This is a genomic window from Actinoplanes sp. NPDC049265 (assembly GCF_043197135.1).
Taxonomy (GTDB): domain Bacteria; phylum Actinomycetota; class Actinomycetes; order Mycobacteriales; family Micromonosporaceae; genus Actinoplanes.
Genome location: NZ_JBICSP010000016.1, coordinates 56,396 through 113,586 on the forward strand (window position 1 = coordinate 56,396; position 57,191 = coordinate 113,586).

Here is a 57,191-nt window from a genome sequence, read left to right on the forward strand (position 1 = left end):
CTGCGGGAGCGAGGACGACGGCGTACAAAATCGACCGGATGTGGCGCACGTCGCGGACGCTACCTGCACTGATTGGCTGCTCAACACCGGCTGATTCGTCATTAAGGTGAAGCACATGACGGGTGCGGTGTTATGGAGTCCTCCGGCCGACGTACGCGAAACGTCACGCATCGGGCACTACCTGAAATGGTTGCGTGACGAGCGTGGGCTGGAGTTCGCGGATTACGACGGTCTCTACGCGTGGTCGGTGACCGACCTGGACGGCTTCTGGCGGTCGGTGTGGGACTACTTCGAGGTGATCGCCCACGATCAGCCCACCGATACCCTCCCGAATCGCACTATGCCGGGCGCCGAATGGTTTCCGGGGGCGACGCTCAACTATGCCGAGCATGTGCTGCGGATGCCGGGGCTGGCCGACGACGATCCGGTCGTCCTGGCGTACTCGCAGACCCGGAGCGCGACCACCCTCACTGCCGCGCAGCTGCGCGAGGAGGTCCGGCGGGTCCGAGCGGGGCTGAAAGGTCTGGGCGTGACCAAGGGGGACCGGGTCGCGGCTTATGCCCCGAACATCCCCGAGACCTACGTGCTGTTCCTGGCCACGGCCAGCCTCGGCGCGATCTTCTCGTCGTGCGCGCCGGAGTTCGGCACCCGTAGCGTCACCGACCGCTGGCGCCAGATCGAACCCAAGGTGCTGGTGGCGGTGGACGGTTACCGCTACGGCGACAAGGACATCGACCGGCGGTCCGAGCTGGCGGAGATCAGGGCGGCGCTGCCCTCGGTCGAGCATCTGATCACGATCGGCTACCTGCACGGCGGAGGCGATTTCTCCGAGTTGTCGGGCGATGAGCCGATGAGCTTCGAGGCGGTCCCGTTCAAGCACCCGCTCTACGTGCTCTACAGCTCGGGCACGACCGGCCTGCCCAAACCGATCGTCCACGGGCACGGCGGCATCCTGCTCGAACACCTGAAAATGCTCGCCCTGCACCACGACCTCGGGCCGGGCGACCGCTTCTTCTGGTTCACCACGACCGGCTGGATGATGTGGAACTTCCTGGTCAGCGCACCGGCGGTGGGCGCGGCGACAGTGATGTTCGACGGCAATCCGGGCTACCCCGACCTGACCACCCTGTGGCAGCTGCCCGACCTCACCTATTTCGGCACGTCCGCGCCGTTCCTGATGGCGTGCCGGAAGGCGGGCGTCGAGGTGCCGGCCAACCGATTGAAGGCGGTCGGCTCGACCGGCGCCCCGTTGCCGCCGGAGGGCTTCGACTGGGTGTACGAGCACGTCGGCAAGGACCTGCAACTCCAGTCGCTGTCCGGCGGCACCGACGTGTGCACCGGCTTCGTCGGCGGGGTGCCGCTGCTGCCCGTGGTGGCCGGCGTGATCTCGTGCCGGGCGCTCGGATCCCGGGTCGAGGCGTACGACCCGACGGGCACCCCGGTCATCGGTGAGCTAGGCGAACTCGTGATCACCGCGCCGATGCCGAGCATGCCGGTCGGGTTCTGGGGCGACACCGACGGCAGCCGCTACCGGGAGGCGTACTTCGACGTCTTCCCGGGCGTCTGGCGGCACGGCGACTGGATCACGATCGGAGCCGACGGCAGCTGTGTGATCACTGGCCGTTCGGACGCGACGCTCAACCGGGGCGGGGTCCGGCTGGGCACGTCCGAGTTCTATTCGGTGGTCGAGAACATCGACGCGATCGTCGACTCGGTCGTCGTCCACCTCGACCGGGTCGACGAGCTGCTGCTCTTCGTGGTGCTGGCCGAGGGCCGCGAGCTGGACGAAGAGCTGCGCGGCCAGATCCGGCGCGAGCTGCGTGCCGCGCTGTCGCCGCGGCACGTCCCGGACGAGATTCACCAGGTACGCGCGGTGCCACGCACCCTGTCGGCCAAGAAGCTCGAGGTCCCGGTCAAGAGAATCTTGACGGGTACGCCGGTGGAGTCGGCTGCGGCCAAGGGCGCCCTGGCCAATCCCGAGTCGCTGGTGGAGTTCGAGTCATTCGCCCGGTCACGCGAGCAGTAGTTCGCGACGCCGTTGGGGGCGCGGTCACGCGAGCAGTAGTTCGCGACGCCGTTGGGGGCGCGGTCACGCGAGCAGTAGTTCGCGACGCCGTTGAGGGCGCGGTCGCGCGAGCGGCGGTTCGCGACGACGGTCGGAGCGCGGTCACGCGAGCAGCAGGGAGCACTTTTCCGTGGCCATGCGATGGTCCACGCCGGCCGGGTCCAGGTTGGTGCACAGGACCACCGTGGCCTGCCGCTGGAGCGGGGCGAAGAGCCAGTCCAGCGGGTCGGGATGGGCCGCGGCGTCGACCAGGACCCGGTCGCCCGTGCTGATGCCGAGCTCACGCGCCCGGTCGGCGGCCGCCTCGACCAGGTCGCCGTGGCTCAGCTCGGTCGGGCCGGCCAGCGCGGCGTCGTTGGGGGTCACCGGCTGGATCGGGCGGAAGTGGTCGCCGTGGGTCCGGACCTCAGTCGGATAGTCGACAAAACCCGGCGGCGGGGTGGGTAGAGCGAGCGCGAACGGTAGCAACCCAGTGACGTACCGTTCCGATGTTGGCCATCCCTCGGCCCGAGGGGCGAGGGATGGCGACGTGAAAATCGCCTCTACGGGTTGTGGCTCCGGCCCGAGGTCGACCGAGACGCCCGCGGCGAACGCGCCGAGCACTATCGCGGCGCCCTGCCAATGCGGCGGCAACATCACGGCGATCGTGTCGCCCTGGCCCAGTCCGACCCCGTCGACCAGCAGATTCGCGGTCTTCGAGAGCCAGTTGTCGAGGGTGGCGCCGGAGAGCTCGACGCGCTCACCCGAACGGTCGTCGTAATAGGTGATCAGCGGGGCCGCGGCATCGCGGCGGACGGCGTCGGAGAACGCCGCCAGGATCGTCTCGGTCATCGACGACGACGATATAGGTGTCACTCTCCGTTATCACGCACCGACGCCCCGACAACGTTGTCGTACGAACGGGCAGACCGTGCCCGCACGGAGCGTCGGCGTCATCATGCTGATGCATTTCGGGCGTACTCTTGCGAGTGATTTGGCCGACAAATTTGGGAGTTGCCTCGTGACCGCCGGTCGCCCCCCACGAGTGCTCGTCGACGCCACCAGCGTCCCCGCCGACCGCGGAGGTGTCGGCCGATACGTCGACGGACTGCTCGGCGCACTCGGCCAGCTCGATACCGAGCGCATCGACCTGGCCGTCGTGGCCCAGCGGACGGATGCGGAGCGTTACAGCCGCATGCTCACCGCAGCCGAGGTGATCGCCGGTCCGGCCGCGATCGCGCATCGCCCCGCGCGGCTCGCCTGGGAGCAGACCGGCCTGCCGCTGCTGGCCCAGCAGGTCGGCGCCAAGGTGCTGCACTCGCCGTTCTACACGTGCCCGCTGCGGGCCGGCTGCCCGGTCACCGTGACCGTCCACGACGCGACGTTCTTCACCGAGCCCGAGCACTACGAGAACACCAAGCGGACCTTCTTCCGCAGCGCCATCAAGACCTCGCTGCGCCGCGCCGCCCGGGTCATCGTGCCCAGCAAGGCGACCCGGGACGAGCTGATCCGGCTGCTCGACGCCGACCCGACCCGCATCGACGTGGCTTACCACGGGGTCGACGGCATCGCGTTCCACGCGCCGACCGAGGAGGAGAAGGCGCGGGTCCGTGCCCGGCTCGGCCTGGGCGACAGCGGGTACGTCGCGTTCCTGGGCGCCAAGGAGCCGCGCAAGAACGTGCCCAACCTGATCCGGGGCTGGGCGCGAGCCGTCGCCGACTGGCCGCAGCCGCCCGCGCTGGTGCTCGCCGGCGGTCAGGGCCACGACGACGACATCGACCGCGCCGTGTCCGAGGTGCCGTCCCACCTACGCCTGCTGCGACCCGGCTACCTGCGGTACGCGGACCTGCCCGGCTTCCTCGGCGGCGCCCTGGTGGCCTGCTACCCGTCGTTCGGCGAGGGCTTCGGGCTGCCCATCCTCGAGGCGATGGCCTGTGCCACACCGGTGCTGACCACGCCGCGCCTGTCCCTGCCCGAGGTCGGTGGCGACGCCGTCGCGTACACCACCGAAGATCCTGACAAGATCGCCGCCGATCTGGCCGACCTGCTGCACGATGAGCCACGCCGCACCACCCTGGCGAAGGCCGGCGCTGACCGTGCGAAGGAGTTCACCTGGGCCTCCAGTGCCGAGGTCCACGTCAACACGTGGAGCCGGGTGTCGGCCACTCAGTCATGACGACACGTCATTACTATCGGTGCGCATGACGGACGAACCCGCCGGTCTCTACGCCGTGATCCTCGCTGGTGGCAGCGGGACCCGATTGTGGCCGCTTTCGCGCGCCGGTCATCCCAAGTTCCTGCACCCGCTGACCGGCACCGAGGCATCGCTGCTGCAGGCCACCGCCGACCGGATCGGCCCGCTGGTCAAGCCGGCCGACATCTACGTGGTCACCGGCGTCTCGCATGCGGCCGCGGTGTCCCGGCAGCTGACCAGCCTGCCGGTCGACAACATCCTGGTCGAACCGTCCCCACGGGACTCGTGCGCGGCGATCGCCCTGGCCGCCGCCGTGATCGCGCGACGTGAACCGGACGCGCTGATGGCCTCGTTCGCCTCCGATCACCTGGTCGCCAACTCCTCGGAGTTCGTCGAGGTGGTCCGGCGGGCGATGGACGGCGCCCGGCAGGGCCTGCTGATGACGCTGGGCATCACGCCGACCCGCCCCGAGACCGGCTACGGCTACCTCCAGTGCGGCGGTGTGGTCGGCGACGGCCCGGTGCTCGCGGTCGAGGAGTTCAAGGAGAAACCCGCCTTCGAAGTGGCCGAAAGCTACGTGAAGTCCGGCAACTACCTGTGGAACGCCGGCATGTTCGTCTGGCGGGTCGACGTCTTCCTCACCGAGCTGGCCCGCCAGCAGCCCCAGCTGCACGCCGGCATCAGCCGCATCGCCCAGGACTGGGACACCGCCCGCCGCGAGGAGGTCCTGGGCGAGGTCTGGCCCACCCTGCCCCGCATCTCGGTCGACTACGCCGTGATGGAGGGCGCCGCCGCCGTCGGCCGGGTCGGCACTGTCCCCGGTGACTTCGGCTGGAACGACGTCGGCGACTTCCACACCCTGGGCGAGGTGCTGGCCGCCGACTCCAGCGGCAACGTCGTGGTCGGCAAGGAGTCCCTGGCCAAGCCCGGCGTCCTGCTCCGCGAGACCGAGGGCCTGGTCGTCGTGCCCAACTCCGGCCGCCTGGTCGCGGCCCTGGGCATCCGCAACCTGATCATCGTCGACACCCCCGACGCGGTCCTGGTTTGCCCGCGTGAACGCGCCCAGGAGGTCAAGCACCTCGTTGATGAGCTCAAGGAGTTGGGCGAGCTCGGCTACATCTGATCAAATGTCCGCGTGAACGCGGTAGCTCAGATCTTCGCCGTCATCGCCGGCGTCCTCCACGTGGCCTTCTTCATGGTTGAGAGCGTGCTGTTCCGCCGTCCCTTTGTCCAAAGAGCTTTCTCGGTACGCCCGGAGCACTCCGACGCCGTCCGCAGCTGGGCCTTCAACATGGGCTTCTACAACCTGTTCCTGGCCGCCGGCACCATCGCCGGGGTGATCCTGCTGCACACCGGTTCCGTGCCGGAGGGCCGGGCCCTGGTCCTCTTCGGCTGTGCCTCGATGTTCCTGGCCGCCGTCGTCCTCTATGTCTCCGACCCGCGCCCGGCCCGTCTCCGCAGCGTGGTCCTGCAGGGCCTGGCGCCTCTGGTCGTCGTCCTGACCACGGTCCTGTGACCGGGGTTCAGGCGCTGTTCTCCTCCCGGCGCTGGTAGACCTCGTTCTGCCGCAGGGCCTCCTCGAGCTGATCCTCGAGAATGATGATCCGGCAGGCCGCTTCCAGGGCGGTGCCCTGCTCGACCATCTCCCGGGCCCGCGCGGCCAGGCGCAGCTGATAGCGCGAGTAGCGGCGGTGCCCGCCGGCCGAGCGGGTCGGCGTGATCAGTTTCGCCTCGTCGAGCCGGCGCAGAAAGTCCTGCGAGGCGCCGGTGATCTCGGCGGCGCGGCCCATCGTGTAGGCGGGGTAGTCATCGTCACCGAACATATCGTCGGATCCGGCCATACACACTTCTCTCCATGACGAGGGCCCCGGCGCAGTACGCCGGGGCCCAGGGTTATGGGTTAGACACCATCTACCGGCATGTTCGCCGGTTTGTCGTATCCGCACCAGCCGTCGTCGACGGCTCAGGGTGCGAGGATCGCATAAGCGTGACCGGAGACCACCTCTCGTTCGATGGAAACAGCGGTGACCGCTCAGGAGCGAAACCGCCTCCTGGTAGCGGGCGATCCAACGGTGTTGAGCCCTCCCTTTCCTCTGCGTTCACCCATTTCTCGTGCTGCCCGCCGGTGTCGAAGCCCCACACAACCTTCATGGCCCCGAACACGTGCGACAGGCGGTCGTGCTGCCCGCCGGTGTCGAAGCCCCACACAACTTTCCTGGCCTCGAACACGTGCGACGGGCGGTCGTGCCCTTCAACTGCTGGCGGTGCTGAACTGCCGCACCGCCGGTGCCGAGCGAGCCCCTCGACATGGGTCGGAAGCCCTGCTTTAGCTCGGTCACTCTCGTCGGCGTCTTGCCACGATCTCGTCTCTCAACACGACAAAGCTTAGCCAGCATCGGCGAGGAAATCTAGTACCTCGCACAGAGATTTTGTCGGCGGCGTGGCGAGCTTCCCGGGCCGGGGCGCGAAGAGGCCCAGCCGGGACGATGCCCGGCTGGGCCTCTGTCGGTTCGGGGTCGGGCCGGCGTCAGGCTCGGGGCGGGTCCTGATCGGCCGGGCCGAAGCCGGGGCGCCCGTTGTCGACGATCTGGGTGCGGTCGTCCACGTCCGGCGAAGGCTTCGAGGGGTCGGAATTGAACGGGGAACCGGGCTGGCCGGGGCGGGGGACCGCGACGGTCGGCTCGGAGAAGGCCGGAGTGGTGGCCGAGGGCGGGGTGAGCGGCGGGGTGAGCGGCGGGAAGGTGGGTGCACCGCTGGTCGGCTGGCCGTAAGACGAGGCGCCGTAAGGGCCGCCGGAGGCCGGGGCGCCATAAGACGAAGTGCCCGAGGCCGGGGCGCCGTAAGAAGGGGCGCCGGAAGCGGGAGCGCCGGAAGCGGGGTCGCCGGAGGTTGGGGGCATGCCGTAACTGCTGGGGGCGGGCTGACCCCACGCCGGCGGTTGCTGGGGAAAACCGCCAGGCTGGCCAACCGGGGGCTGGCCGTAGGGAGGCGGTTGCTGGTTCCAGGAAGGCTGTTGCCCAGTGCCGGGTGGTGTGGGCCCGGAGGCGGGAACACCAGAGGCCGGGGCGCCGGGCACGCCACTGGCGGGAACACCAGAGGCCGGGGCGCCGGGTACGCCAGAGGCGGGAACACCGGACGCCGGGGCGCCGGGTACGCCAGAGGCGGGAACACCGGACGCCGGGGCGCCGGGAACACCGGAGGTGGGCGCACCGGGGGCGCCGGACGCCGGGCCGGTGGGTGCGCCGTAGCCGGGGGCGGGAGTGCTGTAGGACTGGGGCGCGGCGGGCGGGAAGCCGGGGACGTAGGCCGGCGCGCCAGGTTGGGGCTGGGTGGGCTGGCCGGGGTGGTAGGCGTTGGGCGACTGGCCGTAGCCGGGCTGGCCGGGGTAAGTGCCGGGGACGCCATAGGCCGGCTGCCCGTACACGCCGGGTTGGGGTTTGGGTTTGGCCACGAAGAACAAGCCGCGCCAGACGCTGTAGGTGGCCCAGCCGGCCAGGCCCAGCAGCGCCAGCCAGGCGGCTCGGGCCAGAAGCTCCTGCAGGGCGCTCTGCACGCTGAAGCCGGCGATGCGGACCAGGCCGATCAGGAAGCCGAAGATCAGGCCGAAGAAGGCGGCCGCGGCGTACTCGCCCAGGGCGATCATGGTGATCAGCTGGGCCTTGGGGTGGCGGGGCTCGACCAACAGGGCGAGCAGCACCGCGGCCAGGGGCAGCAGGATCGTCGCCAGGCTGACGAAGTCGTAGAAGCTGCCCTGGGTGCGGGTGAGGAACGTGTCGCCGTCGCCGAACGGGATCAGGTCGAGGATCGAGACGAAGATCAGGACGGCGGGTACGCCGACCAGGACCCAAGCGGCGATGTCGCGCAGCGGCCTCAGTAGCTGGATGACCGAGGGTTGGCTGGTCACGGTGCTTCTCCTTGGATGTGGTCGGTATGCCGGGACGGCTTAGCGTAGTCGTACGGGGCCAGGCGAGCCCGGCAACCACAGGTGCGCGAGGATGAACGGTATGCGGATCACGGTCCTTACCGGTGGCATCGGTGGCGCGCGGTTTCTGGCCGGTGTGCGCGCGTACGCGCGGGAAAAGAAAGCCGAAGTGACCGCCGTCGTCAACGTCGGTGACGACGTGCGCATGCACGGCCTGCGGATCTGCCCCGATCTGGACAGCGTCATGTACACCCTGGGCGGGGCGCACGACCCGGAGCGCGGCTGGGGCCGGGTCGGCGAGTCCTGGGCGGTCAAGGAGGAACTGGCCGCGTACGGCGCCGAGCCGACCTGGTTCGGGCTGGGCGACAAGGACATCGGCACCCATCTGGTACGCACTCAGATGCTGGCCGCCGGCTACCCGTTGTCGCAGGTCACTGCCGCCCTGTGCGAGCGCTGGCAGCCCGGTGTCACGCTGTTGCCGGCCACCGACGACCGGCTCGAGACGCATGTCGTGGTCGACGTGGACGGCGAGCGTAAGGCGATCCACTTCCAGGAGTGGTGGGTGCGTTACCGCGGCGACCTGCCGACCCACCGCTTCGTGTTCGTGGGCGCCGACGCGGCCAAGCCGGCTCCGGGCGTCACCGAGGCCATCGAGGGCGCCGACGTGGTCCTGCTCGCCCCCAGCAATCCGGTGGTCAGCATCGCGCCGATCCTCGCCGTACCCGGCGTCAGAGAGGCCCTGTCGGAGGGTCCGGCGCCGGTGATCGGGGTTTCGCCGATCATCGGGGGCTCGCCGGTCCGCGGTATGGCCGACAAATGCCTGGCCACGTTGGGTGTCGAGGTGTCGGCAGCCGGTGTCGGGGCGCTCTACGGCGAGGATCTGCTGGACGGCTGGCTGGTCGACACGGCCGATGAGAAGGCAGATGTGCCGGGTGTCACCACCCGCGCGGTGCCGTTGTGGATGACGGACGAGAACGCCACGGCCAAGATGGTTGCGGAAGCAATTATCCTGGCCGACAAGAGGTGATCATGGAGGGCCTGGAGGTTCTGCCGGTCCGCGGGATCGGCGACGTGACCGCCGGCGACGACCTGGCCGCGCTGATCACGACGGCGGCGCCGTGGCTGCGGGACGGCGACGTGCTCGTGGTGACCAGCAAGATCGTGTCGAAGGCGGAGGGCCGGCTGGTCGACGTGCCCGCCGACGGCCCCGAGCGGGAGGCCGCCCGGCAGGAGATCCTGGCCGGTGAGACCCGCCGGGTGGTGGCGCGGCGCGGGCCGACCGCGATCGTGCAGACGCACCACGGTTTCGTGATGGCGGCGGCCGGCATCGACGCCTCGAACGTCGACAAGACCCACCTGGTGCTACTCCCGGCCGATCCGGACGCGTCGGCCCGGGCGTTGCGGGCGGCGCTGGCCGAGCGTGGGCTGCGGGTCGGCGTGATCGTCTCGGACACGATGGGCCGGGCCTGGCGGCTGGGCCTGACCGATGTCGCGCTGGGCGCGGCCGGGATCGCTCCGTTGCGGGATCACAAGGGCGAGATCGATCCGTACGGCAATGAGCTCCAGCTGACCGAGATGGCCGTGATCGACGAACTGGCGGCGGCCGGTGAGCTGGTCAAGGGCAAGTGCGACGGGGTGCCGGTGGCGGTGGTGCGCGGCTATCCGGGTGCCGGCGAGGCCGAGACGCCGGGCGCGACGCTGCTGCTGCGCGACGCCGCCAGCGACATGTTCTCGCTGGGCACGGCCGAGGCCCGGGCCGAGGGCCTGCGGGCGGCGGCGACGCTGCCGGACTCCCAGGGCGCCTGGGACGTGGACGCGGTCCGGCGGGCCTTGGCCACGGTCGAGGGCCTGGTGACGGCCACGGTCACGGCCGAGGGCGTGTGGCTCGCGCCGGTGCGTGAGTCGCCCGAGGGGTGGGTCGCGTTGGGTGCCGACGCCCATCGGGTACGCGCGGCGCTGGCCGCCGAGGGCCTTCCGTCGAGCATCCGGATGCGCGACCACAAGGTGCTCGTTACATTCGCGTAGAGCACAATCGTTACCCGTGACCGATCATGAGCGTGACTACGACCTCGTCGTCTACGGCGCTACCGGATTCGCCGGGGAGCTGGTGGCGGCCTACCTGGCCGATCACGCCCCGGACGGGGTGCGGATCGCGCTGGGCGGGCGTTCCCGGGAGCGGCTGGAGAAGGCCCGCGGCCGGCTGGGCGTGGACTGGCCACTGATCGTGGCCGACGCCGACGACGAGATCGGCATGGCCAAGCTGGCCGCCGCGGCCCGGGTCGTGGTGACCACCGTGGGCCCGTTCCTGAAGTTCGGCCGCACCCTGGTGCGGGCGTGCGCGGCCGCCGGCACCGACTATCTCGACCTGACCGGCGAGGTCATCTTCCATCGGTGGAGCATCGACGACAACGACGAGATGGCCCGCTCGACCGGTGCGCGGATCGTGCACTCGTGCGGCTTCGACTCGATTCCCTCCGACCTCGGCGTGCACGTGCTGCACCAGCTGGCCGAGCGGGACGGCGCCGGGGCGCTGACCGACACCACGCTGGTCGTGACCAGTCTGAAGGGCGGGTTCAGCGGCGGCACCATCGACACCGTCCGGGCCACTGTCGACCTGCTGGGCAACGATCGGGAGCTGCGGCGGATCGCGGCGTCACCGTACGCGCTGAGTCCGGACCGCAAGGCCGAGCCGGAGCTGGGCCGTCAGGAGGACGTGGTCTCGATGCCGGGCCGGGCCGTCGACGGTTCCCTGAGCGGGCATCTGGCGCCGTTCCTGATGGCGGCGTACAACAGCCGGGTCGTGCGCCGGACCAACGCCCTGCGCGACTGGGCCTACGGCCGGACGTTCCGCTACCGGGAGGCGCAGAGCGCCGGCACCTCGGCCGCCTCGCCGATCATCGCCGCCGGTATCAAGTTCGGCCTGGGCGCGCTGTACACGGGCCTGGGCCTGCCGCCGACCCGGTTCGTGCTGGACCGGGTGCTCCCCAAGCCGGGCACCGGGCCGGACGAGAAGACCCGCCGCACCGGCCACTTCACCATGGACATCTTCACCACGACCACGTCGGGGGCGCGCTACCGGTCGCGGTTCCGGGCCAAGGGCGATCCGGGGTACGCGGCCACCGCGGTCCTGCTCGGCGAGTCGGCCCTGACGCTGGTGCTCGACCGCGACCAGCTGCCCCCGGTCGAGGGCGGCGTGCTCACCCCGGCCACCGCCCTGGGCGACGCGTTGGTGGCCCGGCTGCGCGCGGCCGGCGTCGAGATTTCGGCCAAGAAGCTCGCATGACCGAGCTGTACGACGACGCGGTCCAGGTCCTGACCGGCTGGACGCCCACCTCGCCCGAGGCCGGCGCGGCCCGCGAGCGGACGCTGAACCTGCTGGCCGCCGGGCCGGTGGCGATGACCCGCGAGCACGCGCCGGGTCACGTCACGGCGAGCACGATGATCGCCGGCCCGGACGGGCGCCTACTGCTGTGCCTGCACGGCCGCCTCAACATGTGGATGCAGGTCGGCGGCCACTGCGAGCCGGACGACGAGGCGCTGGTGGCGGCGGCGGCCCGGGAGGCGCGCGAGGAGTCCGGGCTGGCCGACCTGGTGTTCGACCCGGAGCCGATCGACCTGGACATCCACCCCGTGCCGTGCCGGCCGACCGGACAGACCCATCATTTCGACGTACGTTTCCTGGCCTTCGCCCCGCCCGGCGCCATCGAACAGGTCAGCGCCGAGTCGGCTGCCCTGGGCTGGTTCTTCCCGGACGAACTGCCGAGCCCGCTGGCCGACGGCGTCCGGGGTCAGATCGATGCCGCGCTGGCACGTGTCGCCCGTCACTCATGATCGGGCCGATCTCGACCTAGGCTGCATTGGTGACCGAGGTTACCGAAGCGAGTGTCCGCCGTGCCCTGCGCCGGGCGGCGGACGGCAAAGCGATCGACCCGGGCGAGGCGGAGGCGTTGCTGTCCGCCACCGGGGAGCAGTTCGAGCAGCTGCTGGCGATCGCCGGTGGGGTGCGAGACGCGGGCCTGAGGGAGGCGGGGCGGCCGGGCGTCGTCACGTACTCGAAGAAGGTCTTCATCCCGCTGACCCGGTTGTGCCGGGACCGATGTCACTACTGCACGTTCGCGACCGTGCCGCACCGGCTGCCGGCGGCTTTCCTGGAACGCGACGAGGTGCTGGCGATCGCGCGTGCGGGTGCGGCCCAGGGCTGCAAGGAGGCGCTGTTCACGCTGGGCGACCGGCCCGAGGAGCGGTGGGACGCGGCCCGGCAGTGGCTGGACGAACGCGGGTACGACTCCACCCTGGACTATGTGCGGGCCTGTGCGATCGCGGTGCTCGAGGAGACCGGTCTGCTCCCGCACCTCAACCCGGGTGTGCTGAGCTGGGCCGACCTGCAGCGGCTGAAGCCGGTGGCGCCGAGCATGGGCATGATGCTGGAGACGACCGCGACCCGGCTCTGGTCCGAGAAGGGTCAGCCGCACTTCGGCTCGCCGGACAAGGAGCCCGCGGTCCGGCTGCGGGTGCTGGACGACGCCGGCCGGGTCGGTGTGCCGTTCACCACCGGCATCCTGATCGGCATCGGCGAGACGGTGGCCGAGCGGGCCGACGCGATCTTCGCGATGCGCCGGACGGCCCGCGAGTACGGGCACATCCAAGAGGTGATCATCCAGAACTTCCGCGCGAAGCCGGACACGGCCATGCGCGGCATGCCCGACGCCGAGTTGCGTGAGCTGGCCGCGACCGTGGCCGTCGCGCGCGTGATCATGGGCCCGCGGGCGCGGATCCAGGCGCCGCCGAACCTGATCGACGCCGAGTTCGACCTGCTGCTGCGGGCCGGCATCGACGACTGGGGCGGCGTTTCCCCGGTCACCCCCGACCACGTGAACCCGGAGCGCCCCTGGCCGGCGATCGATCACCTGCGTCAGTTGTCAGCGAAGTCGGGGTTTGTCCTCCGTGAGCGCCTCACGATCTATCCGGAGTATGTGAACCGCGACAACTGGCTCGACCCGCGCCTGGCCGCGCATGTCGCCGCCCTGGCCGGCCCGGACGGGCTGGCCAATGAGGACGCGATGCCGGTCGGGCGGCCGTGGCAGGAGCCGGACGACGCCTACGCGGGCGGACGCACCGACCTGTTCGCGACGATCGACACCGAGGGCCGCACGGGTGACCGGCGTGGTGACTTCGACAGTGTGTACGGCGACTGGGACGAGGTCGCGGCCCACGTGACAGCGGGTCCGGCGCTGCCGACCGATGTCCTCGCCGGACTGAAACTGGCCGCCGAGAACCCGGCCGCGCTCCTGCTCGAGGCCAATGAGGACAAGGCCCTGGCCCTGTTCAACGCCGATGGTTCGGCCCTCGATGAGCTGTCCCGGCTGGCCGACGACGTCCGCCGCGACGTCAACGGCGACGACATCACCTACGTGGTCAACCGGAACATCAACTTCTCCAACGTCTGCTATGTGGGCTGCCGGTTCTGCGCGTTCGCCCAGCGCGAGCGGGACGCCGACGCGTACCGGCTGTCGGTCGACCAGGTCGCCGACCGGGCCGAGGAGGCATGGCGGGACGGCGCCTCCGAGGTCTGCATGCAGGGCGGCATCGACCCCAAGATGCCGATCACCGCGTACGCCGACCTGGTCCGCGCGATCAAGCAGCGGGTGCCGGGGATGCACGTCCACGCGTACTCCCCGATGGAGATCGTCACCGGCGCGGCCAAGGCCGGTGTGCCGGTGCGCGAGTGGCTGGCCGGCCTCAAGGAGGCGGGTCTGAACACGATCCCGGGTACCGCCGCCGAGATCCTCGACGACGATGTGCGCTGGGTGCTGACCAAGGGCAAACTGCCCGCGGCGGCCTGGATCGACGTCGTGTCCACCGCCCACCAGCTGGGCATCCGGTCGAGTTCGACGATGATGTACGGCCACGTCGACCACCCGCGGCAGTGGCTGGGCCACTTCCGGGTGCTGTCGAAGATCCAGGACGAGACCGGCGGCTTCACCGAGTTCGTGGCCTTGCCCTTCATTCACACGAACGCACCGATCTACCTGGCCGGCATCGCCCGCCCCGGCCCGACGCCCCGCGAGAACCGGGTCGTGCACGCGATGGCCCGCCTACTGCTGCACGGCCGGATCGACAACATCCAGACCTCGTGGGTGAAGCTCGGCGACGAGGGGACCCGGCAAATGCTCGACGGCGGCTGCAATGATCTTGGTGGCACCCTGATGGAGGAGACGATCTCCCGGATGGCCGGCTCGGAACACGGATCGGCGCGGACCGTCGCCCAGCTGAAGGAGTTGGCCGCCTCGGTCGGACGCCCGGCGGTGGAGCGAACCACGGTCTACGGTCGCCGCTGAGGCGTGTTTCACGGGCCGGTCCAGTGCGAGGCGACTCGATCTAGATCACAAATCGGGTAAAATCGGGCCCGATGCGACGCGTCGGCGTCACCTTGTCAGCGTTCTGACAGATAAGGCAAGAACGGGACCACGAGGTGTCCGGACGCCTCGGGGAAACGGGCCTATTTATCAGGTTCGGCTTGACGACGCACGCATTACACGCGTGTAATTTCGGGTGGGGTTGCGGGGACGACGGGCGGAAGCCATGTTCACCCCGCGAAGCACGCCGCGTGCGTGGGGGGTCGCGCCGGGTCTGCACCCGGCGCAGGAAATTTGGAGGCACGCCGATGGAAGCGCAGGTGGAAGGGGTCGACCTGCTCGGGGACGCACCCGAGTGGCAGGAGCGAGCCCTGTGTTCGCAGACCGATCCGGAAGCTTTCTTCCCGGAAAAGGGCGGCTCGACCCGCGAGGCGAAGCGGATCTGCGGCCGTTGCGACGTCAAGGGGGAGTGCCTCGAGTACGCGCTCGGGCACGACGAGCGTTTCGGCATCTGGGGCGGCCTCTCCGAGCGGGAGCGCCGCAAGCTCAAGCGGAGGGTGGCCTAGCGGCCGCTCACCCCCCCAAATATGGGGCACGCTCAGGCCAACTCGTCTGGATCGACGCCGAGCAGGTTGGCTACCTGTTCGATGATCACATCGTGGACGAGGTCGGCGAGATCCTCCCGATCCATCGCCCGGAATTCGAGCGGACGGCGGTAGAGCACGATCCGCGGGGGGAGTTCCTGGCGACCAGGCCGGCCTGGCAGCAGCCGGGCCAACGGGACCTCGCCGTCCTCGAGCACGTCGGAGTCATAGACGTTGAGGTCGGGTGGGACGTCCTCGACGGCGAACTCGACGCCGGCCAGTTCCTTGGCGTAACGCCGTTCCAGCGCCTCGACCGTGTCCAGCACCAGGTCGTCGAAGATCTCGGCCTTGGTGCGGGCCAGGGGCACGGTGGCGGGCACGAGCCGGCCTCGGAGCCCGCGGCCGTGCCGGTCACGGCGGGCGGGCCGGCCCGGCCCGGCGGAACGTGCCGCGCGGCCCGGTTCGGCGGTCCGGCGGCGGTCGGGGCTGGTGGTCACGTGTGAACTGTAGTCCGATCGAGCGCTGATCTAGTGCCTTGCCTGGTCGGATGGCGGTTCTTCACGGGTAATTCGCCTATAAGGGGCGGCGTGTCGCCGGGCCATGGCCGAATCGTGATGCATGGTGGTACGGCGTGTCGCGTTTATCGGCGTCGCCGGAGAGATAACGTGCCGCCGTGAGGTCCCCACGGCGCTGCTCCCGAAACGGCTGTCCTCGACAGGCGGTCGCCACCCTGACCTACGTCTACAGCGATTCCACCGCCGTCGTCGGCCCGCTCGCGGCCTTCGCCGAACCCCACACGTACGACCTCTGCGAACCCCACGCGCGCAGCCTCACCGCCCCCCGAGGCTGGGAACTCGTCCGCCACGACGGCGAGTTCGCGCCGCCCCCGCCCACCACCGACGACCTCGTCGCCCTGGCCGAGGCGGTCCGCGAGGCCGCCCGCCCGGCCCCGCCACCCCGCCCCGACGAGCACGACCACGTCCCCGGCCACCAGACCGGTCGCCGCGGCCACCTGCGCGTCATCCCCGACAACTGACCCGCCCGCGCGCTCACCGCCTACCGGCGGGTCAGGGCCGGCATGACGACGTCGTCCACGATGTGCTCGATCGCCTCGTCGGTGACCGGCTCCAACGTCATCAGCACCTCGTGCTGGGAGAGGTCGAACGGCAATGAGACCAACCGGGGCCGCAGTCCCGGCTGGTCTCACTGGACAGCGGCTACCCGCGGCCGCGCTTTCCTGAGGGCTTCGCCCGATGACTATCCGGTCCGGGTGGCCAGTTCGGCCAGCTCCTCCTCGCTGAGCAGGCGGCTGCGGATCAGGAACCGTACGCCCTCGGGCGCCTCCAGCGAGAAGCCGGAGCCGCGCCCGCGGACCACGTCCACCGTCAGGTGCGTGTGCTTCCAGAGCTCGAACTGCGACTTCGACATCCAGAACGTCACCGGCTCGGCGACGCCGTCGATCCGGAGGGACTCCAGGAGCACGTCCGAGGCGCCGGTGCGGAACTCGCCCTCGAGGTAGCACATCGGGGAGCTTCCGTCGCAGCAGCCGCCGGACTGGTGGAACATCAGCGGACCATGTGCTGCCCGCAGCGACCGCATGAGGTCGGCCGCGGCGGGCGTCACGTCAACTCGGGTGACATTCATGGCCTAGAAGAATCCCAGGGCCTTGGGCGAGTACGACACCAGCAGGTTCTTGGTCTGCTGGTAGTGGTCCAGCATCATCTTGTGGTTCTCGCGGCCGATGCCGGACTGCTTGTAGCCACCGAACGCGGCGTGCGCCGGGTACTGGTGGTAGCAGTTCGTCCACACCCGGCCGGCCTTGATGTTGCGCCCGGCCCGGTACGCGGTGCTGCCGTCCCGGGTCCACACGCCGGCGCCCAGCCCGTACAGCGTGTCGTTGGCGATCTTGATGGCGTCGGCGTAGTCGCTGAACGGCGCCACGGACACGACCGGCCCGAAGATCTCCTCCTGGAAGACCCGCATGGCGTTGTTGCCCTCGAAGATCGTCGGCTGCACGTAGTACCCGCCGGACAGGTTCCCGCCGAGCTCGGCCCGGGCCCCGCCGGCCAGCACCTTGGCGCCCTCCTGACGGCCGATGTCCAGGTAGGACAGGATCTTCTCGAGCTGGTCGTTGGAGGCCTGCGCGCCGACCTGGGTGTCGGTGTCGAGCGGGTTGCCCTGCTTGAGGTTCTCCACCCGCTTCACGCCGGCGGCCAGGAAGTCGTTGTAGTGGCCCTGCTGGATCAGCGCCCGCGACGGGCAGGTGCACACCTCGCCCTGGTTGAGGGCGAACATCGAGAAGCCTTCGAGCGCCTTGTCCATGAAGTCGTCGTCGGCCGCGGACACGTCGTCGAAGAAGATGTTCGGGCTCTTGCCGCCCAGCTCCAGCGTCACCGGGATCAGGTTCTCGGAGGCGTACTGCATGATCAGTCGCCCGGTGGTGGTCTCGCCGGTGAACGCGACCTTGGCCACCCGGCTGGAGGACGCCAGGGGCTTGCCGGCCTCGACGCCGAAGCCGTTGACGATGTTCAGCACGCCCGGCGGCAGCAGGTCGCCGACCAGCGACATCAGGTAGTGGATGGAGGCCGGGGTCTGCTCGGCCGGCTTGAGCACGACCGCGTTGCCGGCGGCCAGGGCGGGCGCCAGCTTCCAGGTGGCCATCAGGATCGGGAAGTTCCAGGGGATGATCTGGCCGACCACGCCGAGCGGCTCGTGGAAGTGGTAGGCGACGGTGTCGTCGTCCAGCTCGGCCAGCGAGCCCTCCTGGGCGCGGATGGCGCCGGCGAAGTAGCGGAAGTGGTCGATCGCCAGCGGCAGGTCGGCGGCCAGCGTTTCGCGTACCGGCTTGCCGTTCTCCCAGGCTTCGGCCACCGCGAGCTGTTCGAGGTTCGCCTCCATCCGGTCGGCGATCTTGTTGAGGATGTTCGCGCGGTCGGCCGGGGAGGTGCGGCCCCAGGCGTCGGCCGCGCCGTGGGCCGCGTCCAGGGCCCGCTCGACGTCGTCGGCGGTGCCACGGGCGATCTCGGTGAACGTCTCGCCGGTGACCGGCGTCGGATTCTCGAAGTACTGACCCTTGACCGGCGCGACGTACTCGCCACCGATGTAGTGGTCGTAGCGGCTCTCGTAGTTGACGACCGCGCCGTCGGAACCGGGTGGGGAGTATGTGGTCATGCGGGCGACATTAATTACGGGAACGTTGCAAGGACGTTGCAAAAGCTTTGATGGGTACGGGCCATCGACGAGTCACGTGGTCTCCGCCGGCCGCCGTCGTGGTCAGGGCCGCACGCCGCTTCCGGCTCGAAGGCCGAACTCACCCGCCAGCTGCCCGATGCGGTCCAGTGCCGTGGCCCGGGCCGGCGAGCGGGCCGGCAGCAGCGCCGCGTACACCTCCCACATCTCCAGATCGTCCGCACCCCACGCCGACCGCACCCAGGTCTCGACCAGCCGGTGGTCGCCCGCGCGGAGCAGCGCGTCCCGCAACCGGGTTTCGAGCCCCCGCCGCAACCGGACCACGCCCGGGGCATCCGACGACGGGAGCAACGGTCCGGCGTACCCGGAAAGCGCCTCGGCCACCCGGCCCTGGCCCAGCAGCGTGGCCACCCGGCCGAGGTCGGACGCCAGGTCGGCGTGCAGGCGATAGGGGCGGGAGTCGAGCAGCGACGGGCCGAGGGTCCGGCGCAGGCGGGACAGCTCGGCCCGGACCGTGACCGGGTTCAGATCGTCGTGGTAAAGGTCGAGGCTCAGCTGGTCGCCGGTGCGTCCCTCCGGATGTTCCAGCAGCAGGACGAGCAGCTCCGAGTGGCGGCGGCCGAGCCGGACGCGTTTGCCACCGATCGTCAGCAGCGCCTCGTCGCGGCCCAGCACCGTCACCGCGGGCGCGGTGGCCGACGGCGGCCGGTGGGTGCTCAGGTAGGCCTCGGCGGCCAGCGCGGTCGCGCGTACCAGAGCCAGGCTGTGGGGGTTGGCCAGATGATCGCCGCCGGTCACGTCGATGGCGCCCAGCAACCGCCCGGTGCCCGGGTCGTGGATCGGGGCGGCGGCGCAGGTCCAGCGCTGCACCGGCCGGCTGAAGTGCTCGGTGGCGAAGATCTGCAGCGGATGGTCGACGGCCAGCGCCGTGCCCGGGGCGTTGGTGCCGGCGTGGGCCTCGTCCCAGCGGGCGCCGGGCACGAAGTTCATCGCGTCAGCCGCCCGCAGCACCGACGCCGTGCCCTCGACCCAGAGCAGCCGCCCGGTCGCGTCACACACCGCCATCAGGTGATCGCCGTCCTCGGCCAGCCCGCCGAGCAGGTCCCGGAAGATCGGCAGCACCCGGGCCAGCGGGTGCGCGGCGCGGTAGCTCTCCAGGTCGGCGTCGGCCAGCTCGATCGGCGCGGTGCTGTCCGGCGTGATCGCGTCGGCCGACCGCCGCCACGACTCGGCTACCACGCTCCGAATCCCCGGCCCGCCGATCCGATGGTCCCCGGCGACGAACCGCTCGTGCGCGCGCCCGACCTGCCGGATCCGCTCAGCCGGATCGGCACCCAGATCAAGGGCGAGCCACGGGTTGGCCATGCCCCCCATCGTGACCCGCATCACGCCTTTGAACAACCGCAGTAACCTCCGCTGAATGGATTGGCCGGAAAACGCCGACGAGGCGTACGCGATCCAGGACGAGCTGCGCGCGAAACTGCTCGATGGCCCGGTCCCGCACGCACCGACGAGCTTCGCCGGTGTGGACGTGGCCTACGCCGACGACCGCCTGGCCGCCGCCGTGGTCGTGCTCGGACCGGACCTGTCCGTCCGGGAGACAGTGGTGGCCGTAGGGGTGCCCGCCTTCCCGTACGTCCCCGGGCTGTTCGCCTTCCGCGAGCTTCCCGCCGTACTCGAAGCCTTTGAACGCTTGAAAGAACCGCCCGATGTGGTGATTTGTGATGGCCAGCCGGTCTATGTCTCGGCCGGCCACCGGATGGACCTGGCCACCGCCTGCGCGCTGACCCTGCACCTGACCAAGCGATATCGCCTGCCCGAGACCACCTGCGCGGCCGACCACGCCTGCCGGGCGGCGTGTAGAACAGGTGCGCGGTTGCCGCCTTTCCGGTACCCGTGCTCCGTTAGTCTCGCGACAGGACCCCCAGGGCTGAGGAGCGAGCATTGTCTGATCTGTCGCAGATCGTCAAGGCGTACGACGTTCGTGGCGTCGTCCCCGACCAGTTCGACGAGGCGGCGGCCCGGGCGCTGGGCACCGCGTTCATCGAGATGCTGCGGGAGTCCGGCGACGACGCGGACCGGATCGTGATCGCCCACGACATGCGGGCCAGCGGCCCCGCGCTGGCCGGCGCCTTCGCCCGCGGCGCCAACGCGGCCGGCGCGGCCGTGCTCAACATCGGGCTGGGCTCGACCGATCAGCTCTACTACGCGTCCGGCGCGCTCAACCTGCCGGGGGCGATGTTCACCGCCAGCCACAACCCGGCCAAGTACAACGGCATCAAGATGTGCCGGGCCGGCGCGCGGGCGATCGGGCAGGACAGCGGCCTGGCCGTCATCCGCAGGCGGGCCCAGGACCTGCTCGGCGACCTCGGCCTGGTCGCCGACGGCCCGCAAGAGGTGGAAGAGCGCGACCTGCTCGCCGACTACGCCTCGCACCTGCGCTCGCTGGTCGACCTGTCCGGCATCCGCCCGCTCAAGGTGATAGTCGACGCCGGCAACGGGATGGGTGGGCACACCGTCCCGGCCGTGCTCGGCGACCAGGTGCTGGCCGCGCTGCCGCTGACCGTCGTGCCGCTCTACTTCGAGCTCGACGGCACCTTCCCCAACCACGAGGCCAACCCGCTCGACCCGGCCAACCTGGTCGACCTGCAGGAGGCGATCCGCACCCAGGGCGCCGACATCGGCCTGGCCTTCGACGGCGACGCCGACCGCTGCTTCGTCATCGACGAGAACGGCGACCCGGTCTCGCCGTCGGCCATCACCGCCCTGGTGGCCAAGCGTGAACTGGCCAAGTTCCCGGGCAGCACGGTCATCCACAACCTGATCACCTCATCGGCCGTGCCCGAGATCATCATCGAGAACGGCGGCAAGCCGCTGCGTGCGCGGGTCGGGCACTCGTTCATCAAGGCCGAGATGGCCCGCACCAACGCGGTCTTCGGCGGCGAGCACTCCGCGCACTACTACTTCCGCGACTTCTGGTACGCCGACACCGGCATGCTGGCCGCCATGCACGTGCTGGCCGCGCTGGGCGGGCAGGACCGGCCGCTGAGCGAGTTCGCCGCCGAGTTCGAGCGCTACGCCGCCTCCGGCGAGATCAACTCGACGGTCGACAATGCCAAGGCCAAGACGGCCGAGGTACGCGCGGCGTTCCCGGACGCCACGGTCGACGAGTTGGACGGCCTGACCGTGACCCTGCACGACGGCGCCTGGTTCAACCTGCGGGCCTCGAACACCGAGCCATTGCTGCGGCTCAATGTCGAGGCGGCCAAGCCGGACCGCATGGCCGCCCTCCGCGACGAGGTGCTGGCCATCGTCCGAGGTTAGGATCTGCTGGTTGCCCTGATCCGCCACGCCGTAAGGGAGCCTTTTTCCGTGGCCCTCGATCCACAGTTGCTGGACATATTGGCGTGCCCGGACACGCACCACGCGCCGCTCACGCACGACGCCGACGCGCAGACCCTGACCTGCACCGAGTGTGGGCGGGTGTTCGAGATCCGGGACGACATCCCGATCCTGCTGCTCGACGAGGCCCGCCGGCCGGGGGAGACCGCCTGATGAGCAGTCCACTGGAGGGCTCGGCCGGTGTCGCCGGCCACCGGAACGTCGATGAGTCGCTGCTCGACAACGAGCAGGCGATGCTCGACAGCGACCCGGGCGGCATGCTCCGGGCCACCGCGTCGGCCGGCGCTCAAGTTCGCGAGGCCGCCGCGCTGGCCGCCGAGGCCGACCTGTCCGCCCTGGCCGACGAGGGCCGCCCACGCGCGGTCGTGGTCGCCGGCATCGGCACCGCCGGCCTGACCGGCAACATCCTCTCCACCGTCGCCGGCCCGCGCTGCCCGGTCCCGATCGTCGGGCACCGCAGCGCGGCCCTGCCGGGCTGGGTCGGCGCCGCCGACGTGGTGATCGCCGTCTCCGGCAGTGGCCGCAGCCCGGAGGCGCTGGCCGCGGCCGACGCCGCCGCCCGGCGGGGGGCCCGGCTGGTCGCCATCGGCAGCCCCGACTCCGAGTTGCAGGCGATGGCCGAACGCGCCCGCGCGCCGTTCATCCCGGTGCCGCGCCGTGCCCCGGCCCGGGCCAGCCTGTGGGGGCTGACCGTGCCGGTGTTGTTCGCCGCGCGCAGCCTCGGCCTGGTCAAGGTCAACGAGGCCGACGTGGCCGAGACCGCGACCCGGCTCGACGCGGACGCCGAGCGGTCCCGCCCGGGCGCCGAGTCGTTCGTCAACCCGGCCAAGGCCCTCGCGCTGGGCCTGGCCGGTTCGGTGCCGGTCATCTGGGGCTCGTCCCCGCTGGCCACGGTGGCCGCCCGGCGCTTCGCCGACACGCTCGCCGCCAACGCCCGTTACCCGGTGATGGCCGGGTCGCTGGGCGAGGCCGGCCGCGGCCGGGTCGGCCTGCTCGACGGCGTGTTCGGCGGGCTGGCCGAGTCGTCACGGGACATCTTCGCCGACCCGGAGGACGCCGACGACGAGGCGGCGGTGACCCGGCTGCGGCTGGTGATCTTCCGGGACGGCGGGCTCAACCCCGAGGAGGACGCGGACGAGCCGATCGCCGTCGAGGAACGCCGGGCCGACGCCGTGCAGACCCTGGCCGAGCGCCGCGGCGTGCGCTGTGACGTGCTCGTGGCCGAGGGCGGCTCCACCCTGGAACGGCTCGCGTCGCTGGTCGCGGTGCCCGACTTCGCCTCGCTCTACCTGGCGCTGGCGCACGGGCTCGACCCGATGGCGGTGCCGGCCATCGACGAGATGAAGGAACTGAGCAACCCGAAGCCGGAGGGGCGGGCGTGAGCGCGGGCGGCGGCACCAGGGCGATCGTCGCGGCCCTGGCCGCCAACCTGGGCATCGCGGCCACCAAGTTCGTCGCCTGGCTGCTGACCGGCTCGTCGTCGATGCTGGCCGAGTCGATCCACTCGGTCGCCGACTCCGGCAACCAGGCGCTCCTGCTCATCGGCGGCAAGCGGGCACAGCGCAAGGCCACCCCCGAACACCCCTTCGGGTACGGGCGAGACCGCTACATCTACGCGTTCATCGTGTCGATCGTGCTGTTCAGCGTCGGCGGCCTGTTCGCGTTGTACGAGGCCTACCACAAGATCCAGCACCCGGAGGCGATCGAGAGCTGGCAGTGGGTCCCGGTGGTGGTGCTGGTGATCGCCATCGGTCTGGAGGGCTATTCCTTCCGTACGGCGATCCACGAGTCGAACCACACCCGCGGCAAGACCTCCTGGGTGCAGTTCATCCGCCGGGCCAAGGCCCCCGAGCTGCCGGTCGTGCTGCTCGAGGACGCGGGTGCGCTCATCGGCCTGGTGTTCGCGCTGTTCGGCGTGGTGCTGACCCTGATCACCGACAACGGTGTCTGGGACGGTGTCGGCACCGCGGCCATCGGCCTGCTGCTGGTCACCATCGCGGTCATCCTGGCCGCCGAGACCAAGAGCCTGCTGCTCGGCGAGGGCGCCACCCCCGAGGACGTCCGCAAGATCGAGCAGGCCTTCCTGGCCGGCGAAGGCGTCGAGCGGATCATCCACATGAAGACGCTCTACCTCGGCCCGGAAGAGCTGCTGGTGGCGGCCAAGATCGCGGTGCCGCGGTCGGAGCGGGCGGACGAGATCGCCGCGCACATCAACGAGGCCGAGGCCCGCATCCGGGCCGCCCTCCCGATCGCCCGGGTGATCTACATCGAGCCCGACATCTACCACCCCGGTTCGGCGCCGCCGGCCGGGGCGCAGACCGCCGACGCCGCTGCACCCACGGCGCACGCCTGATGAGCGGCGTGCACCGGCTGACCGGGGTGGTCCGGCCGTACGCGTGGGGTTCGCGGACCTTCCTGGCCGAGCTCCAGGGCCGGCCCGCACCGGCCGACGCGCCCGAGGCCGAGCTGTGGCTGGGCGCCCACCCCGGCGACCCGTCCACGGTGGCCGGGCACGACGGGCCGGCCGGCCTGGCCGACGTCATCGCGGCGGACCCGGCCGGGCAGCTGGGGGCGGCGTCGGTCGACGAGTTCGGGCCGCACCTGCCTTACCTGATGAAGGTCCTGGCCGCCTCGGCCCCGCTCTCCCTGCAGGCGCACCCCGACCTCGACTACGCGCGCAAGGCGTTCGCCGCGCAGGAGGCCGACCCGTCGCTGCCGCGCAACTACACCGACGCCAACCACAAGCCCGAGATGCTGGTGGCGCTCACCCCGTTCCAGGCCCTGTGCGGCTTCCGTGATCCCGCCGTCTCGGCCTCGGTGCTCGAGTCGTTCGAGGTCCCGTCGCTGGCGCCGGTGGTAGCGGCCCTGCGTTCCGGCGTCGCCGGCCTGGCCGAGGCGGTGCGCCTGCTGCTCACCTGGCCTGCCGAGGACCGTGCAGCCCTGGTCGCGGCGGCCGGCGCGCCGCTGGCCCGGCGCCTGGCCGAGCACTACCCGGGCGACCCCGGCGTGCTGGTCGCGCTGCTGCTCAACCACGTGACGCTGCAGCCGGGCGAGGCGATCTGGATGCCGGCCGGCAACCTGCACGCCTACCTCGAGGGCGCCGGTGTGGAGATCATGGCGGCCAGCGACAACGTGCTGCGCGGCGGCCTGACGCCCAAGCGGGTCGACGTCGACGAGTTGCTGCGGGTGCTGCGTTTCGAGGTGCTGGACGACCCGATCCTCCCGGCCACCGAGCTGGCGCCGGGCGTCTCGACGTGGCGGGTGCCGATCCGCGACTTCGCGCTCTACCGCCTGGAGTTGTCCGGTTCCCGCCCGCCGACACCGGTGCCGGCCGAGGGCCCGCGCATCATCCTCGGCGTCGAGGGCGACGCGTTCGTGGCCGAGGGGCACGGCACACCGGTCGAGGTCACCGCGGGCACGGCCGCGTTCGCCGCCGCCGACGCCGGCCCGATATCAGTCGCCGGCACGGGCACGGTCTTCGTGGCCGCACCCGGGCTCTAGAGTCGCCGCTCCGCGATCTGGGGTGGCCGCTCCGCGATCTGGGGTGGCCGCTCCGCGATCTGGGGTGGCCGCTCCGCGATCTGGGGTCGCCGCTCCCGCCGCATCGGGGTCGCCGCTCCCGCGACGACCTGGATCATTCGGCGAACGCCTTTTTCTTGCACGCCAGGAACTTGGGCGACCCCGCGTCGCCGTTCGGGCCTACCTCGGTGAGCCCGAACTCTCCGGTGTCCGGGTCGGGCGAGGTCAGCTTGTAGCCCGCCCCTTTGGCACACTCGTACCATTCGCGCTGGTTGTCCGTGAAGCTCGCCGGGTCGGTGCGCTTCTGGTGGTCGTCGTACGCCTCCGGCTGCTTGTCCAGGCAGGCTTCGAGAACCTTCTTCCCCTCGGGGTAATCGGCCGGCCGGACGCCCTTCTGCAGGAGCGGGCCGGCGTCGTTCTTCCACTTCGGACCACCCTCGGCGACCAGGCAGGCGACCCACGGTTCGCTGATCGCCTCGCGCTCCTTGTCGGTCGCGCCGATCGGGTACACCGGCCGCTCACCGGCGGCCGTGGCCGGTGCGCTCGACGGCGCCGGGGTTCGCAGTGAGGCGACCCGGGGCGGTTCGGCGTCCGGCCCGGAGCAGCCGGCGAGCAGGATGACGAGCCCCAGGGCGTAGCGGCTCAGCCGCATCTGGTGTGACATGGCGTGGACCATCACAGACGGATGTCAGATTCCTGTTGGGCCTGGTTCACATGACGCATGTCCGTCGTCCGTGCGTAGACAGCTGTTCTACGCGCGCACCGACGCGTACCCCTGGGGGTTGGCGATCTTGATTCTGGCGTCGTGGTGCTGCTGGTGATGCTGCGTATTCACAGCACTCGCGACGAAGGCAAAAAAACATAAATTTCCGGATTTGCTTGACATGTGCCTTTGCGCAGTGTGAAGCTACAAACACGCAGCGTCATTGGTGATCGGGGGGTCCCACGGACGCGCGCGGTACCAAACCGGGGGGATGAACGGGGCGGCAGGTCTTTGACCTGTCGCCCCGTTCGCTGTCCGGAGTACTTCAACCCGACGACCGCAGAAATATGGCCCCCTCCACGCCGCTGGAGGGGGCCATACCAAACTCCGGCGGTTGCCGCCACCGGTGGTGCTTTCACTTTCATTAAGCACCCCGTCACCTCCCGTCTGCAAGTGCATATGGTGCTATGCAAGTTGCAGAACGTATCCATCCCGGTACGGTGTTCGCGTGGCGAGGCCGACATCAACGGCACGACGGGAGCTAGGCGACGAACTGCGTCGTCTGCGGGGAGAGCGGCGGGGCGCGTCCGTGGCCCAGTTGCTGGGCTGGTCGGAGTCCAAGCTGAGCCGGATCGAGACCGCGCGTACCGGCATCAGCGAGCCCGACCTGGACCGTCTGCTCAGTACCTACGACGCGCATCCGGAGATCCGCGACCGGCTCCATCACCTGGCCCGGCGCGGCCGCGACCGGGTGTGGTGGACGCCGTACCGCTCGTCGGTCCCGGCGCCCTACGACGAGTTCGTCGCCCTCGAGGCCGAGGCCATCGCGCTGGAGGAGTGGGAGACCCAGATCGTCCCGGGCCTGCTGCAGACCGATGAGTACGCCCGGGCCGTGATCGAGGTCGGCGCCGGCATCAGCGATCCTGAAACGATCCAGCGTCGCCTCGCCCTGCGCATGGCCCGGCAGACCGTGCTGGTCCGTGACCCGCCGCCGCGGCTGACCGTGGTCCTCGACGAGTCGGTGCTGCATCGCGAGGTCGGCGGCCCGGGTGTGCTGCGCCGCCAGCTGCAGCGGCTGCGCGAGGCCAGCCTGCGTCCCGCCGTTGAACTGCTGGTCCTGCCGTTCTCGTCCGGCGCGCACGCGGCCCAGCCCGAGTCCTTCATGATCCTCGAGTTCGCCGGCAACGCCCGCGGCCCGATCGTGCACAGCGAGGGCCTCACCGGCGGCGTGTTCCACCTCAAGGACGACGAGGTCCGGATCTTCCGGGAGGCGTTCGACGACGTACGCGCCCGGGCCCTGGACGCCGAGCGCAGCCGCGAGCTCATCACCCGTTCGGGGGAACGACTTCGCCGACCCCTGCCTCGTTCTTCAGGATGAACTGTCGAATCTCTGGGGAGGGATGTCTTGTCCGACAATCTGATGTGGCACAAAAGCAGCCGCTCCGGCGCCGCCGGTCACTGCGTGGAGGTCGCGGAGACGCGGACCGCCGTGTACGTGCGTGACTCGAAGGACACCGCCGGCCCGATGCTGCGGTTCGCGGCGCCCGCCTGGGTCGCCTTCATCAACGGTGTGCGGGACGGTGAGTTCGACCGCACCTGATCATGGGCGGTCCCGGCTGTCCGGGGCCGCCTGTTCATTTACATCACACCTGGCTTGACGGGTGGGGCCTGACGATGCCTAAGGTATGGCGAACCTAAGTTAGGAATGCCTTAGCAAAGAATCGTCAAGCAAAGGAACCGTCATGCTCGCCACCTACCTCATCGGTCTTCGTGAGGGGTTGGAAGCCACACTGGTGGTCAGCATCCTGATCGCGTTCCTGGTCAAGTCGGAGCGCAAGGACCGTCTGATCCAGGTCTGGGCCGGTGTCGGCCTCGCCGTCGCCCTCTCCGTCATCTTCGGCTGGTTGCTCAGCTACACCTCGACCACGCTGCTGCAGAAGTACGAGCACCGCGAGCTCTTCGAGGCGATCACGTCCATCGCGGCCGTCGGCTTCGTCACCTGGATGATCTTCTGGATGCGCCGGGCCGCCCGGTCCATCGCCGGTGAGCTGCGCAGCAAGCTGCAGGACGCGCTCAAGGTCGGCTCGATCGCGGTGGCCGTGATGGCCTTTCTGGCCGTGGTCCGCGAAGGCCTCGAGACCTCGCTGATCTTCTACTCCGCGGTGCAGGGCGCCGCCGGCAACAGCGGACCGTTGGTGGCCCTGCTGGGCGGGATCCTCTCGGCCGTCGTCATCGGATTCCTGATGTACGCCACGGCGGTCCGGATCAACCTGACGGTCTTCTTCACCGTGACCGGCGCCCTGCTCATCCTGGTCGCCGCCGGCATTCTCAAATACGGCGTGCACGACCTGCAGGAGTCCAACGTGCTGCCCGGGCTCAACCACCTGGCCTACGACATCAGCGGCACGCTCGACCCCAGCGCCTGGTACACCGCGCTGCTCACCGGCATGTTCAACATCACCCCGACCGCCACCGTGCTCGAGGTGATCGCCTGGATCGCGTACGGCGTCCCGGTCCTCCTGATCTTTCTTGCCCCGAACATCAAGCGAACCCCGGCGCCCGCGCCGCAGAATTAGGAGAGTCATGCGACGCCTCATCGTTGTCTCGGCGGTCGGCGCCCTCGCCCTCGCCGGTTGCGGCGGCACCTCGGACGAGCCGGCCGCCGGTGGCGAGAAGGGCGGCCCGATCACGGTCGCCGCCAACGACACCGCCTGCGAGATCGCCCGGGGCTCGGCCGACGCCGGGACCAGCGTCTTCAACGTCACCAACAAGGGCCAGAAGGTCACCGAGTTCTACGTGTACGCGCCCGGCGACCGAGTGATGGGCGAGGTTGAGAACATCGCCCCCGGGCTCTCCCGTGAGCTGCACGTCGAGCTGCCGGCCGGGTCGTACGAGACCGCCTGCAAGCCGGGCATGATCGGCAAGGGCATCCGGGCCGCGTTCACCGTCTCGGGCTCGTCGGCCCCGCTGACCGACGACGCCGCCCTGGCCGCGGCCACCGACAGCTACGCGCGGTACGTGAAGAGCCAGACCGACGCCCTGCAGACCAAGACCGAGGAGTTCGTCACCGCGGTCAAGGCCGGCGATGTCGACAAGGCCAGGGCGCTGTTCCCGGTCGCCCGCACCTACTGGGAGCGGATCGAGCCGGTGGCCGAGATCTTCGGTGACCTGGACCCGCGGATCGACGGCCGCGAGGAGGTCACCGAGGAGGGCATGAAGTTCGGTGGCTTCCACCGCATCGAGAAGGACCTGTGGGCGGCCAAGCCCGACATCTCCTCCGACGGCCCGATCGCGGATCAGCTGCTGACCGACGTCAAGGAGATCGTGACCAAGGCCCAGGCCGAGAAGCTGTCCCCCCTGCAGCTCGCCAACGGCGCCAAGGGCCTGCTCGACGAGGTCGCCTCGGGCAAGATCACCGGCGAGGAGGACCGCTACTCGCACACCGACCTGTGGGACTTCAACGCCAACGTGGAAGGTTCCAAGGCGGCCATCGCGGCCCTGCGCCCGGTGCTCGAGGAACGCGACGCGGCCCTGGTCAAGACCCTGGACACCGAGTTCACCAACGTCGACACCGCGCTGGCCAAGCACCGCGCCGGGGATGGCTGGAAGCTGCACAACCAGCTGACCCAGGCCGACCTCAAGGAACTCTCGGACGCCATCAACGCCCTGGCCGAGCCGATCAGCAAGGTCGCCGCGGTGGTGTCGAAGAAATGACCGACCAGCAGGGCGTCTCCCGCCGGCGAGCGATCGCGCTCGCCGGCGCCGGCGTGGCCGGGATCACCGGTGCCGCCGCCGTCGGTGGTGCCTTCCTGGCTCAGCGCGAGGAGACACCCGGCCCGGACGCGACCGGCGCGATCCCGTTCGACGGCGCGCACCAGGCCGGTATCACCACAGCCGCGCAGGACCGGCTGCACTTCGTCGCCTTCGACGTCATCACCAAGGACCGCGACCGCCTGGTCCAGATGCTCAAGGACTGGACCGCGGCGGCCCGCCGGATGACCGCCGGGCAGGACGCCGGGCCGGTCGGGGCGATGAACGGGATCGCCGAGGCGCCGCCGGACGACACCGGTGAGGCGTCCGGGCTGCCGCCGTCCGGGCTGACCGTCACCGTCGGGTTCGGGCCGTCGGTGTTCGACCGGTTCGGCCTGCGCGCCAAGCGACCGGCCGCCCTGGTCGACCTGCCCAAGTTCACCGGCGACGCGCTCGAGGCGGCCATCTCCGGTGGCGACATCGGGGTGCAGGCGTGCGCCAACGACCCGCAGGTGGCCGTGCACGCCATCCGCAACCTGGCCCGGATCGGGATGGGCGTGGTCAGCGTGCGGTGGTCGCAGCTCGGCTTCGGGCGTACCTCGTCGACCTCGAAGGCCCAGGCCACCCCGCGCAACCTGTTCGGGTTCAAGGACGGCACCCAGAACATCAAGGCCGAAGAGGCCGACCTGCTCCGCGACCACGTCTGGGTGCAGGACGGCGACGGACCGGACTGGATGACCGGCGGCTCCTACCTGGTCACCCGCAAGATCCGGATGCTGATCGAGACCTGGGACCGCTCGTCGCTGGCCGAGCAGGAGGCCATCGTCGGCCGGCACAAGGGCAGCGGCGCGCCGATCGGCCAGGCCGGCGAGTTCGACGAGATCAACCTGACCGCCCAGGACGATCAGGGCGAACCGCTGGTGGCCGAGACCGCGCACGTCCGGCTGGCCCACCACTCGGCCAACAACGGCGCCCGGATGCTTCGCCGCGGCTACAACTTCGTCGACGGCTCGGACGGGCTCGGGCGGCTCAACGCGGGACTGTTCTTCATGGCGTACCAGCGCGACCCTCGTAAGTCGTTCATCCCGGTGCAACGAAGTCTGGCCGCGCGGGACGACATGAACGAGTATCTGCGGCACGTCTCCAGCGCCGTCTTCGCCTGCCCGCCCGGCCTGACCAGCGCCGCTGACTACTGGGGAAGCGGCCTCTTCGCGGCATGATCGACCCCCGGGTACCACGCCGCTGGAGGAGACAGTGCAATATTGGACCGCATGAGAGCCCGTGTCCTCGTTGTCGATGACGATCCGGCGCTCGCGGAGATGCTCGGCATCGTCCTGCGCAGCGAGGGATTCCTGCCGTCGTTCGTGGCCGATGGCGAGCGTGCGCTCGCCGCGTTCCGCGAGAGCCGTCCGGACATCGTGCTGCTCGACCTGATGTTGCCGGGCATGAGCGGCATTGACGTGGCCCGGGCCATCCGCACCGAGTCGGGCATCCCGATCGTCATGCTGACCGCCAAGAGCGACACCGTCGACGTGGTGCTCGGCCTCGAGTCCGGCGCCGACGACTACGTGGTCAAGCCGTTCAAGCCCAAGGAGCTGGTCGCCCGGATGCGGGCCCGCCTGCGCCGGGGCGAGGACGCCGCGCCCGAGATGCTGACCATCGGGCCGCCCGGCAACCAGATCACCATCGACGTGCCGGCGCACACCGTCTCGCGGGACGGCGCCGAGGTGAAGCTCACGCCGCTGGAGTTCGACCTGCTGGTCGCCCTGGCCCGCAAGCCGCGCCAGGTGTTCACCCGCGAGGTGCTGCTGGAGCAGGTCTGGGGCTACCGCCACGCCGCCGACACCCGGCTGGTCAACGTGCACGTCCAGCGCCTCCGGGCCAAGATCGAGCCCGATCCGGAACGCCCCGAGATCATCCTCACCGTCCGTGGGGTCGGCTACAAGGCCGGCACGGGGTGACCCTTCCGGGGCGCTAATGTTGCCTCGCTATGCGCGCTCCTAGCTGGCTTCCGATGCCCGTTCGCCGCACCCTGCGGGTGGTGCGGCGTTACTGGCGTGTGTTCCTGCGCCGGCTCCGGGTGTTCCTCGCGCCGGCCCGTCGCCAGTGGCGCCGCTCGCTGCAGCTGCGCGTCGTGGCCATCACCCTGGTCGCGTCCAGCCTGCTGGTCGGCGCGTTCGGCTGGCTGGTGGCCTACCGCAGCGCCGACATCCTGCTCGACCGGGCCCAGGACGAGGTCCTCTCCCAGGGCCGCAACAAGCGCGCGGTGGCCCAGGAACAGCTCAGCGTGCACGTCTCGGCCGTCGACGCCACGCTCTCCCGCACGCTCAACGAGACGATCAACCTGCTGGCCGACGGCGACCCCTCGGCCAGCAGCGGCGCGGTCGTCTCGATCCAGTCCAGCCACTTCGCCACCATCCGCCCGGTCATCTCGGCCAACCTCGACACCGCCGAGCTGATCACCCCCGAGATGGTCCAGGAGGTGGGCGGCAACAGCGCCGAGGCCACCCAGATTCGCACCGCGCGGGTCGACGGCGTCGAGACCAAATTCCTGGTGTACGGGACCCCGGTGCCGACCAACTTCGGCCACCTCGAGCTCTACTACCTGGTGCCGCTGACCACCGAGGACCAGGCCGCCAACGAGATCCGGGCCACCGTGCTGGCCACCGGCGCCGCGCTGGTGCTGCTCCTCGGCGTGGTGGCCGCCCTGGTCACCCGCATGGTGGTGACCCCGGTGCGGGTGGCCGCCCGGACCGCCCAGCGGCTCTCGGCCGGCCTGCTCGACCAGCGGATGAAGGTGAGCGGCGAGGACGACCTGGCCCTGCTGGCCGCCTCGTTCAACCAGATGGCGGCCAACCTGCAGCGGCAGATCGTCCGGCTCGAAGAGATGTCCCGCCTGCAGCGGCGGTTCACCTCCGACGTGTCGCACGAGCTGCGGACACCGCTGACCACCGTACGCATGGCCGCCGATCTGATCTTCTCCGAGCGCGAGGAGTTCGATCCGGCCGTGGCCCGCAGCGCCGAGCTGCTGCAGGCCGAGCTCGACCGCTTCGAGAGCCTGCTCACCGACCTGCTCGAGATCAGCCGCTTCGACGCCGGCTTCGCCGCCCTGGACGCCGAGCACGCCGATGTCACGCCGATCGTCGAGCGGGTCGCCGAGGGCCTGGCCGGCCTGGCCGAACGGGTCGGCGTCACGGTCGAGCTGCGCCTGCCGGAGAGCCCGGTGATCGCCGAGATCGACCCGCGCCGGGTCGAGCGGGTGCTGCGCAACCTGGTCGGCAACGCGGTCGAGCACGCCGAGGGCAGACCGGTGCTGGTCACCGTGGCCAGCGACGACGCCGCGGTGGCGATCACCGTGCGCGACCACGGGGTGGGCCTCAAGCCGGGGGAGGAGCGGCTGGTGTTCAACCGGTTCTGGCGGGCCGACCCGTCCCGTGCGCGGCAGACCGGCGGCACCGGCCTGGGCCTGTCGATCAGCGTCGAGGACGCCCGGCTGCACGGCGGCTGGCTGGAGGCGTGGGGTGCGCCGGGCGAGGGCTCCCAGTTCCGGCTGACCCTGCCCGTCCGGGCCGGTGACCGGCTGGTGGCCGCGCCGCTGCCGCTGATCCCGCGCGACCGTGAGCTGCCGCCGTCCGAACCGGCGGAGGTGACCCGGTGAGGCGCCGCCCGCTCGTCGCGCTCGTCGCCACGGCCACGCTGCTGGCCGGCGGCTGCGGCATCCCCGACAACACCGAGGTCCGTCCGCTCAAACCCGGACCGGTCTCGGGCGAGGTCAGCGCGAACGGCCCCGCCCCCGACCGGGTGTTCCGGCTCGACACCACCAACGTCAAGGAGTTCGCGAGCAACGTCCTGGCCGCGGGGGGGGGGGGGGCCCCCCCCCCCCCCCCCGCGCCGGGGCGGGGGCCCCCCCCCCCCCCCCCCCCCCCCCCCCACCCCCCCCCCCCCCCCGCCCCCCCGCCCACACCCCCCCCCCCCCCCCCCCCCCCGACCGCCCCCGCCCCGGCCGGGTGGGCCCGCCCCCACACCACACCCGCACGGGGGGGGGGGCCCCCCCCCGGGCCGGGGGGGGGGGGGCCCCCGCCCCCCGCGGCCGAGCGGATGAAACAGTTCCTCAGCCCCGACGCCGGCGCCAACTTCAAGCCCTCACCCGACGGGATCCGGGTGATTCGCCCGGTCGGCGAGCCACAGAACAACCCCGACGACCCGGTCGTCACGATCAAGTTCCGCGAGGTCGGCCTGCTCAAGCAGGACGGCGTGCTGGAGCCGTCGGACAACCCGGCGGTGCAGACGCTGGCCCTGAAGATCGGTGAGGTCGGCGGGCAGAACGGGCTCTTCCTGCTGACACCGCTGCCCGGGGTGCTGATCAGCGATCAGGCGCTGGGCCGCTACTACAAGCGGCAGCCGATCTACTTCTGGGACGAGGACCACACCGGCCTGGTGCCCGACGTGCGCTACCTGCCGCTCGACCTGCCCGAGGCGCAGCGGCCGAGGCAGATCCTCGACTGGCTGACCAACGGGCCGAGGCAGGACTGGCTGGCCGGCGTGGTCGAGCCGCTGCCCCAAGGCACCAAGCCGATCGGCAACGTGCCGGCCATCAACAACCAGACCCTGCAGATCAGCCTGTCCGGGCAGGCGTTGCCCGACAAGGACGCGGCCGCCGCGCTGCAGCGGTTGCAGCAGCAGTTGCGCTGGTCGCTGCGGCCGCTGCCGAACACGCTGGCGCTCAACGTCGAGCATCAGGACTACACCTTCTCCGGTGACGACTACCTGACCGCCAACCCGGCCTACCAGCCGGAGGAAGCGCAGCGGTTCGCTCTCTACAACAAGCAGATCGTCCGGCTCGCGCAGTCCTACCGGTCCGGCGACCCGGTCCCGATCATCCGGTCGCAGGACAACCGCAACATCCGGTCGGCGGCGCTGGCCACGGCCGGCTCCCGGTCGTACGCGGCCCTGGTGGTCGAGGAACCCGGCGGCCGGCTGGCGCTCAAGGTCGGCGCGACCGGCGCGGGCGACACGGTCACGCTGACCCGCAAGCGGCTCTCCGGCACGATCGGACGCCCGGTCTGGGCCACCTCCCCGATCGGCGCCGACCCCGGCACGTACGGCCTGATCCCCATCAACGGCGCGCTCTACAGCTTCCCGGCCGACGGCTTCCGCACCCGCGAGCGCGGGCTCACCGTGGTCGACTGGCCGGGCGGTGCGCCGGGCGGCATCACCTCGGTGGCCGTCGCGCCTGACGCCCGCCGGGTGGCGCTGATCGCCGGCGGTGCGCTCTACCTGGCCGGGCTGGACACGGGCGACGGCGGCCTCAAACTCGTCTCGCCGCACGTGGTCCGGGCCGAGCTGGAATCGCTGACCACCGTCACTTGGAGCACCGAGGACTCGTTGGCGCTGGCCGGGCTCAAACCCGGCAGTCAGCGGTACGCGATCATGGAGGTGACGATCGACGGCGCGGCCCAGAACTTCCGCCAGGACGACTTCTCCTCCACCGCGGTGACCGACCTGACCTCCCGCCCGGCCAACCCGGCCCGCAGCGACGACTCCGGCGCGGTGGCCTACATGGTCGGCGGCTCGGCCTACGACGACCAGCGGACCGGCAAGATAACCGTCAAGGATCTGGCCCAGACGGTCACCGACCCGCCCCCCAACATCGTGCCGACCGCGCCGTTCTTCCTCAATTGAGCGTTCTGCGCGAGCTGGCCGACCTGGTCCTGCCGGGCGGGTGTGCCGGCTGCGGCGCCGAGCGGGTGCCGTTGCGGCACGGCGCCTGTGCGACCTGCGTGGCCGAGGTGGAACAGCTCCGGCCCGGCGTGGCCACGCCGGAGCCACCGCCGCCCGGGATGCCGCGGTGCGTGGCCGCCGGCACCTACGGCGGGGCGGTGCGCGGGATGCTGCTGGCCTACAAGGAGCACGGGCGGCACGCCCTGGCCCGGCCGCTGGGCGCCGTTCTGGCCGCGGCGGTGGCCGAGGTGGCGCCGGCACGGCCGGGGCCGTTGCTGGTCGTACCCGTGCCGTCGACCGTGGCCGCGCAGCGTGAGCGCCTCGGTGATCACATGGCGCGACTGGCCACCCACGCGGTGCGGCGTCTGCGCCGGTCCGGGTGGGACGCCGCAATGGCGCAACCGTTACGTGCGGCGCCGCGGCCTGACTCCGCGTCACTGGGCGTGTCGGCACGGCGAGTGGCGGCTGAGAATTCCCTGCGAATCCGGAAAACCCGAATCGCCGTTCCGACCCGCCGGACCACGATGAGGAGCACCCTGGTGGTCGTGGACGACATCGTCACCACCGGGGCCACGCTGGCCGTCGTCACGGCCCGGCTGGAGGAGGCGAACATGCAGGTGACAGGAGCTGCGGTCATCGCCGCCACCCGGCTGCGCCGGACCCCGCCGCCCCGGACCGCCGGCCGTCCGCCCCGTGGCGGGGCCGGGACCTCGCGCCATGCGGGTGGTTCCCCGAACGAGGGGTGACGTGCGGGCGTCGGCAGGTTAGCGTCGTCATGACCAGGGTAGGTCTCTGCTCCTACCCACTACCCGAAACGAGGTTTCTCCGCAGTCACGTTCTGAACCAACGTTGGGGGAGGTCACGAGTGGACATTGTCGTCAAGGGCCGCAACGTAGAGGTTCCCGAGCATTACCGGGAACATGTCGCCGAGAAGCTGAGCAAGGTCGAACGATACGACCAGAAGCTGATCAGGGCCGACGTGGAACTCTTCCACGAACGCAACCCGCGGCAGTCAGAAAAGTGTCAGCGCGTCGAGATCACGGTCATGACCAGGGGTCCCGTGGTTCGCGCGGAAGCATGTGCGAAAGACTTCTACTCAGCCCTGGACTGCGCCATCAGCAAGCTGGACGCCCGGTTGCGCCGCGCCGCCGACCGCAGACGCGTCCACCGTGGGCGTCACGCCCCTGTCTCGGTGGCCGCCGCTACCGCCGGCCTGCCCACCGACCTGCCGAGCTTCGAGCCGCCCGCCCAAGAGGCGGAGCCGACGCTCGCCGCCGCGCTCGTGGAACACGATGACACGCAGCCGTGGCGCATCGTCCGGGAAAAGGAGCACCCCGCCGACCCGATGACCGTGGACGACGCCCTCTTCCAGATGGAGCTGGTCGGCCACGACTTCTACCTGTTCCACGACAAGGAGAGCGGCCGGCCCAGCGTCGTCTACCGCCGTCGCGGCTACGACTACGGCATCATCTCCTTGGAACAGACCGGCTGATTTCGCCGCCGCCATGATGACGCGCGGTGTGCCGCCGTCCGCCTGGTGTGCGGACGCGGCACACCGGTTACCCGGCGAGACGCGTGGAGCGGTGCATTTCGTCGACGATCAGCCCGCTCCGCCCTAACCGACGGCGGCGTTCAGGACGTCCCGAGGTAACAGGACGAACTGGATGTCATCCTGGCGGGTGCCGTTGATGCCGGGCAGCCGCGAGAGCATCAGGCCCTCGGGGCGGAAACCGGCCCTGATCAGCACCCGCTGGGAACCCACGTTGGTCGGCATCGTGCCCGCGATCAGGCGGGCGATACCGGTCTCGGCGAACGCCCACAGCGAGAGCAGCCGGGCCGCCCGGGTGGCGTAGCCCTTGCCGCGCCACTCCGGCATCAGGCTGTACCCGATCATCGCCTGACCGGTGCTGGGCTCCTGATTGAACAGGCCCATCCCGCCGGTCGGCGTGCCGGTGGCCGTGTCGACGACGACCAGGTCGACGCGGATGCCGGCCAGCCAGTAGGCCTCCGCCGTGGTGCACCGCAACCGGCTCTTCTCCGCCGACGGCGTCACCGGCGGCACAGTCGTCGCCACCACGTCGGGCACCGTGTGCAGGGCCATGTAAAAGGCGAGGTCCGCCGCACCGAGCGGGCGCAGCGTCACCACGCCGTCGGTCAGCTCGCCACCGGGGAAGTCGGGCAGCAGCCGGGGCACCGGGCCGGGCGGGTCGCCGGCCACCCGGGCGTGCACGACCGCGTCCTGGCGGGCGCCGGTGCCGTCGCTCAGGGCGCTGCGGCGTACGCCCTCACGCTGGAACCCGGCCGCCATCGCCACCCGCTGGGCGATGGCGTCGGGCCAGGACGCGAGCAGTTCCAGCCGGGACCAGCCGCCGTCGGTGCAGGCCCAGTCGCCCAGGGCGGTCAGGGCGGCGGTGGCGACGCCGCGGCGGCGGTCGTCCGGGCGTACCCAGAAGAAGGTCTCGGTCTGGCCGCGGGACGCGTCGCGGTGATCGAGCGCGATGGCGCCCAGCAGGCGATCGGTCTGCGGATCGGCGATCGCCCAGGCCCCCGCGCCGGTCGCGCCCCAGCGGCCGGCCGGTTCGTCCCAGCCGTCGATCAGCTCGGGCAGCTCGGCCTCGGCGAGCGGACGGAGGCGTACCCCATCGCCATTGATTTCTCGAACACTCACGCCGCGACCGCCTCGTTCGTCGTCACCATCGAACCACCCCACAGTCGTAACGGCTGCCGTCCGGCGAAGGGACTGCCTCGGGCAGCCTTCCACGGTCGAGCGGCCTTTTCGGCGACCCGCCGCGCCCGTCCCGGCCTGCCTCCGCCATCCTGCTCGCGGCCGCGTACGGCGCGCCAACCGAAATTCCCGGCTCAGCTTTCAGCGAACTGACAGCGTGGTTTCGCACCTTTTGCGCGGTTAACCGAGGGCTCGGCTCACGCCCGGTGCGATGAGACGCCTACCATGGTTCGGCAGACTGTTTAGGGGAGCGCTGACCCGTGTCGATATTGGAAAAGGTCCTGCGCGCCGGCGAAGGCCGCATGGTGCGCAAGCTCAAGGCGATCGCTGACGCGGTCAACTCGATCGAGGATGACTACGTTGATCTGACCGACGACGAGCTGCGGGACCTCACGCAGCAGTACAAGGAGCGAATTGCCGACGGCGAGTCGCTCGACTCACTGCTGCCCGAGGCGTTCGCCACGGCCCGCGAGGGCGCGCGGCGGGTGCTGGGTCAGCGAGCGTACGACGTCCAGCTGATGGGCGGCGCCGCGCTGCATTTCGGCAACATCCCCGAGATGAAGACCGGTGAGGGCAAGACCCTGACCGGTGTGTTCCCGGCCTACCTCAACGCGTTGAGCGGCAAGGGTGTGCACATCATCACGGTCAACGACTACCTCGCCCAGCGCGACGCCGAGTGGGTCGGCCGGGTGCACGTGTTCCTCGGCCTCACCGTGGGCGTGATCCTGCCCAACCGGCCCGCGGCGGAACACCGCGAGGCCTACCTGTGCGACATCACCTACGGGACGAACAACGAGTTCGGCTTCGACTACCTGCGCGACAACATGGCGTGGTCGAAAGCCGAGCTGGTCCAGCGCGGCCACAACTTCGCCATCGTCGACGAGGTCGACTCGATCCTCATCGACGAGGCCCGCACCCCGCTGATCATCTCCGGTCCGGCCGAGCACTCGCAGCGGTGGTACGGCGAATTCGCCTCGATCGTCAACCGGCTGCAAAAAGGCACCGACGGCGAGGGCGACTACGAGGTCGACGTGGCCAAGCGCACCGTCGCCATCACCGAGCGCGGCGTCGGCCGGGTCGAAGACCGCCTCGGCATCGACAACCTGTACGAGTCGGTGAACACCCCTCTGGTCGGCTACCTGAACAACGCCATCAAGGCCAAGGAGCTGTACCGCAAGGACAAGGACTACATCGTCAACGAGGGCGGCGAGGTCCTCATCGTCGACGAGTTTACCGGCCGCATCCTGCACGGCCGCCGCTACAACGAGGGCATGCACCAGGCCATCGAGGCCAAAGAGGGGGTCGAGGTCAAGCAGGAAAACCAGACCCTGGCCACCATCACCCTGCAGAACTACTTCCGGCTGTACGAGAAACTCGGCGGCATGACCGGTACGGCGCAGACCGAGGCCGGCGAGTTCAACACGGTCTACAAGGTCGGCGTCGTGAGCATCCCGACGCACCGGCCGATGATCCGCATCGACCACCCCGACGTCATCTACAAGACCGAGAAGGCCAAGTTCAACGCGGTCATCGAGGACATCGCCGAGCGCCACGAGACCGGCCAGCCCGTCCTCGTCGGCACCGTCAGCGTGGAAAACTCCGAGATCCTCTCCACCCTGCTGCGCCGCCGGGGCATCCCGCACAGCGTGCTGAACGCGAAGTTCCACGCGCAGGAAGCCACGATCATCGCCCAGGCGGGCCGCAAGGGCGGCGTCACGGTCGCCACCAACATGGCCGGTCGAGGCACCGACATCCTGCTCGGCGGCAACCCCGAGTTCCTCGCCTCGTCCGAGCTCGCCCAGCGCGGCCTCGACCCGGTCGAGTCGCCCGAGGAGTACGCCAAGGCCCTCGAAGAGGTCCTTCCCGCCTGGAAGGAAGCCTGCGAGGCCGAGGGCGCCGAGGTCATCGCCGCCGGCGGCCTCTACGTCCTGGGCACCGAGCGCCACGACTCCCGCCGCATCGACAACCAGCTCCGCGGCCGCTCCGGCCGGCAGGGCGACCCCGGCGAGTCCCGCTTCTACCTGTCCCTGCAGGACGACCTGATGAAGCGGTTCCGCGCCGGCGCCGTCGAGGCGGTCATGGAGCGCTTCAACATCCCCGAGGACGTGCCCATCGAGTCAAAGATGGTCACCCGCCAGATCCGCAGCGCCCAGACCCAGATCGAGGCGCAGAACGCCGAGATCCGCAAGAACGTCCTCAAGTACGACGAGGTCATGAACAAGCAGCGCCAGGTGATCTACGCCGAGCGCAAGCGCGTCCTCGACGGCGAAGACATGCACGACCAGGCCGAACACATGATCGACGACGTGATCAGCGACGTCGTGTCGGTCGCCACGGCCGACGGTTACGCCGAGGACTGGGACCTCGACCAGCTCTGGACCAACCTCAAGCGGCTCTACCCCGTCACCGTCACCATCGACGACATCGTCGAGGAGAGCGGCGGCGAACGCAGCTCGGTCGACCGCGACTTCCTCATCGAGCAGCTCAAGCAGGACGCGCGGGCGGCCTACCAGACCCGCGAGGACGAGCTCGGCGAAGAGGCGATCCGCGAGCTCGAGCGCCAGGTCTTGCTGGCGGTGATCGACCGCAAGTGGCGCGAGCACCTGTACGAGATGGACTACCTGCAGGAAGGCATCAGCCTGCGGGCGTACGCGCAGCGCGACCCGGTGGTCGAGTACCAGCGCGAGGGCTTCGACATGTTCAACCAGATGATGGAGGGCATCAAGGAGGAGGCGGTCGGCTTCCTCTTCAACCTCGAAGTCCAGGTCGAGGAGCAGCCCACCGTCACCGTCGACCCGACCCAGGCCGTCCCGCTCCCCGCCTCCGCCTCGTCCGCGTCCTCGTCCGAGCAGCAGGTCGAGGTCCGAGCCAAGGGCCTCGGCGGCGACCGTCGCCCGCAAAACCTGCAATACACGGCACCCGCCATCGACGGCGAAGCAGGCGACGGCGCCCCCGTCATCCAGCAGCAGCCGTCCGCACCCGCCCTGGGCATCGGCGCCGGCGGCTCACCCGTCCCCGCCAGCCCCGCCCACACGGCCGCCAGCCGCCGTGCCCCCCGCACCAACCCCGCCCAGGCCGAGTCCAACGGCCCGTCCCGCAACGCGCCGTGCTACTGCGGCTCGGGCAAGAAGTACAAGCGCTGCCACGGCGCCCCCGGCGGGCCCGCCTGACAGTTCCGCGAGCCGCCCCGCCGAGCCACCCGATCGGGTGGCTCGGCGGGGCGGCTCTGGCTCGGGTGGGTCTCGGCCGGCCGTTCCGGCGACCCCCTATCGGGTCGTTTCGGCGGGCTGTTCCGGGCGACCCGCGTCGGTCGCCTCCGCCGGGTTGCCTTTGGGCGTCCGCGGGCTGCTCTGGGCGTTCTGTCAGGCCGCCTCAGCAGGCTGCTTCCTCGTCAACCTGGCCGGGGCGATTCGGTCGGCTCCTCGGGGCGACCTTGGCGGGATGGTCTGGTTGATTTCGGCGGGTTGTTCCGGGCGGGTGTTCCTGGCGGGGTGGTCCGGCTGATTTCGGCGAGTTGTTTCCGGACGTGTGCTCCCGGTGGGTCGCCTGACGGCCCGTCGAGGCGGCCTGTGGGGCCCGCCCAGCCGTGTCCGCCCAGCCGCGTCCACCGGCCTTCAGGTAGCACTAGCGACAGCAGCGCCCGGCCGTTTGGCCGGGCGCTGCTGCCTTACTTGGCGTCGGGTGTCGCGCATGGCTTGTTCTGCGGATCGCCATGCGCGCCCGGTCCCCTTCACGGTCCGCTCGCCGTTACGAACCGTTCCGGGCTTCCCGACGCCACCCGCGCCGGCGCGGCCATCGGGCGGTAGCCGCACCGTGCGGTGGTTGAGACCCAGAACCTCCGCCGCCCAAGTGCACGGCGGCCGCCCCGGGCGCGTTCAGAGCAGACGTACGGCGGCGGCCATCCACCTCCTGCCCTGCAGCTCCATCCGCAGGGCGAGCGCGCATGTGCGCTCACCCGTCAGCAGCAGAACCGTGGCTTCGACGGCACCCGGTCGCGGCTCGCAGAAGTGAAACTTCAGCACATCCACCGCACCCCGCCTCCGCGGAAGCTCCCGCATCGCCGCCGCCCGCCCCACCCCGCTTTCCGCACCCGGCGTCGGCCGCGCCGCTCCGCGTTCCGCACCTGGCGTCACCCGGCCCGGTCCGCGAGCGGCCTGCCCTGCCCTTGGCGATGCTGGTCCGGCGCTCTGAGCTGGCCGTGAGCCACTCATAACGCGCACGGCCCGCACCTCCGGCGAACCGTTGGCCGGCGGCGTGCAACCACCCCGATGCACGCCGCCGTGTTCGCGACCACCGATCGATCCCATGCCGTCCCCGAGCGCGGCATGGGATCCGCCCGATGCGTGGCTGATGCCCGGAACGGGCGTGGTGCCGACGCTCGATGGCCGGCCGGTGCCCGAGCTGTTGACGCTCGGTGGCCGACCGCTGCCCGAGCTGCCGATGCCCGGTGGCTGGCCGGTGCCCGAGCTGTTGACGCTCGGCGGCTGGCCGGCGCCCGGAGCCGGAGCGTCACCCACGCGGTAGGCCGGACGGGCTCCGGTTACGACTTGGCGGCGGTCACTCACCACCTGGCGGCGTAAGCGTGGGCCGCCGGTCGGGCCCGCGTCGCCGCGGAGGGCCGAGACGCGGTTGGTGCCGGAGACGGCCTCGCTGACCACGTTGGTGGCTTCTCGCGGGACGGCCATGCGGGCCAGGTGGGCCGCGGGACGGTAGCCGTTCAGCACCTCGACGAACATCTGCGCGAACAGGCGCACCGCCAGCTTGGCGTCGCCGGCCGTTCCGGCGGTCACCTTGGCCGCGGCGACCTTGCGTGTCAGCTGCTCGGCCGCGGGTGTCGGAGGCGGCTGGCGTGTTCTGCTCGGAGCCGGCCAGTCGAGCGCGAGCTGGTTTGCCGTTTCCCACCGTCTCGGCTCGAGTTCGTCGTCGTAGGGCGGGTCGCAACTCGGCAGCGATCGCACCCGGATCTGCGGTCGCGGGCCGGGCGGAGCCATCTCGACCGTCGTCATGTCGCGCCACCAAACCTTTCGTTTGCCTACGTTTGCTTCCGAGAACCAAGCTTCCCGTGCGACCTCCATCGGGTCAACGCCTGTGGATAACTCCCGGTGTATCGGCCATAAGCCTGCGAAAAAGGACGGTGAAAGAGCGGCGATCGCGGCAGGAGTGGGGAGGGGCGGTAAGGGTGAGGGGGTTAGCCGCGACCGGTGGCACAAGGGAGAAAAGACTTAGCGAGGAACGAGGAACGAGGAACGAGGAACGAGGAACGAGGAACGCAGGGCGCGCGGGGGCGCGGGGCGAGGAACGCGGGGCGCGCGGGGGCGCGGGAGAGGAACGAGGGGCGAGGAACGCGGGGGCGCGGGGGCGCGGGAGAGGAACGAGGGGCGAGGAACGCGGGGGCGCGGGGCGAGGAACGCGGGGCGCGGGTCAGGGGCCGCGGGTCCGGGGCGCGAGGCGCGAGCTCCGGGATCCGGGGCGCGATGCGCGAGAGTCCGGGGGCTGGCCCGGGGGCGCTCACGCGCGGAAGGTGAAGTCATGCCGCCGGCGGGCAGGCGGTGCCGGGTGAAACCGCGGCGACTATTCAGCCTCGGGGCTGGTCAGCGGATTCTTGGTTACCCAGTCGGCCGTCTCGGCGTACTTCTGCTCGATGTATTCCTCGAGCTTGGCCCGCTCAACCCGCCACTGACCGCGCCCGCCGATCTTGATTGCGGGCAGTTCTCCGCTGCGGACCATGTGGTAGACCTGCGAGTCTGACACGTTCAGCTCGGCCGCCACGTCGGACAGCAGCATGAACCTGGACTCCACCGGCCCGTCTCCTCGCATCAAATCCGCTTACCCAAGTTTGCCACCGTTTACCCCCGATGGCGTAAACGGACTTGACGCAAGACTAGTCTACGGTGACGGCGCGCCCGGTGAGTGGGCTGGAGTAGACCACGCTGGTGGTGACCGAGCCGAGCCCCCCGATCCGCCCCGCGACCTCCTCGAGATGCCGCATCGATCGCGCCAGCACCTTGAGCACGAAGCAGTCCTCGCCCGTCACATGATGCGCCTCGACGATCTCTGGCGTGCTGTCGAGCAGCGCGTGGAACGGCCGGTAGTTGCCCGTCGGGTACCGCAGCCGCACGAACGCCATCACGCCCAGCCCGACCTGCTCCGGCGCGATCACCGCCCGATAGCCGGCGATGACTCCCGCCTCCTCCAGCCGCCGCACCCGCTCGGCCACCGCACTCGGCGACATCGACACGACCCGGGCCAGATCGGCGAAGCTGGCCCGCCCATCCTCCTGCAGCGCGCCGAGCAGAGCCCAATCCGTTCGATCCACGGTCATCGCGCCAACCTACCGTCGATCCCCCGGCCAAACCACGGTCAGACGCTAGCCTTCCTATGCCAATCCCCAGATCAACCCCATAATTTGGTACGCATGAAAGCAACCGATTTCTTCGCCGCCCGCCTCGCCTTCCAGACCGACGTGTCCGACGTACACGCCGCCTTGTCAACCGCGACCGTCCGCCTGGTCGACACCCGAAGCACCCAGGCCTGGACCCAGGCCCACATCCCCGGCGCGATCCGCCTGGCCGACCTCCCGGCCGACGACGGAACGCCGGTCGTCACCTACTGCTGGGGCCCCGGCTGCAACGGCGCGACCAAGGCAGCCTTGGCTCTGGCCCGGCGCGGCTACGCCGTTCGCGAAATGCTCGGCGGCATCGAGTACTGGATCCGCGAGGGCTTCCCGGTCGTCACCCCCACCGGCGAGTCCCGCCGCACCCCCGACCCCCTAACCGTCCCGACCCTGACGCCCCCAAGCCCAGCACGGCCGAGCGCAACGTCGGCGGCGCGTGGGATGGACGTGGGCGTGGCGCCGCCAAGCGCAACGTCGGCGGCGCATGGGATGGACGTGAGCGTGGCGCCGCCAAGCCCAACGTCGGCGGCAGCAGATGGGGCGGGAGCGGGTGCTGTGACCGCATGCGGGGTTCGAGCAGGCGCAGCAGCCGCAGGCGCGGGATCGATGCGAGCCGGCGCGGCGGTGGGGAGCGTGGCGGCCGAAGACGTGGCGGTGGGGAGCGTGGCGGCCGGGGGCGTGGCGGTGGGGAGCGTGGTGGTGGTGGATGAGGTGGGGCCGCTGCCCGGGCCGGCCTGTGGTTGCTGATAATGGCTGCGTGCCGATCACTGACCTGGTTCGCGTCTATCTGCCCGCCACTGTGCCCATGCTGGCCGGTCTGAAGGCGGCGGGTCAGCTCGGCGAGGGCGCTTCGGTCGCACATGCGGTGACTCCAGCGCTTCGCGAGTGGTACGCCGAAGGCGATGAGGAAGAACTCGAGTATGTCGCCTTCACCCGCGCCGCCCAGGCCGCCCTGCGACTGCTGCGGAACGACCCGCAAGCCCCGCGTCGCCGGGTCGTGGTGTCCGCCGATGTCCCATCGACGGCGCTTGTCCGCGAAGAGGCCGAGCTGGGTTCGAGCACCATCCGCCTGCCCCAGCCGGTGTCCCTCAAGGAGGTCGCCGCCGTCCACGTCGACGACCCGGGCGCCGTCGACGACATCGCCGCGGCCGTCAACGTGGTCGAGGAGGCCCTGGCCGGCGACCCGGACGCCCAGTTCACCGTGGACGGCGCCGAGGACCACGAGCTGGCCTGGTACGCGGTAACCGAACTGGACGAACTGCTCGACCGCACGTAAACCACCGCCGCGACCTCCGAGGTGGAGGCGGCCGGACCGGCTCAGTCGAGGAAGCGCAGCAGCCAGGGCACGGTCATGTGCATGGCGGTCAGGTCGCCGCCGGCGGCCAGAGTCTCGCCCAGGTAGTCGCCGTGGGTGCCGGGGACGATCATCAGGCGGGCGCCGGGGATCAGGGACACCATCTCGACGGTGTGGGCGTTGGTGGCCACGTCGCGGTCGGCCGCCAGGATCAGGGTGGGGGCCTCGATCGTGGCGAAGTCTGACGGCGGCCAGTCGGTGAAGGCCTTCATCTGGCCGCTGTCCAGGTCGAACAGCTGCTGCTGGTGGGCCGGGTCGGGGTTGAGGGCGGCGTCGGCGTCGCGAAAAAGCTGGGGCATCGTCTCGAGTGTGGCCTGGGCCATGCCGTCCCAGAAGCCGTCGACCAGCCCGTCGCGGCGAAAGAAGGCGGACGCCACGATCTGACGACGGATCAGGGACGGGTGGCGCATCGCGAGGCGGAGCGCGACGTTGCCGCCGTTGCTGAAGCCGAGCACGTCGACCGGGCCGGCGCCGAGCTCTCGCACCACCTCCGCGACCTCGTCGGCCGAGTTCTCGAAGCTGATCGTGCCACCGGCGTAGGGCGTCCGCCCGTGACCCTGCAGCTCGACCGCGACCACCTGCCGCGTCGGCGTCAGCAGGGGAATCAGCGCGGACCAGTTGGTCTCGATCGTCGCCCCGCCGCCATGGATCAGCAGCAGGGGCGCCGTGCCGGCGACAGGCTCGCCGTGGACCTGGCGATAGAGCGTCATCCGGCATCCTCGGAACGAGCGGGCGAGCCCCCAGCGGAGGAGGCGGGGGAGGCCGCCGCGGAGGAAGGGGACGCGGGGGACGACGCCGCGGGGGAAGACTCCGCGGGGGACGACGCCGCGGGGGAAGGTGGCGCGGGGGAAGGGGGCGCGGAGGAGGGGGAGGCGGGGGAAGGGGGCTTGAGGGTACGGCCGACCGCGATCGCCGCGGTGATGGCGCCCACGAACAGGATGATCATGGCGCTGTTGAGGCGGGCGCCGCTGAGCATCTGCTGGACGGTCCTCTCCAGCGCGGACACCTTGCCCGCGAGATCGAGGACGCGGGCTCCGGCCGTACGCGTCAAGATCTCGGCAATGACCTGGAGCAACCCGGGCCCGGCGCCGGCGCCGGCGATCCACACCCAGCGCACCGGGGCGCCGCGCAGCAGGCGATGAACCAGCACCCCGGCCACGATGCCGCTGACCACGGCCTGGGTCAGCGAGTACCAGTTGGCCGCGCCGACCTGCGAGGCCGGCGAGTCCCCGGCGCCGAACAGGCCGAACAGCACGCCCTGGGCGAAGGTCAGCAGCACCCCGACCAGGAACACCGCCATGGCCGCCCAGCACACCGCCGCGACGACGGAGGCCTGGCGGAGCCCGCCGAGCGCCCCGCCGATAGTGGCCGCCGCGGCGATCGAGCCGGCGACCACCGCGTACACCCAGCCCTCGGTGTTGATCGTGAGCATGACCACGGCGCCGAGCAGTCCCAGGGCCAGCCCGGCACCGGTGGAGATCGCGAAGCGGACGGTCGTACCGGCGCGATTCTTGAAACGACGGGAGAACAGGCCGACCGCGGCCCCGGCGACCAGGCTGGCCGAGATGGCGCCGGGCAACGCGTACGCGGTGGAGGTGACCTCCATGTAGACGTCGGCGCGGCCGGTGATGGTGGCGCGGGCCGACCACAGCAGCCCGGCCATCCACAGCATTCCGGCGACGGCGAGCGCCACGGACTTCAACGAGGCACGCTCGGTCGTGACGGTTGTCTCCTCCTGCGTGCTCATGAGGCCTCAGGGTACGCGCCGCCGGGCCACCGCCGGTGCGAGGATGAAGCGATCCCACAAGGAGTTAGGAGAGTCCCTGCGATGGACGCCCAGATCTCGGTGCCCGTGCCGCACAACGAGCCGGTGCGGGGGTACGCACCCGGCAGCCCGGAGCGCGCTTCGCTGCAAGCGCGGGTGGACGCGATGAAGGGCGACCGGCTCGACCTGACCATGACCGTCGGCGGCAAGCAGTCGATGGGCGGCGGCGAGCGCATCGACGTGGTCCAGCCGCACCGGCGGCATGACGTGCTGGGTGAGACCGGCAACGCCACCAAGGCGGACGCCGCGGCCGCGGTCGAGGCCGCGCGCACGGCGGCGCCGGGCTGGCGGGCCCTTCCGTACAGCGAGCGGGCGGCGGTCTTCCTGCGGGCGGCCGAGCTGCTCGCGGGCGGCTGGCGCGACACCCTGAACGCCGCCACGATCCTCGGCCAGTCGAAGTCGGCGCAGCAGGCCGAGATCGACTCCGCCTGTGAGCTGATCGACTTCCTGCGCTTCAACGTCTCGTTCGGGCAGCAGATCCTGGGCGAGCAGCCGCGGTCGTCGACCGGTGTGTGGAACCGGTTCGACCACCGGCCGCTGGAGGGCTTCGTCTACGCGGTCACGCCGTTCAACTTCACCGCGATCGCCGGCAACCTGCCGTCCGCGCCGGCGCTGATGGGCAACACGGTGATCTGGAAGCCGTCGCCCACCCAGCAGTTGTCCGCGCACTACACGATGCGGCTGTTCGAGGCGGCGGGGCTGCCGCCGGGCGTGATCAACATGGTGACCGGCGACGGGCTGGCCGTGTCGGACGTGGTGCTCAGCGACCCCGACCTGGCCGGCATCCACTTCACCGGGTCGACCGCCACGTTCCGCCACCTGTGGCGCACGGTGGGGGAGAACATCGAGCGCTACAAGGGATACCCCCGGTTGGTCGGCGAGACCGGCGGCAAGGATTTCGTCTTCGCGCACCCCAGCGCCGACGTGGACGCGCTGCACACGGCGTTGGTCCGCGGCGCGTACGAATATCAGGGTCAGAAGTGCAGTGCCGCCTCGCGCGCCTACGTCCCGCGGTCCATCTGGGAGGGCGGGCTGCGCGACCGGCTGGCCGCCTCGGTCGCCAGTGTCGCGTACGGCGACGTTTCCGACCTGTCCGTCTTCGGTGGCGCGGTGATCGACGGGCGGGCCTTCGCCAAGCATGCGTCGGCACTGGACCGGATCAAGAACAGTGCCTCGTGCACCGTCCTCGCGGGTGGGACGGCCGACGACCGGGAGGGCTGGTTCGTCGCTCCGACGCTGGTGGAGTCGACCGACCCGACGCACGAGATCTTCACGACCGAGTTCTTCGGACCCATTCTCGGTGTGTACGTCTATGAGGACGCCGATTTCCAGTCGGCCATGGTCCAGGCGGAAGCCGTGTCCCCGTACGCGCTGACCGGCTCGATCTTCGCCACCGACCGGATCGTCCTCGATGGTGCCGCGGAGACGCTGCGGTTCGCGGCCGGCAACTTTTACCTCAACGACAAGCCGACCGGTGCTGTGGTCGGGCAGCAGCCGTTCGGCGGCGCCCGGGGCAGCGGGACCAACGACAAGGCCGGGTCCGTTTTGAACCTGTACCGGTGGGTCTCGCCGCGGACCATCAAGGAGACCTTCGAGCCGCCGGTCGACTGGCGCTACCCGCACATGGGGTGATTGTCCGGTTTCCTGCGCCACTGCGTTAATGATCAGATCGTTAACGCGGTGGCGCGGGTATTTTGACCGAATCCTCACCGGGATCGCCGTCTGGGCGAATCACTGTGCCATCTTATCGCGTGACACTGATCCACATGGGTAAAACGCCCGGTCACGACCCTCGTGGTCGGACTGTCTGTGCGGGACAGTCGCTTGTGGAGACGCAAAATGGACGGATCGGGCGAAATCCTGGACGTCGAGCGAACAAAGTGGCAGCTTAGAAGGCATGCCCGACACACAAATCAACCCAACAGCTGCCGCCCTCCTGGGCCTGCTTCACGAGGGCCCGATGACCGGCGGACAGCTCATGGCGGCTGCGGAACGCCGCCTCGGGCCGTACTGGTCGATGACGCGGAGCCAGGTCTACCGCGAACTACCCGTGCTCGCCGAAATGGGATTTGTCCGACTAGGCAAGCCCGGTCCACGATCCAGCCAGCCCTATGCCATTACCGCCTCCGGCAAGCGTGCCTTCAGCCGGTGGCTCGCCGAGTCGCCCGGCCGCGATGCGATCCGTAACCCGGTCGCCCTTCGGGTCGCCTTCGGCCAGCAGCACTCCGGCAACCAGCTGAAGACGCTCTACACCGGCGCCAACGAGTACCACTCCGAGGCCCTCGCGATGGCCCGCGAACAGGCCAAGGAAGCGAAGAAGGCCGGCGACCAGTACGGCGCCGCCGCCCTCGAGTTCGCCGTCGCGTACCACAAAGCCGCCCTGAGCTGGCTGAAGGTCGCCCCAGCGGAGTGAGGCCGTAACGATGTCGGAGGAGCCGCCCGGCCGGAGACCCGGTCGGGCGGCGTAGTCTTACTGGTTGTGAGTTCAGCCGAGTTCCCCGAACAGCTCAAGACCCTCGACGCCACCCTGCGCAACATCGAGGACGTCCTCGACGTCGACAAGCTTCGGGGGGACAAGGCCGACCTCGAGGAGCAGGCCTCGGCGCCCGACCTGTGGGACGACCAGGCGCGGGCACAAGACGTCAATTCACGTCTGGCCTACGTCTCCGGCGAGATCAGCCGGATGGAGAAGCTGCGCGGCCGGCTGGACGACGCCACCCTCCTGCTCGAGATGGCCCAGGCCGAGAGCGACGAGGGCTCCATCGCCGAGGTCGGCGCCGAGCTCACCTCGCTCAGCAAGGCCATCGAGGAGATGGAGGTCCGCACCCTGCTCTCCGGTGAGTACGACTCCCGGGAAGCGGTGGTGGCCATCCGGGCCGGTGCCGGCGGCGTGGACGCCGCCGACTTCGCCGAGATGCTGATGCGGATGTACCTGCGCTGGGCCGAGCGCCACGGCTATCCGACCGAGGTCTACGAGACCTCGTACGCGGAAGAGGCCGGCCTCAAGTCGGCGACCTTCGCGGTCAAGGTGCCGTACGCGTACGGCACCCTCAGCGTCGAGTCCGGAACGCACCGACTGGTCCGGATCAGCCCGTTCGACAACCAGGGCCGCCGGCAGACCAGCTTCGCCGGCGTCGAGGTGATGCCCGTGGTCGAGCAGACCGACCACATCGACATTCCGGAGAACGAAGTACGCGTCGACGTGTACCGCTCGTCGGGGCCTGGTGGACAGAGCGTTAACACGACCGACTCCGCGGTGCGGCTCACACACATCCCCACGGGCATCGTGGTGACGTGTCAGAACGAGAAGTCGCAGCTGCAGAACAAGGCGTCGGCGATGCGGGTGCTGCAGGCCCGCCTGCTCGAGCGCAAGCGCCAGGAGGAGGAGGCCAAGATGGCCGGCCTCAAGCACGACACCACCGGCTCCTGGGGTGACCAGATGCGCTCCTACGTGCTGCATCCCTATCAGATGGTGAAGGATCTGCGCACCGAGCACGAGGTCGGCAACCCCACTTCGGTCTTCGACGGCGACCTGGACCAGTTCATCGAGGCGGGTATCCGCTGGCGGAAGCAGAGCCAGCTGGCCGAGTGACCTGATCGGCGCGCCGCGTGAGTGAGGCCGTGCACATCGCGCCGACCAGCCGACTTGGCGTTTTCGTTACACCGCGTAGACTCTGCTCCCGTGATTCAGCTCGAGAACGTGACGAAGACGTATCCCAAGGCGTCTCGCCCGTCGCTGGACAACGTCAGCGTCGGGATCGAGAAGGGCGAGTTCGTCTTCTTCATCGGCCCCTCCGGTTCCGGCAAGTCCACCATCATCAAGTTGCTGCTGCACGAGGTCTCTCCGAGCACCGGCAAGGTGGTGGTGAACACCAAGGACGTGACGACCCTGCGCTCGTGGAAGATTCCGCACTTCCGGCGCTCGATCGGCTGCGTCTTCCAGGACTTCCGTCTCCTGCCCAACCGCACCGCGTACGAGAACGTGGCCTTCGCCCTCGAGGTCATCGGCAAGACCAAGGCGGTGGCGCGTCGCGTCGTGCCCGAGGTCCTCGAGTTGGTCGGGCTCGGCGGCAAGGAGCACCGCTACCCGCACGAGCTCTCCGGTGGTGAGCAGCAGCGTGTCGCGGTCGCCCGGGCGTTCGTCAACCGGCCGCTGATCCTGCTCGCCGACGAGCCGACCGGAAACCTCGACCCGGACACGTCGATTGAGATCATGCGCTTGCTGGACCGGATCAACCGGACCGGCACGACCGTCGTCATGGTCACCCACGACTCGAACATCGTGAACCAGATGCGCCGCCGGGTGATCGAGATCGAGAGCGGGCGGATCGTCCGCGACCAGGCGCGCGGCGTCTACGGCTGACCCGCGTGCGAATCCCGTGCCCGCCCTGTTCTCCCACTGAAGGAAATCCCCGATGCGGCTGAAATACGTCCTCAACGAGGTCCTGGTCGGTCTCTGGCGCAACGTCACCATGACCGTCGCCATGATCATCACCATGTCGGTCTCGTTGACGATGCTCGGCGCGAGCGTCCTGCTCTACATGCAGGTCGACCAGATGAAGAACTTCTACTACGGCGAGATCGAGGTCTCGATCTTCCTGCGCGACGACGTCAGCGAGGCCCAGCGGACCGCCGTCGACCAGGCGATCGCCGGGAACCCGCTGGTCGACTCCAAGCAGTACGAGAGCAAGGAAGAGGCGTTCAAGAAGTTCCAGGTGATCTGGCGCGACTCGCCCGACTTCATCAAGTCGGTCACCCCGGACAGCCTCCCCGAGTCGTTCCGGGTCAAGCTCAAGGACCCGGAACAGTACGCGACGTTCGCCGACCAGATGCGCGGCATGCAGGGGATCCAGGACATCGTCGACCAGCGTGAGCTGCTCAAGAAGGTGTTCGACATCTTCAACTCGATCCAGGTGATGGCCCTGGTCGTGGCTGGGGTGATGGCCTTGGCCGCGTTGCTGCTGGTGGGTAACACCATCCAGGTGGCGGCGTACAGCAAGCGGCGCGAGGTCGCGGTCATGAAACTGGTCGGCGCGTCCAACTGGTTCATCCAGGCGCCGTTCGTGTTGGAGGCGGTGGCGGCCGGCCTGATCGGCTCCATTCTGGGCTTCATCTTCCTGTTCGTCAGCAAGGTGGTGCTGCTGGACGGGCGGCTCCAGGCGCTGACCAACGTGTTGACGCCTATTCCGAACGGAAACGTCTGGCTGATGCTGCCGCTTCTGGCGGGGGTCGGCGCGGCGGTCAGCGCGGTCACCGCCTGGGTCACTCTGCGGTTCTACCTGCGGGTCTAGCGTTATTACCACCCTTCCCAATAGCCGCATCCCGCCCGGGACGCGGCTATTGGTCGTTTTGGGCCAAAAGGGCGGATAGTCGCGGTACGGTGCGAACGTGGGGTCCAGTCAGCGCAGCCGTCAGGTATCGAAGTGGTAGGTCATAGCGGTATCCGGGTGCGGAACACCGCCCGGGGCTACGACCTTCTGAGTGGCATTCGCGTCGGCGGCCGCCCACGCCCGGGGCGGAACTGGTTGGTCGCCGTGCTCTGCCTCGCCGTGGTGATCGCCCCGGCCGGACCGGCCGTCGCCGACCCGCACGACGACGCCAAGCGGGCCGGGCGGGCCGTCGACCGGGCCGAAGCGGTGCTCGAGGACGCCACCGTGCAGGCCCGGGCCGCCGCCCAGCGCCTGGAGGCCGCCACCGCCGCCCTGCCCGCCGCCCAGCAGAAGGTCGCCTCCGCGCGCGGCGTCGTCGCCGCCGCCCGGGCACAGGCCAACACGGCGCGGCGGAAGGCGGACGCGGCGCGGACCGCGTACCAGAAGATCAGAGGTCGGTTCGCCCAAGCCCAGGGCCAGGTCGAGGCGGCGCGGGACCGGGTCGACGAGATCGCCTCGGCCAGCTACAAGGGCGGCGACATCGCGGCCATCAACGTGCTGGTCGGAGCGACCGGGCCGCAGGACGCGATGGACCGGCTCGGCCTGGTCGACCAGGTCATGCGCAAGCAGCAGAAGACCGTCGCCCAGGTGGTCGTGGCGCGCCGGGAAGTGCGTACCGAACAGGACCGGGCCGGACTCGCCCAGCGCACCGCCGAAGCCGCCGAGGCCGACGCCGCCGACAAGCTGAAGATCGCCGCGCGGGCCGAGGATGCCGCCGAGGACGCCCAGGCCGCCGTGGTCGAGCTGGCCGACACCCGGCGCGCGGCCTTCGTGGTGGCCAACTCGCAGCGGGCCGTCGTGCTGGCCAAGTACCGCGAGGCCGAGGCCGAGGAACAGCGGGTCGTCGCCGCCCTCCAGACCTGGGAGAACAAGAACGGCGGCAGCTCCGGCGGCGGCACCTACTCCGGCGGCATCCTGCTGATGCCGGTGCACGGCTACAAGTCCAGCGACTTCGGCACCCGCTACGACCCGTACTACCGCGTCTGGCAGCTGCACGCCGGCGTCGACCTCGCGGCCGGTGGCGGCTCACCCATCCACGCCGCGGCCGACGGACGGGTCATCCGCGCCGGATGGGCCGGCGGGTACGGGCAGTACACCTGCATCAGCCACGGCAACAGGTTCTCCACCTGCTACGGACACCAATCAGAGATCGACGTGTACGTGGGGCAGCGCATCCGCCGCGGCCAGGTGATCGGCAAGGTCGGCACCACCGGCGCGTCCACCGGCAACCACCTGCACTTCGAGACGCGCGTCAACGGCGTACCGAAGAATCCCTTGAAATACCTCCCGTCCTGCCTCTGTTAGATTGAACGGCCGAATTCCGTTCAAATCCCAGGAGCACTGGCATGCCGCGCGAACAGGGGCGCAAGGTCGTGGCCTCGAACCGCAAGGCCCGGCACGACTACACCATCATCGACACGTACGACGCCGGCATGGTCCTCACCGGCACCGAGGTCAAGTCGCTGCGCGCCGGCCGGGCGTCGCTGGTCGACGCGTTCGGCCACGAGAACAACGGCGAGATCTTCCTGCACGGGATGCACATCCCCGAGTACTCGCAGGGCACGTGGACCAACCACGAACCCCGCCGGGTGCGCAAACTGCTGCTCAACCGGTCCGAGATCCTCCGGATGCAGATCAAGCTGCGCGACGACGGCGTCACCCTGGTGCCGCTCCAGGTCTACTTCAACAACGGGTACGCGAAGGTCGAGCTCGGCCTGGCCAAGGGCAAGAAGGCGTACGACAAGCGCCAGGACCTGGCCAAGCGCGACGCCGAAAAAGAGATCAACCGCGAACTGGGCCGACGTGGCAAAGGAATGGCCTGACCGTTAAGGTGCCCTGGTGCGATTCCTTGCCCGGCATCGATATGTACTGGTAGTAGCCCTTGTGCTCGCCAGTATCGGAGTGTCCGGTCTGGTGGTGCGCCTCACCCGCGAACCCCCGGCCAGCCGTCCCCTGATGGTCACGCCGGCCCTGACCCCGGAGCCGCCGGCCTCCACCGGCACGCCGCCGCCGATCGCCGCCGCCGCACCACGGTCAACGCTGCCCAAGACGCCGGTCGCCTCCAAGTCGACCTCCCCGACGCCGTCCCACTCGTCGTCGCCTTCCAAAAAGCCCACCAAGAAGCCCACGGCCAAACCCGGCACGCCGCCGGCCGCGTCCTCGATCAACGCGCGCTACAGCGTGCGTCGCGGTCGCGGCGACGAACTCCAGGGCTACGGCGCCGTCTCGAACACCGGCAAGGCCTCCGGCAGCTGGACCATGACCCTGACCTTCCAGTCCGGCGTACGCATCACCCGCGCCTACGGTGTGTCGATGTCTTCCTCCGGCGGCACCGTGACCTTCCGTGGCTCCCTCGCACCGGACAAGTCAGCCATGTTCGGCTTCACCGGCGAGGCCGGCCGCAACGCCTCCATCCGCCCCGTGAGCTGCAGCATCAACGGCCACTCGTGCTGACTCCGATACCGGGATGATTCAGCTTGGGCGAGGGGTTAAGCTGGAAGCTGAGGTATCAACTAGGGGGTGACTGGTTTCGACTTCGTCCGTGGAGACAGGGGAAGCGAGCCGAGGAAGCCGACGTCGTCTCGTGAATCGATCGTCGGAAACCAATAAGCGCCAATCAAAACGATAGCGCTGAGTCCTACGCTCTCGCCGCCTGAGGCGAGTAGCGGACTCTGGTGGTCTGGGCACACCTCCGGCCCAGTAACCGCCATCAGCTAGGAGGTTGGCCAACCGGACCCGGTCGCGGGGTCCGCGCGGCGAGATCAATCAGCGACTGGGCCCGTCACACCAACTCGCTCACGTGATTGGTGGGGCCGAGTAGAGGCATAGTGAGCTGCGCTCGGAGAAGCCCTGACAAAACAACGAAGGACCCGGGTTCGATTCCCGGCACCTCCACGAGTTCGGCGGAGGCCCCTGCCCGCGGATTGCGCGGGCTGGGGCCTCTCTCGATTTTGCTCCGGGGGCCGAGCCCCCGGACGCCCCGCGTTATCTATTGGTTGCGCTTGGTGGCGGCCGGGGCAACCTCGACCAGGACGGTGGCCAGAGCCTTATTCAGGGCGGGGTCGTCGCGCTGATGGTGGTCTGGTGGGCGCGACCGCTCAGTTGCGGTAGCGAGTTCAGCGCCGTGGGCAGGTCGCCGCCCGGCTGTCCGTTCTGCGGTTACCTGCAGGCGATGTGCGCGACGTTCGCTGGGCGGTCGTCACGGGACCCTGTACGGCGATGTGCGCGACGTTCGCTGGGCGGTCGTCACGGGACCCTGTACGGCGATGTGCGCGACGTTCGCTGGACGGTCACCATGGACCCCGAGTACGCACTGGCCTTGAGCGGCGGGCGGCTGCTGGTGGGCACCACTGTCTGGGGTGCCGTCGAGGTCACCGGAACCCGGCGGTCGAGCTTCACGAACACCGACGAGCCGGTCAAGGATTCGACCGCCTTCAACGTGGACGGCAAGGTCACCACATCCGGAGACACGGTCACCTACCGGCCAGGCAGCAGCCGAGGGCAGCTGGTCAAGGCCGCACAGCCCCCGGCCATCGACAATGCTGGATGTCAGACTACCGCCATCAGGGCGTCCGGGAAGTTGTGCCGCCAGTTGACGTAGTCGTGGCCGCCGGGGAACTCGACGTAGCTCACCTCGTACCCCCGGATCTGCAGTGCGTCTCTCATCTCGCGGCACACGCTCAGCTGGGACGGCGCGCCGCCGGGGCCCGGCATCGTCTCCATCCGGCCGACGTCGAGGAAGACCCGGACGTCGCCCCGGCGCAGGTGCGGCACGTCGCGGATCAGCTGGCGCGGCTCGCCGTCGCCGGGCGCCGGCCACCAGAAGCTGCCCGAATGCGCGATCACACCGCTGAAGAGATCAGGGCGGCAGAGCCCGATGTACGCGGCGACGAGCCCGCCCCGCGACATGCCCGCGACCACGTTGCCGCTGGGCGCGCCGATGCCGTGGGTGCGTGCCCAGGGCAGCAGCTCGTCGGCGACCAGGTGCTCGATCGCCGGGCCGGGCATCAGGTCCTCGTCGCGGCTGGCGTCCCGGGCGTGCACGAACAGCGCGGTCATCGGCGGGATCCGGCCGGCCGC

Annotated in this window: 53 protein-coding genes, 1 other RNA gene and 1 pseudogene (1 of these 55 cut by a window edge); 40 read left to right on the forward strand and 15 right to left on the reverse strand. The window is 70.2% G+C overall.

Annotated features, from left to right (window positions below; translation table 11 throughout):
- The first annotated feature begins 115 nt into the window (after positions 1-115).
- Positions 116-2,026 (forward strand): acetoacetate--CoA ligase, encoded by a 1,911-nt coding sequence (locus ACGFIO_RS31680; protein WP_392831693.1) that lies wholly within the window; start codon positions 116-118, stop codon positions 2,024-2,026.
- 141 nt (positions 2,027-2,167) lie between these two features.
- Here ACGFIO_RS31680 and ACGFIO_RS31685 read toward each other — a convergent pair whose 3' ends face one another.
- Positions 2,168-2,896: a TIGR03089 family protein gene (locus ACGFIO_RS31685; protein WP_392831695.1), complete on the reverse strand. Its 729-nt coding sequence runs from the start codon at positions 2,894-2,896 to the stop codon at positions 2,168-2,170.
- 169 nt (positions 2,897-3,065) lie between these two features.
- Here ACGFIO_RS31685 and ACGFIO_RS31690 point away from each other — a divergent pair, with 169 nt between their 5' ends.
- From ACGFIO_RS31690 to ACGFIO_RS31700, 3 genes are read left to right on the forward strand one after another with little or no spacing between them, the layout of a single operon-like run.
- Complete coding sequence (locus ACGFIO_RS31690; RefSeq protein ID WP_392831697.1) at positions 3,066-4,220, forward strand: glycosyltransferase family 4 protein; 1,155 nt, start codon at positions 3,066-3,068, stop codon at positions 4,218-4,220.
- Between the two features lie 25 nt (positions 4,221-4,245).
- On the forward strand, positions 4,246-5,361 hold the full coding sequence (locus ACGFIO_RS31695; RefSeq protein WP_392831700.1) for a mannose-1-phosphate guanylyltransferase: 1,116 nt from the start codon (positions 4,246-4,248) through the stop codon (positions 5,359-5,361).
- 12 nt (positions 5,362-5,373) lie between these two features.
- On the forward strand, positions 5,374-5,754 hold the full coding sequence (locus ACGFIO_RS31700; RefSeq protein ID WP_392831702.1) for a DUF1304 domain-containing protein: 381 nt from the start codon (positions 5,374-5,376) through the stop codon (positions 5,752-5,754).
- 7 nt (positions 5,755-5,761) lie between these two features.
- Here ACGFIO_RS31700 and ACGFIO_RS31705 read toward each other — a convergent pair whose 3' ends face one another.
- Positions 5,762-6,079, reverse strand: coding sequence for a MerR family transcriptional regulator (locus ACGFIO_RS31705; protein ID WP_392831703.1), 318 nt, complete (start codon positions 6,077-6,079; stop codon positions 5,762-5,764).
- A 686-nt stretch (positions 6,080-6,765) separates the two neighbouring features.
- Complete coding sequence (locus ACGFIO_RS31710; protein ID WP_392831705.1) at positions 6,766-8,142, reverse strand: hypothetical protein; 1,377 nt, start codon at positions 8,140-8,142, stop codon at positions 6,766-6,768.
- 100 nt (positions 8,143-8,242) lie between these two features.
- On the opposite strand from ACGFIO_RS31710, the gene cofD reads away from it, so the two are divergent.
- The 6 genes from cofD (at position 8,243) to ACGFIO_RS31740 (ending at position 15,082) form a co-directional block, all read left to right on the forward strand.
- Entirely contained in the window at positions 8,243-9,187 is a 945-nt protein-coding gene (cofD, locus tag ACGFIO_RS31715; RefSeq protein WP_392831707.1) for a 2-phospho-L-lactate transferase, read from the forward strand.
- A 2-nt stretch (positions 9,188-9,189) separates the two neighbouring features.
- Entirely contained in the window at positions 9,190-10,185 is a 996-nt protein-coding gene (locus ACGFIO_RS31720; RefSeq protein ID WP_392831709.1) for a coenzyme F420-0:L-glutamate ligase, read from the forward strand.
- Between the two features lie 16 nt (positions 10,186-10,201).
- Entirely contained in the window at positions 10,202-11,443 is a 1,242-nt protein-coding gene (locus tag ACGFIO_RS31725; RefSeq protein ID WP_392831711.1) for a saccharopine dehydrogenase family protein, read from the forward strand.
- The gene (locus ACGFIO_RS31730) at positions 11,440-11,991 is read left to right on the forward strand and encodes an NUDIX domain-containing protein (RefSeq protein ID WP_392831713.1); all 552 of its coding nucleotides are present in this window, start codon (positions 11,440-11,442) and stop codon (positions 11,989-11,991) included. Before ACGFIO_RS31725 ends, ACGFIO_RS31730 begins: the two co-directional genes overlap by 4 nt.
- Before the next feature lie 26 nt (positions 11,992-12,017).
- Positions 12,018-14,498, forward strand: coding sequence for a bifunctional FO biosynthesis protein CofGH (locus ACGFIO_RS31735; RefSeq protein ID WP_392831714.1), 2,481 nt, complete (start codon positions 12,018-12,020; stop codon positions 14,496-14,498).
- Positions 14,499-14,824: 326 nt separating this feature from the next.
- Positions 14,825-15,082 (forward strand): WhiB family transcriptional regulator, encoded by a 258-nt coding sequence (locus ACGFIO_RS31740; protein ID WP_285690347.1) that lies wholly within the window; start codon positions 14,825-14,827, stop codon positions 15,080-15,082.
- A 32-nt stretch (positions 15,083-15,114) separates the two neighbouring features.
- Here ACGFIO_RS31740 and ACGFIO_RS31745 read toward each other — a convergent pair whose 3' ends face one another.
- Entirely contained in the window at positions 15,115-15,597 is a 483-nt protein-coding gene (locus ACGFIO_RS31745) for a metallopeptidase family protein (protein WP_392831715.1), read from the reverse strand.
- 176 nt (positions 15,598-15,773) lie between these two features.
- Here ACGFIO_RS31745 and ACGFIO_RS31750 point away from each other — a divergent pair, with 176 nt between their 5' ends.
- On the forward strand, positions 15,774-16,136 hold the full coding sequence (locus ACGFIO_RS31750; protein WP_392831717.1) for a DUF3499 domain-containing protein: 363 nt from the start codon (positions 15,774-15,776) through the stop codon (positions 16,134-16,136).
- A 221-nt stretch (positions 16,137-16,357) separates the two neighbouring features.
- On the opposite strand, the gene ACGFIO_RS31755 is transcribed toward ACGFIO_RS31750, so the two are convergent.
- The 3 genes from ACGFIO_RS31755 to ACGFIO_RS31765 form a co-directional block, all read right to left on the reverse strand.
- Positions 16,358-16,744 carry a DUF779 domain-containing protein gene (locus tag ACGFIO_RS31755; protein ID WP_392831720.1) on the reverse strand — a complete coding sequence of 129 codons (387 nt, stop codon included), beginning with the start codon at positions 16,742-16,744 and terminating at the stop codon, positions 16,358-16,360.
- Between the two features lie 3 nt (positions 16,745-16,747).
- The gene (adh, locus tag ACGFIO_RS31760) at positions 16,748-18,271 is read right to left on the reverse strand and encodes an aldehyde dehydrogenase (RefSeq protein WP_392831722.1); all 1,524 of its coding nucleotides are present in this window, start codon (positions 18,269-18,271) and stop codon (positions 16,748-16,750) included.
- A gap of 102 nt (positions 18,272-18,373) precedes the next feature.
- A complete protein-coding gene (locus tag ACGFIO_RS31765; protein WP_392831725.1) occupies positions 18,374-19,654 on the reverse strand; it encodes a GAF domain-containing protein in 1,281 nt (426 codons plus the stop codon).
- 55 nt (positions 19,655-19,709) lie between these two features.
- On the opposite strand from ACGFIO_RS31765, the pseudogene ACGFIO_RS31770 reads away from it, so the two are divergent.
- The 6 genes and pseudogenes from ACGFIO_RS31770 to manA form a co-directional block, all read left to right on the forward strand.
- A pseudogene (locus ACGFIO_RS31770) lies at positions 19,710-20,120 on the forward strand (endonuclease V); the annotation flags it as partial.
- 113 nt (positions 20,121-20,233) lie between these two features.
- Positions 20,234-21,613: a phosphomannomutase/phosphoglucomutase gene (locus ACGFIO_RS31775; RefSeq protein ID WP_392831726.1), complete on the forward strand. Its 1,380-nt coding sequence runs from the start codon at positions 20,234-20,236 to the stop codon at positions 21,611-21,613.
- 48 nt (positions 21,614-21,661) lie between these two features.
- A complete protein-coding gene (locus tag ACGFIO_RS31780; RefSeq protein ID WP_392831729.1) occupies positions 21,662-21,844 on the forward strand; it encodes a Trm112 family protein in 183 nt (60 codons plus the stop codon).
- The gene (locus ACGFIO_RS31785; protein WP_392831730.1) at positions 21,844-23,073 is read left to right on the forward strand and encodes an SIS domain-containing protein; all 1,230 of its coding nucleotides are present in this window, start codon (positions 21,844-21,846) and stop codon (positions 23,071-23,073) included. The genes ACGFIO_RS31780 and ACGFIO_RS31785 overlap by 1 nt, the downstream gene beginning before the upstream one ends.
- A complete protein-coding gene (locus ACGFIO_RS31790) occupies positions 23,070-24,044 on the forward strand; it encodes a cation diffusion facilitator family transporter (protein WP_392831733.1) in 975 nt (324 codons plus the stop codon). The genes ACGFIO_RS31785 and ACGFIO_RS31790 overlap by 4 nt, the downstream gene beginning before the upstream one ends.
- Positions 24,044-25,192: a mannose-6-phosphate isomerase, class I gene (gene manA / locus ACGFIO_RS31795; protein ID WP_392831734.1), complete on the forward strand. Its 1,149-nt coding sequence runs from the start codon at positions 24,044-24,046 to the stop codon at positions 25,190-25,192. The genes ACGFIO_RS31790 and manA overlap by 1 nt, the downstream gene beginning before the upstream one ends.
- Positions 25,193-25,325: 133 nt before the next feature.
- Here manA and ACGFIO_RS31800 read toward each other — a convergent pair whose 3' ends face one another.
- A complete protein-coding gene (locus ACGFIO_RS31800) occupies positions 25,326-25,874 on the reverse strand; it encodes a hypothetical protein (RefSeq protein ID WP_392831736.1) in 549 nt (182 codons plus the stop codon).
- Positions 25,875-26,421: 547 nt separating this feature from the next.
- On the opposite strand from ACGFIO_RS31800, the gene ACGFIO_RS31805 reads away from it, so the two are divergent.
- The 10 genes from ACGFIO_RS31805 (at position 26,422) to hpf (ending at position 36,876) form a co-directional block, all read left to right on the forward strand.
- Positions 26,422-27,291 (forward strand): helix-turn-helix domain-containing protein, encoded by an 870-nt coding sequence (locus ACGFIO_RS31805; protein ID WP_392831738.1) that lies wholly within the window; start codon positions 26,422-26,424, stop codon positions 27,289-27,291.
- Positions 27,292-27,318: 27 nt separating this feature from the next.
- On the forward strand, positions 27,319-27,513 hold the full coding sequence (locus tag ACGFIO_RS31810) for a DUF397 domain-containing protein (protein WP_392831739.1): 195 nt from the start codon (positions 27,319-27,321) through the stop codon (positions 27,511-27,513).
- A gap of 142 nt (positions 27,514-27,655) precedes the next feature.
- A complete protein-coding gene (efeU, locus tag ACGFIO_RS31815) occupies positions 27,656-28,489 on the forward strand; it encodes an iron uptake transporter permease EfeU (RefSeq protein WP_392831742.1) in 834 nt (277 codons plus the stop codon).
- Positions 28,490-28,496: 7 nt separating this feature from the next.
- Positions 28,497-29,627 (forward strand): iron uptake system protein EfeO, encoded by a 1,131-nt coding sequence (gene efeO / locus ACGFIO_RS31820; protein WP_392831744.1) that lies wholly within the window; start codon positions 28,497-28,499, stop codon positions 29,625-29,627.
- Positions 29,624-30,883, forward strand: coding sequence for an iron uptake transporter deferrochelatase/peroxidase subunit (gene efeB / locus ACGFIO_RS31825; RefSeq protein WP_392831746.1), 1,260 nt, complete (start codon positions 29,624-29,626; stop codon positions 30,881-30,883). Before efeO ends, efeB begins: the two co-directional genes overlap by 4 nt.
- A 51-nt stretch (positions 30,884-30,934) precedes the next feature.
- Entirely contained in the window at positions 30,935-31,624 is a 690-nt protein-coding gene (gene mtrA, locus ACGFIO_RS31830; RefSeq protein ID WP_364318935.1) for an MtrAB system response regulator MtrA, read from the forward strand.
- Between the two features lie 53 nt (positions 31,625-31,677).
- The gene (gene mtrB / locus ACGFIO_RS31835; RefSeq protein ID WP_392831750.1) at positions 31,678-33,321 is read left to right on the forward strand and encodes an MtrAB system histidine kinase MtrB; all 1,644 of its coding nucleotides are present in this window, start codon (positions 31,678-31,680) and stop codon (positions 33,319-33,321) included.
- A 440-nt stretch (positions 33,322-33,761) separates the two neighbouring features.
- The gene (locus tag ACGFIO_RS31840) at positions 33,762-35,345 is read left to right on the forward strand and encodes an LpqB family beta-propeller domain-containing protein (protein WP_392831753.1); all 1,584 of its coding nucleotides are present in this window, start codon (positions 33,762-33,764) and stop codon (positions 35,343-35,345) included.
- A complete protein-coding gene (locus tag ACGFIO_RS31845; RefSeq protein WP_392831755.1) occupies positions 35,342-36,130 on the forward strand; it encodes a ComF family protein in 789 nt (262 codons plus the stop codon). The genes ACGFIO_RS31840 and ACGFIO_RS31845 overlap by 4 nt, the downstream gene beginning before the upstream one ends.
- 119 nt (positions 36,131-36,249) lie before the next feature.
- The gene (gene hpf / locus ACGFIO_RS31850) at positions 36,250-36,876 is read left to right on the forward strand and encodes a ribosome hibernation-promoting factor, HPF/YfiA family (protein WP_392831757.1); all 627 of its coding nucleotides are present in this window, start codon (positions 36,250-36,252) and stop codon (positions 36,874-36,876) included.
- A 123-nt stretch (positions 36,877-36,999) separates the two neighbouring features.
- Here hpf and ACGFIO_RS31855 read toward each other — a convergent pair whose 3' ends face one another.
- On the reverse strand, positions 37,000-38,052 hold the full coding sequence (locus ACGFIO_RS31855) for a GNAT family N-acetyltransferase (protein ID WP_392831759.1): 1,053 nt from the start codon (positions 38,050-38,052) through the stop codon (positions 37,000-37,002).
- Between the two features lie 317 nt (positions 38,053-38,369).
- On the opposite strand from ACGFIO_RS31855, the gene secA reads away from it, so the two are divergent.
- Positions 38,370-41,279 carry a preprotein translocase subunit SecA gene (gene secA, locus ACGFIO_RS31860; protein ID WP_392831761.1) on the forward strand — a complete coding sequence of 970 codons (2,910 nt, stop codon included), beginning with the start codon at positions 38,370-38,372 and terminating at the stop codon, positions 41,277-41,279.
- Between the two features lie 705 nt (positions 41,280-41,984).
- Here secA and ACGFIO_RS31865 read toward each other — a convergent pair.
- The 3 genes from ACGFIO_RS31865 to ACGFIO_RS31875 form a co-directional block, all read right to left on the reverse strand.
- Complete coding sequence (locus ACGFIO_RS31865; protein WP_392831764.1) at positions 41,985-43,184, reverse strand: Rv3235 family protein; 1,200 nt, start codon at positions 43,182-43,184, stop codon at positions 41,985-41,987.
- A 496-nt stretch (positions 43,185-43,680) separates the two neighbouring features.
- The gene (locus tag ACGFIO_RS31870) at positions 43,681-43,893 is read right to left on the reverse strand and encodes a helix-turn-helix domain-containing protein (protein ID WP_392832038.1); all 213 of its coding nucleotides are present in this window, start codon (positions 43,891-43,893) and stop codon (positions 43,681-43,683) included.
- A gap of 97 nt (positions 43,894-43,990) precedes the next feature.
- Positions 43,991-44,431 carry an Lrp/AsnC family transcriptional regulator gene (locus ACGFIO_RS31875; protein WP_392831765.1) on the reverse strand — a complete coding sequence of 147 codons (441 nt, stop codon included), beginning with the start codon at positions 44,429-44,431 and terminating at the stop codon, positions 43,991-43,993.
- Positions 44,432-44,524: 93 nt separating this feature from the next.
- On the opposite strand from ACGFIO_RS31875, the gene ACGFIO_RS31880 reads away from it, so the two are divergent.
- A complete protein-coding gene (locus ACGFIO_RS31880) occupies positions 44,525-45,250 on the forward strand; it encodes a rhodanese-like domain-containing protein (protein WP_392831768.1) in 726 nt (241 codons plus the stop codon).
- A gap of 16 nt (positions 45,251-45,266) precedes the next feature.
- Entirely contained in the window at positions 45,267-45,779 is a 513-nt protein-coding gene (locus tag ACGFIO_RS31885; protein WP_392832041.1) for a DUF6912 family protein, read from the forward strand.
- Between the two features lie 41 nt (positions 45,780-45,820).
- Here ACGFIO_RS31885 and ACGFIO_RS31890 read toward each other — a convergent pair whose 3' ends face one another.
- Both ACGFIO_RS31890 and ACGFIO_RS31895 read right to left on the reverse strand, forming a co-directional pair.
- The gene (locus ACGFIO_RS31890) at positions 45,821-46,567 is read right to left on the reverse strand and encodes an alpha/beta fold hydrolase (RefSeq protein WP_392831770.1); all 747 of its coding nucleotides are present in this window, start codon (positions 46,565-46,567) and stop codon (positions 45,821-45,823) included.
- Positions 46,564-47,604, reverse strand: coding sequence for a hypothetical protein (locus ACGFIO_RS31895; RefSeq protein ID WP_392831773.1), 1,041 nt, complete (start codon positions 47,602-47,604; stop codon positions 46,564-46,566). The genes ACGFIO_RS31890 and ACGFIO_RS31895 overlap by 4 nt, the downstream gene beginning before the upstream one ends.
- 81 nt (positions 47,605-47,685) lie before the next feature.
- On the opposite strand from ACGFIO_RS31895, the gene pruA reads away from it, so the two are divergent.
- From pruA to ACGFIO_RS31945, 10 genes are all read left to right on the forward strand, one after another.
- On the forward strand, positions 47,686-49,314 hold the full coding sequence (gene pruA / locus ACGFIO_RS31900) for an L-glutamate gamma-semialdehyde dehydrogenase (protein WP_392831775.1): 1,629 nt from the start codon (positions 47,686-47,688) through the stop codon (positions 49,312-49,314).
- Between the two features lie 265 nt (positions 49,315-49,579).
- Positions 49,580-50,095, forward strand: a complete 516-nt coding sequence (locus ACGFIO_RS31905; RefSeq protein ID WP_392831777.1) for a PadR family transcriptional regulator — start codon at positions 49,580-49,582, stop codon at positions 50,093-50,095.
- Positions 50,096-50,161: 66 nt separating this feature from the next.
- The gene (prfB, locus tag ACGFIO_RS31910; protein WP_392831779.1) at positions 50,162-51,274 is read left to right on the forward strand and encodes a peptide chain release factor 2; all 1,113 of its coding nucleotides are present in this window, start codon (positions 50,162-50,164) and stop codon (positions 51,272-51,274) included.
- A gap of 90 nt (positions 51,275-51,364) precedes the next feature.
- Positions 51,365-52,045, forward strand: coding sequence for a cell division ATP-binding protein FtsE (gene ftsE, locus ACGFIO_RS31915; RefSeq protein WP_392831781.1), 681 nt, complete (start codon positions 51,365-51,367; stop codon positions 52,043-52,045).
- A gap of 52 nt (positions 52,046-52,097) precedes the next feature.
- Positions 52,098-52,973, forward strand: coding sequence for a permease-like cell division protein FtsX (gene ftsX, locus ACGFIO_RS31920; RefSeq protein ID WP_392831783.1), 876 nt, complete (start codon positions 52,098-52,100; stop codon positions 52,971-52,973).
- A gap of 156 nt (positions 52,974-53,129) precedes the next feature.
- Positions 53,130-54,416: a M23 family metallopeptidase gene (locus tag ACGFIO_RS31925; RefSeq protein WP_392831785.1), complete on the forward strand. Its 1,287-nt coding sequence runs from the start codon at positions 53,130-53,132 to the stop codon at positions 54,414-54,416.
- Between the two features lie 41 nt (positions 54,417-54,457).
- Positions 54,458-54,934, forward strand: a complete 477-nt coding sequence (gene smpB, locus ACGFIO_RS31930; protein ID WP_392831787.1) for an SsrA-binding protein SmpB — start codon at positions 54,458-54,460, stop codon at positions 54,932-54,934.
- Between the two features lie 61 nt (positions 54,935-54,995).
- Positions 54,996-55,565, forward strand: coding sequence for a cellulose binding domain-containing protein (locus tag ACGFIO_RS31935; RefSeq protein ID WP_392831790.1), 570 nt, complete (start codon positions 54,996-54,998; stop codon positions 55,563-55,565).
- Between the two features lie 62 nt (positions 55,566-55,627).
- Positions 55,628-56,009, forward strand: a transfer-messenger RNA (tmRNA) gene (gene ssrA, locus ACGFIO_RS31940).
- 370 nt (positions 56,010-56,379) lie between these two features.
- Complete coding sequence (locus tag ACGFIO_RS31945; protein ID WP_392831793.1) at positions 56,380-56,712, forward strand: hypothetical protein; 333 nt, start codon at positions 56,380-56,382, stop codon at positions 56,710-56,712.
- Here ACGFIO_RS31945 and ACGFIO_RS31950 read toward each other — a convergent pair.
- Positions 56,661-57,191, reverse strand: partial view of an alpha/beta hydrolase-fold protein gene (locus ACGFIO_RS31950; protein ID WP_392831795.1) — the 3' portion only. It continues 606 nt past the right edge of the window; the window shows 531 of its 1,137 coding nt (coding positions 607-1,137); the start codon falls outside the window, past its right edge; it ends in the stop codon at positions 56,661-56,663. The two genes, ACGFIO_RS31945 and ACGFIO_RS31950, sit on opposite strands and share 52 nt — an antisense overlap.

What these genes read in the sequence shown, in the direction of transcription:
- ACGFIO_RS31680 (WP_392831693.1), top strand. Translation starts at nt 116, where the DNA reads ATGACGGGTGCGGTGTTATGGAGTCCTCCGGCCGACGTACGCGAAACG.
- ACGFIO_RS31685 (WP_392831695.1), bottom strand. Translation starts at nt 2,896, where the DNA reads ATGACCGAGACGATCCTGGCGGCGTTCTCCGACGCCGTCCGCCGCGAT.
- ACGFIO_RS31695 (WP_392831700.1), top strand. Translation starts at nt 4,246, where the DNA reads ATGACGGACGAACCCGCCGGTCTCTACGCCGTGATCCTCGCTGGTGGC.
- ACGFIO_RS31705 (WP_392831703.1), bottom strand. Translation starts at nt 6,079, where the DNA reads ATGGCCGGATCCGACGATATGTTCGGTGACGATGACTACCCCGCCTAC.
- cofD (WP_392831707.1), top strand. Translation starts at nt 8,243, where the DNA reads ATGCGGATCACGGTCCTTACCGGTGGCATCGGTGGCGCGCGGTTTCTG.
- ACGFIO_RS31720 (WP_392831709.1), top strand. Translation starts at nt 9,190, where the DNA reads ATGGAGGGCCTGGAGGTTCTGCCGGTCCGCGGGATCGGCGACGTGACC.
- ACGFIO_RS31730 (WP_392831713.1), top strand. Translation starts at nt 11,440, where the DNA reads ATGACCGAGCTGTACGACGACGCGGTCCAGGTCCTGACCGGCTGGACG.
- ACGFIO_RS31740 (WP_285690347.1), top strand. Translation starts at nt 14,825, where the DNA reads ATGGAAGCGCAGGTGGAAGGGGTCGACCTGCTCGGGGACGCACCCGAG.
- ACGFIO_RS31755 (WP_392831720.1), bottom strand. Translation starts at nt 16,744, where the DNA reads ATGAATGTCACCCGAGTTGACGTGACGCCCGCCGCGGCCGACCTCATG.
- adh (WP_392831722.1), bottom strand. Translation starts at nt 18,271, where the DNA reads ATGACCACATACTCCCCACCCGGTTCCGACGGCGCGGTCGTCAACTAC.
- ACGFIO_RS31765 (WP_392831725.1), bottom strand. Translation starts at nt 19,654, where the DNA reads ATGGCCAACCCGTGGCTCGCCCTTGATCTGGGTGCCGATCCGGCTGAG.
- ACGFIO_RS31785 (WP_392831730.1), top strand. Translation starts at nt 21,844, where the DNA reads ATGAGCAGTCCACTGGAGGGCTCGGCCGGTGTCGCCGGCCACCGGAAC.
- manA (WP_392831734.1), top strand. Translation starts at nt 24,044, where the DNA reads ATGAGCGGCGTGCACCGGCTGACCGGGGTGGTCCGGCCGTACGCGTGG.
- ACGFIO_RS31800 (WP_392831736.1), bottom strand. Translation starts at nt 25,874, where the DNA reads ATGTCACACCAGATGCGGCTGAGCCGCTACGCCCTGGGGCTCGTCATC.
- efeU (WP_392831742.1), top strand. Translation starts at nt 27,656, where the DNA reads ATGCTCGCCACCTACCTCATCGGTCTTCGTGAGGGGTTGGAAGCCACA.
- efeO (WP_392831744.1), top strand. Translation starts at nt 28,497, where the DNA reads ATGCGACGCCTCATCGTTGTCTCGGCGGTCGGCGCCCTCGCCCTCGCC.
- efeB (WP_392831746.1), top strand. Translation starts at nt 29,624, where the DNA reads ATGACCGACCAGCAGGGCGTCTCCCGCCGGCGAGCGATCGCGCTCGCC.
- mtrA (WP_364318935.1), top strand. Translation starts at nt 30,935, where the DNA reads ATGAGAGCCCGTGTCCTCGTTGTCGATGACGATCCGGCGCTCGCGGAG.
- mtrB (WP_392831750.1), top strand. Translation starts at nt 31,678, where the DNA reads ATGCCCGTTCGCCGCACCCTGCGGGTGGTGCGGCGTTACTGGCGTGTG.
- ACGFIO_RS31840 (WP_392831753.1), top strand. Translation starts at nt 33,762, where the DNA reads ATGAAACAGTTCCTCAGCCCCGACGCCGGCGCCAACTTCAAGCCCTCA.
- ACGFIO_RS31865 (WP_392831764.1), bottom strand. Translation starts at nt 43,184, where the DNA reads ATGGAGGTCGCACGGGAAGCTTGGTTCTCGGAAGCAAACGTAGGCAAA.
- ACGFIO_RS31870 (WP_392832038.1), bottom strand. Translation starts at nt 43,893, where the DNA reads ATGCTGCTGTCCGACGTGGCGGCCGAGCTGAACGTGTCAGACTCGCAG.
- ACGFIO_RS31875 (WP_392831765.1), bottom strand. Translation starts at nt 44,431, where the DNA reads ATGACCGTGGATCGAACGGATTGGGCTCTGCTCGGCGCGCTGCAGGAG.
- ACGFIO_RS31880 (WP_392831768.1), top strand. Translation starts at nt 44,525, where the DNA reads ATGAAAGCAACCGATTTCTTCGCCGCCCGCCTCGCCTTCCAGACCGAC.
- ACGFIO_RS31890 (WP_392831770.1), bottom strand. Translation starts at nt 46,567, where the DNA reads ATGACGCTCTATCGCCAGGTCCACGGCGAGCCTGTCGCCGGCACGGCG.
- ACGFIO_RS31895 (WP_392831773.1), bottom strand. Translation starts at nt 47,604, where the DNA reads ATGAGCACGCAGGAGGAGACAACCGTCACGACCGAGCGTGCCTCGTTG.
- pruA (WP_392831775.1), top strand. Translation starts at nt 47,686, where the DNA reads ATGGACGCCCAGATCTCGGTGCCCGTGCCGCACAACGAGCCGGTGCGG.
- ACGFIO_RS31905 (WP_392831777.1), top strand. Translation starts at nt 49,580, where the DNA reads ATGCCCGACACACAAATCAACCCAACAGCTGCCGCCCTCCTGGGCCTG.
- ftsX (WP_392831783.1), top strand. Translation starts at nt 52,098, where the DNA reads ATGCGGCTGAAATACGTCCTCAACGAGGTCCTGGTCGGTCTCTGGCGC.
- smpB (WP_392831787.1), top strand. Translation starts at nt 54,458, where the DNA reads ATGCCGCGCGAACAGGGGCGCAAGGTCGTGGCCTCGAACCGCAAGGCC.